The organism is Carboxylicivirga litoralis (assembly GCF_025499605.1).
Lineage (GTDB): Bacteria > Bacteroidota > Bacteroidia > Bacteroidales > Marinilabiliaceae > Carboxylicivirga > Carboxylicivirga litoralis.
This window is the reverse complement of sequence record NZ_JAFMVC010000010.1, coordinates 57,672-115,342: the sequence shown is the minus strand read 5'-3', so window position 1 is coordinate 115,342 and position 57,671 is coordinate 57,672. Positions and strand designations below refer to the sequence as shown.

At 39.9% G+C, this 57,671-nt stretch carries 40 protein-coding genes and 5 tRNA genes (2 of these 45 cut by a window edge); 30 read left to right on the top strand and 15 right to left on the bottom strand.

Annotated elements, in window-relative coordinates; genetic code table 11:
* Positions 1 to 724, bottom strand: the start of a protein-coding gene (locus J1N10_RS11190; protein ID WP_262326790.1) for an alpha-L-fucosidase. 758 nt of this gene lie to the left of the window's left edge; only the first 724 of its 1,482 coding nucleotides appear in the window; its start codon is at positions 722 to 724; its stop codon lies off the left edge, out of view.
* A 236-nt stretch (positions 725 to 960) separates the two neighbouring features.
* On the opposite strand from J1N10_RS11190, the gene J1N10_RS11185 reads away from it, so the two are divergent.
* The 8 genes from J1N10_RS11185 to J1N10_RS11150 all read left to right on the top strand — a co-directional run bounded on the left by J1N10_RS11185 (position 961) and on the right by J1N10_RS11150 (position 12,388).
* Complete coding sequence (locus tag J1N10_RS11185; protein WP_262326789.1) at positions 961 to 1,182, top strand: hypothetical protein; 222 nt, start codon at positions 961 to 963, stop codon at positions 1,180 to 1,182.
* Positions 1,183 to 1,251: 69 nt separating this feature from the next.
* A complete protein-coding gene (locus J1N10_RS11180; protein ID WP_262326788.1) occupies positions 1,252 to 2,559 on the top strand; it encodes a DUF6377 domain-containing protein in 1,308 nt (435 codons plus the stop codon).
* Positions 2,560 to 2,827: 268 nt separating this feature from the next.
* A complete protein-coding gene (locus J1N10_RS11175; protein ID WP_262326787.1) occupies positions 2,828 to 3,349 on the top strand; it encodes a DUF5004 domain-containing protein in 522 nt (173 codons plus the stop codon).
* Positions 3,350 to 3,449: 100 nt separating this feature from the next.
* Entirely contained in the window at positions 3,450 to 4,532 is a 1,083-nt protein-coding gene (locus tag J1N10_RS11170) for a hypothetical protein (protein ID WP_262326786.1), read from the top strand.
* A gap of 49 nt (positions 4,533 to 4,581) precedes the next feature.
* Positions 4,582 to 7,515 carry a SusC/RagA family TonB-linked outer membrane protein gene (locus tag J1N10_RS11165; RefSeq protein ID WP_262326785.1) on the top strand — a complete coding sequence of 978 codons (2,934 nt, stop codon included), beginning with the start codon at positions 4,582 to 4,584 and terminating at the stop codon, positions 7,513 to 7,515.
* Positions 7,516 to 7,540: 25 nt separating this feature from the next.
* Positions 7,541 to 9,043 carry a RagB/SusD family nutrient uptake outer membrane protein gene (locus tag J1N10_RS11160; protein WP_262326784.1) on the top strand — a complete coding sequence of 501 codons (1,503 nt, stop codon included), beginning with the start codon at positions 7,541 to 7,543 and terminating at the stop codon, positions 9,041 to 9,043.
* A gap of 65 nt (positions 9,044 to 9,108) precedes the next feature.
* Positions 9,109 to 10,350, top strand: a complete 1,242-nt coding sequence (locus tag J1N10_RS11155) for a glycoside hydrolase family 71/99-like protein (RefSeq protein WP_262326783.1) — start codon at positions 9,109 to 9,111, stop codon at positions 10,348 to 10,350.
* Positions 10,343 to 12,388 (top strand): glycoside hydrolase family 97 protein, encoded by a 2,046-nt coding sequence (locus J1N10_RS11150; protein ID WP_262326782.1) that lies wholly within the window; start codon positions 10,343 to 10,345, stop codon positions 12,386 to 12,388. Before J1N10_RS11155 ends, J1N10_RS11150 begins: the two co-directional genes overlap by 8 nt.
* A gap of 72 nt (positions 12,389 to 12,460) precedes the next feature.
* Here the strand turns inward: J1N10_RS11150 and J1N10_RS11145 are convergent.
* The 4 genes from J1N10_RS11145 to J1N10_RS11130 all read right to left on the bottom strand — a co-directional run bounded on the left by J1N10_RS11145 (position 12,461) and on the right by J1N10_RS11130 (position 15,538).
* A tRNA-Ser gene (locus tag J1N10_RS11145) sits at positions 12,461 to 12,548 on the bottom strand.
* A gap of 85 nt (positions 12,549 to 12,633) precedes the next feature.
* Positions 12,634 to 12,706, bottom strand: a tRNA-Trp gene (locus J1N10_RS11140).
* A gap of 146 nt (positions 12,707 to 12,852) precedes the next feature.
* The gene (locus J1N10_RS11135; protein ID WP_262326781.1) at positions 12,853 to 14,181 is read right to left on the bottom strand and encodes a sensor histidine kinase; all 1,329 of its coding nucleotides are present in this window, start codon (positions 14,179 to 14,181) and stop codon (positions 12,853 to 12,855) included.
* A complete protein-coding gene (locus J1N10_RS11130; protein WP_262326780.1) occupies positions 14,171 to 15,538 on the bottom strand; it encodes a sigma-54-dependent transcriptional regulator in 1,368 nt (455 codons plus the stop codon). Before J1N10_RS11130 ends, J1N10_RS11135 begins: the two co-directional genes overlap by 11 nt.
* A 205-nt stretch (positions 15,539 to 15,743) precedes the next feature.
* Between J1N10_RS11130 and J1N10_RS11125 the strand changes: the two genes are divergently transcribed.
* The 9 genes from J1N10_RS11125 (at position 15,744) to J1N10_RS11085 (ending at position 31,677) form a co-directional block, all read left to right on the top strand.
* Positions 15,744 to 16,994: an efflux RND transporter periplasmic adaptor subunit gene (locus J1N10_RS11125; RefSeq protein ID WP_262326779.1), complete on the top strand. Its 1,251-nt coding sequence runs from the start codon at positions 15,744 to 15,746 to the stop codon at positions 16,992 to 16,994.
* Positions 16,995 to 17,009: 15 nt separating this feature from the next.
* Positions 17,010 to 19,337 carry an ABC transporter permease gene (locus tag J1N10_RS11120; protein ID WP_262326778.1) on the top strand — a complete coding sequence of 776 codons (2,328 nt, stop codon included), beginning with the start codon at positions 17,010 to 17,012 and terminating at the stop codon, positions 19,335 to 19,337.
* Between the two features lie 152 nt (positions 19,338 to 19,489).
* On the top strand, positions 19,490 to 21,784 hold the full coding sequence (locus tag J1N10_RS11115) for an ABC transporter permease (RefSeq protein ID WP_262326777.1): 2,295 nt from the start codon (positions 19,490 to 19,492) through the stop codon (positions 21,782 to 21,784).
* A gap of 19 nt (positions 21,785 to 21,803) precedes the next feature.
* Positions 21,804 to 24,122: an ABC transporter permease gene (locus J1N10_RS11110; protein ID WP_262326776.1), complete on the top strand. Its 2,319-nt coding sequence runs from the start codon at positions 21,804 to 21,806 to the stop codon at positions 24,120 to 24,122.
* A 95-nt stretch (positions 24,123 to 24,217) separates the two neighbouring features.
* The gene (locus tag J1N10_RS11105; RefSeq protein WP_262326775.1) at positions 24,218 to 24,919 is read left to right on the top strand and encodes an ABC transporter ATP-binding protein; all 702 of its coding nucleotides are present in this window, start codon (positions 24,218 to 24,220) and stop codon (positions 24,917 to 24,919) included.
* A 65-nt stretch (positions 24,920 to 24,984) separates the two neighbouring features.
* A complete protein-coding gene (locus J1N10_RS11100; protein WP_262326774.1) occupies positions 24,985 to 27,321 on the top strand; it encodes an ABC transporter permease in 2,337 nt (778 codons plus the stop codon).
* A gap of 23 nt (positions 27,322 to 27,344) precedes the next feature.
* Positions 27,345 to 29,666 carry an ABC transporter permease gene (locus J1N10_RS11095; RefSeq protein ID WP_262326773.1) on the top strand — a complete coding sequence of 774 codons (2,322 nt, stop codon included), beginning with the start codon at positions 27,345 to 27,347 and terminating at the stop codon, positions 29,664 to 29,666.
* Between the two features lie 43 nt (positions 29,667 to 29,709).
* Positions 29,710 to 30,393: an ABC transporter ATP-binding protein gene (locus J1N10_RS11090; RefSeq protein ID WP_262326772.1), complete on the top strand. Its 684-nt coding sequence runs from the start codon at positions 29,710 to 29,712 to the stop codon at positions 30,391 to 30,393.
* 33 nt (positions 30,394 to 30,426) lie between these two features.
* A complete protein-coding gene (locus tag J1N10_RS11085) occupies positions 30,427 to 31,677 on the top strand; it encodes a serine hydrolase domain-containing protein (RefSeq protein WP_262326771.1) in 1,251 nt (416 codons plus the stop codon).
* Positions 31,678 to 31,731: 54 nt separating this feature from the next.
* On the opposite strand, the gene J1N10_RS11080 is transcribed toward J1N10_RS11085, so the two are convergent.
* Positions 31,732 to 32,088: a DUF2116 family Zn-ribbon domain-containing protein gene (locus J1N10_RS11080; protein ID WP_262326770.1), complete on the bottom strand. Its 357-nt coding sequence runs from the start codon at positions 32,086 to 32,088 to the stop codon at positions 31,732 to 31,734.
* A 170-nt stretch (positions 32,089 to 32,258) separates the two neighbouring features.
* On the opposite strand from J1N10_RS11080, the gene J1N10_RS11075 reads away from it, so the two are divergent.
* Both J1N10_RS11075 and J1N10_RS11070 read left to right on the top strand, forming a co-directional pair.
* Entirely contained in the window at positions 32,259 to 32,600 is a 342-nt protein-coding gene (locus J1N10_RS11075) for a single-stranded DNA-binding protein (RefSeq protein ID WP_262326769.1), read from the top strand.
* A gap of 87 nt (positions 32,601 to 32,687) precedes the next feature.
* A complete protein-coding gene (locus tag J1N10_RS11070) occupies positions 32,688 to 33,719 on the top strand; it encodes a DUF4421 domain-containing protein (RefSeq protein ID WP_262326768.1) in 1,032 nt (343 codons plus the stop codon).
* Between the two features lie 157 nt (positions 33,720 to 33,876).
* Here the strand turns inward: J1N10_RS11070 and J1N10_RS21315 are convergent, their stop codons facing one another.
* Positions 33,877 to 34,482 carry a DUF3667 domain-containing protein gene (locus J1N10_RS21315; protein ID WP_410053445.1) on the bottom strand — a complete coding sequence of 202 codons (606 nt, stop codon included), beginning with the start codon at positions 34,480 to 34,482 and terminating at the stop codon, positions 33,877 to 33,879.
* A gap of 60 nt (positions 34,483 to 34,542) precedes the next feature.
* A complete protein-coding gene (locus J1N10_RS11065; protein ID WP_262326767.1) occupies positions 34,543 to 36,753 on the bottom strand; it encodes a DUF748 domain-containing protein in 2,211 nt (736 codons plus the stop codon).
* Positions 36,754 to 36,914: 161 nt separating this feature from the next.
* Between J1N10_RS11065 and J1N10_RS11060 the strand changes: the two genes are divergently transcribed.
* The gene (locus J1N10_RS11060; RefSeq protein ID WP_262326766.1) at positions 36,915 to 39,245 is read left to right on the top strand and encodes a TonB-dependent receptor; all 2,331 of its coding nucleotides are present in this window, start codon (positions 36,915 to 36,917) and stop codon (positions 39,243 to 39,245) included.
* Between the two features lie 78 nt (positions 39,246 to 39,323).
* Here the strand turns inward: J1N10_RS11060 and J1N10_RS11055 are convergent, their stop codons facing one another.
* Both J1N10_RS11055 and J1N10_RS11050 read right to left on the bottom strand, forming a co-directional pair.
* Positions 39,324 to 40,757: a glycoside hydrolase family 125 protein gene (locus tag J1N10_RS11055; protein WP_262326765.1), complete on the bottom strand. Its 1,434-nt coding sequence runs from the start codon at positions 40,755 to 40,757 to the stop codon at positions 39,324 to 39,326.
* Positions 40,758 to 40,778: 21 nt separating this feature from the next.
* Positions 40,779 to 43,019 carry a GH92 family glycosyl hydrolase gene (locus tag J1N10_RS11050; RefSeq protein ID WP_262326764.1) on the bottom strand — a complete coding sequence of 747 codons (2,241 nt, stop codon included), beginning with the start codon at positions 43,017 to 43,019 and terminating at the stop codon, positions 40,779 to 40,781.
* 315 nt (positions 43,020 to 43,334) lie between these two features.
* Between J1N10_RS11050 and J1N10_RS11045 the strand changes: the two genes are divergently transcribed.
* Both J1N10_RS11045 and J1N10_RS11040 read left to right on the top strand, forming a co-directional pair.
* Complete coding sequence (locus tag J1N10_RS11045; RefSeq protein ID WP_262326763.1) at positions 43,335 to 43,901, top strand: YceI family protein; 567 nt, start codon at positions 43,335 to 43,337, stop codon at positions 43,899 to 43,901.
* A 169-nt stretch (positions 43,902 to 44,070) separates the two neighbouring features.
* Positions 44,071 to 45,975 (top strand): methyl-accepting chemotaxis protein, encoded by a 1,905-nt coding sequence (locus J1N10_RS11040; protein WP_262326762.1) that lies wholly within the window; start codon positions 44,071 to 44,073, stop codon positions 45,973 to 45,975.
* A gap of 136 nt (positions 45,976 to 46,111) precedes the next feature.
* Here J1N10_RS11040 and metK read toward each other — a convergent pair whose 3' ends face one another.
* Entirely contained in the window at positions 46,112 to 47,365 is a 1,254-nt protein-coding gene (metK, locus tag J1N10_RS11035; RefSeq protein ID WP_262326761.1) for a methionine adenosyltransferase, read from the bottom strand.
* A gap of 368 nt (positions 47,366 to 47,733) precedes the next feature.
* Between metK and J1N10_RS11030 the strand changes: the two genes are divergently transcribed.
* The 6 genes from J1N10_RS11030 to J1N10_RS11005 all read left to right on the top strand — a co-directional run bounded on the left by J1N10_RS11030 (position 47,734) and on the right by J1N10_RS11005 (position 49,954).
* Positions 47,734 to 47,805 (top strand) — tRNA-Glu (locus J1N10_RS11030).
* Positions 47,806 to 47,843: 38 nt separating this feature from the next.
* A complete protein-coding gene (gene rpsT, locus J1N10_RS11025; RefSeq protein ID WP_262326760.1) occupies positions 47,844 to 48,095 on the top strand; it encodes a 30S ribosomal protein S20 in 252 nt (83 codons plus the stop codon).
* Between the two features lie 12 nt (positions 48,096 to 48,107).
* Positions 48,108 to 48,179 (top strand) — tRNA-Glu (locus J1N10_RS11020).
* 32 nt (positions 48,180 to 48,211) lie between these two features.
* Positions 48,212 to 48,283: transfer RNA gene (locus tag J1N10_RS11015), tRNA-Glu, on the top strand.
* 92 nt (positions 48,284 to 48,375) lie between these two features.
* On the top strand, positions 48,376 to 49,074 hold the full coding sequence (gene radC, locus J1N10_RS11010; RefSeq protein WP_262326759.1) for a RadC family protein: 699 nt from the start codon (positions 48,376 to 48,378) through the stop codon (positions 49,072 to 49,074).
* A gap of 4 nt (positions 49,075 to 49,078) precedes the next feature.
* Positions 49,079 to 49,954 carry a hypothetical protein gene (locus J1N10_RS11005; RefSeq protein WP_262326758.1) on the top strand — a complete coding sequence of 292 codons (876 nt, stop codon included), beginning with the start codon at positions 49,079 to 49,081 and terminating at the stop codon, positions 49,952 to 49,954.
* A gap of 12 nt (positions 49,955 to 49,966) precedes the next feature.
* Here J1N10_RS11005 and J1N10_RS11000 read toward each other — a convergent pair whose 3' ends face one another.
* The 4 genes from J1N10_RS11000 to J1N10_RS10985 all read right to left on the bottom strand — a co-directional run bounded on the left by J1N10_RS11000 (position 49,967) and on the right by J1N10_RS10985 (position 53,543).
* Positions 49,967 to 50,437 carry a DUF4268 domain-containing protein gene (locus tag J1N10_RS11000; protein ID WP_262326757.1) on the bottom strand — a complete coding sequence of 157 codons (471 nt, stop codon included), beginning with the start codon at positions 50,435 to 50,437 and terminating at the stop codon, positions 49,967 to 49,969.
* 12 nt (positions 50,438 to 50,449) lie between these two features.
* Positions 50,450 to 50,629, bottom strand: coding sequence for a hypothetical protein (locus J1N10_RS10995; protein ID WP_262326756.1), 180 nt, complete (start codon positions 50,627 to 50,629; stop codon positions 50,450 to 50,452).
* Between the two features lie 10 nt (positions 50,630 to 50,639).
* Positions 50,640 to 51,881, bottom strand: coding sequence for a hypothetical protein (locus tag J1N10_RS10990; RefSeq protein WP_262326755.1), 1,242 nt, complete (start codon positions 51,879 to 51,881; stop codon positions 50,640 to 50,642).
* Between the two features lie 108 nt (positions 51,882 to 51,989).
* Entirely contained in the window at positions 51,990 to 53,543 is a 1,554-nt protein-coding gene (locus J1N10_RS10985; RefSeq protein WP_262326754.1) for a methyl-accepting chemotaxis protein, read from the bottom strand.
* A gap of 428 nt (positions 53,544 to 53,971) precedes the next feature.
* Between J1N10_RS10985 and ccsA the strand changes: the two genes are divergently transcribed.
* A complete protein-coding gene (gene ccsA / locus J1N10_RS10980; protein WP_262326753.1) occupies positions 53,972 to 57,067 on the top strand; it encodes a cytochrome c biogenesis protein CcsA in 3,096 nt (1,031 codons plus the stop codon).
* 136 nt (positions 57,068 to 57,203) lie between these two features.
* On the top strand, positions 57,204 to 57,671 hold the 5' portion of the coding sequence (tpx, locus tag J1N10_RS10975) for a thiol peroxidase (protein WP_262326752.1). The gene runs 30 nt beyond the window's last position; the window shows 468 of its 498 coding nt (coding positions 1-468); the start codon lies at positions 57,204 to 57,206; its stop codon lies beyond the right edge, outside the window.

Here is a 57,671-nt window from a genome sequence, read left to right as displayed (position 1 = left end):
CGCCGTCAAGCCACAGGATATCAATTTTACCGTAATCAGTCATTAACTCATCAATCTGATTATGCGTAAACTGCACATATTTTTCCCACTCTTCAGGATATTCTTCCGGATCGTAGTTCACATTGCGGTCAAGAGGTGGAAAGTAAGGATCCCAATACGACGGACAGTGCCAGTCGGGCTTTGAGAAATACGCACCTGCCCAAAGACCTTCGGCTCTAAAGGCATCAAACACCTCTTTGGCAATATTGGCTTTGGGATTTGTATGGAACGGACATTGTTCCGACGTTACCTTATAGTCGGTAAATTTACTGTCGAACATACAGAAACCATCGTGATGCTTTGTCGTGAAAACAACATATCTCATCCCGGCATCCTTGGCTGCTTTAGCCCATTTTTGCGGATTAAAATCAACCGGATTAAAAGTCTTTTGCAGGTTCTCGTAATCCTTTTTGTATTCGAAATAATTATTGTAGTGATCTCCTTTCTTTCGTTCGCACCAGCCATAATCTTCCGGGCATAGCGACCAGGATTCGACAATGCCCCACTGGCTGTATGCACCCCAGTGCATTAGTAAACCAAACTTGATGTTTTGCCACTGATCCAGCTTTTGCAATACCAAAGGATCTGTTTCAGGCACATAACGTTCGTCCTCGTATATTGCCTGTGCATTAAGTCCAAATGTAAAACCTAACGCGACCATTGTAACTAATAGAATTTGTTTCATATTATAAAATATAAGCTAACGTGAAATTTCTTATGCTTTGAACAAATTGAGGTGCTTTCTCCGGTATTTAAGATAGGGTATATAAACTTAAAAAACATTAACTGTTTTCGCTAGCTAATGAACACGAGAGGAAGAAGAATGAACATATTTATATCATTCAAACGAAGTATCCTACTCGTGATTTATAGCCATTTAAAATTTATCCATTACTTTAATGGTCTAAATACAAATCACCGATGAAAAGCATTTTTACGGCTTTATTTGTTTTTATTTGCTTAAGTAGCTTTGGCCAACAGCTTGATAGCTTGTTGAATAATCTTGAAATGGCAATAGAGCAGAAAGAAATTTACGAAGAGGAAAAGATCAAGCGAATTGATAAGCTTAAAAACAAGCTTTATTTCTATCAGTCAGAAGATTTAAGTATAAAGGAATACCAGGTTTGTTTAGAGTTGTTGTAAGAGTATCAGTCATTTGTATATGATTCGGCGTTTTTTTACGTAGAACGAGCCAAACAGGAAGCCTTCGAGTTGCAAAATCAACCCAAGCTGGCCTATGCAAAAATTAAAGAGGGTTTTGTACTTCTTTCATCAGGGTTGTTTACCGAAGCTATTGATACATTACAAAGTATTTCGCTTGCGCAGTTGCCCGATTCAGTAAAGCGGGAATATTATTCAGTGATTGCCCGCACTTATTATGATTTGGCCGATTATAATCGAGATCCGCAGTTTACCTCTCAGCACACAACAAAAGGCAATGCCTATCTTGATTCAGCCCTATTGTATGTTAATGAAAATACCAACGAATATTGGGCTATTGAGAGTTTGCGGCGCATGAAGAAAAAAGATTGGAAGGGCGCTAAATACGCATTTACTTACTGGATGAATAATTTCGACCTGCCCCGCCATTTTGATGCCATTGCCACTTCAAGTCTGGGGTATATCTATTCCCTGACAGGTTATGAAGACAAAGCTATCGAATATTTAATTTTGGCCGCCATCGCCGACATTAAAAATGCTACCAAAGAAACAGTGGCTCTTCGGAATTTGGCCAACGCTTTGTTTCAGCGAGGCGATAAAAAAAGGGCGTATCGTTATATAATAATGGCGTTGGAAGATGCTACCTATTACAATGCTCGTCATCGGAAGATTGAGATTGCAACCATTTTGCCCATCATCGAAGGGGAACGGTTAGCGGTTGTTGAAGCGCAGAAAACAAAACTGATTTACTACATCGTTGCTTCAACTTTTTTGTCGGTATTGGTATTAGCTTTCCTCATTATTATTTATCGACAACTTAAAAAGATTACCAAAATCCGTAAAATCTTACAGAATACCGTTAATGAGCAAAAGGAGTTGAATAGTAATCTGTCGGAAGCCAATCAAATTAAAGAAGAGTACATTGGTTATTTCTTTAATGTCAATTCTGAATACATCGAAAAGATGGACGATTTCCAGAAACATGTCTTCAGAAAAATATCGGCCCGACAGTTTGATGATTTGCACACTCTTCTGAAAAATACGAATCTTAAAAAAGAAAGGCAGTTGCTTTTTCATCGATTCGATGAAATTTTCCTGAAGCTGTTCCCCAATTTTATTGCTGAGTTTAATAAGCTTTTTCCAGATGAGCACCAAGTTGTGCTTAAAAAAGGCGAATTATTAAATTCCGAACTTCGAATATTTGCGTTAATTCGATTGGGTATTACAGATAATGAAAAGATTGCCAAGTTCCTGAATTTTTCCGTAACGACTATTTACACTTATAAAACTAAAACAAAAAGTAAGTCGTATTTCAGAGAAGCATTCGACGAAAAAATAATGGACATTAAAGCGTTTTAGACTTTATTGACAGGTCAAAATAAATGTCCTAAGTGTTAATAAGTGTAAAAATCACTTAATGAGTGTTCTATTGTAATCTAAAATTCATTTAGATTAATTACGCACTTTCGAAAATGTATCACTCATGTAATCAGGTTGATAGTGAATAAATAAGTCTTGATTTGTCTAGATTGAAGTTTAAAAAATTCTATTTGCTTTTAGACTCCTCTAGTTTTGTTGGTGTCGAATAATTCGGCGAGAAACTAATAAAAACAAATCCAGGTTTATTATGAAAAAGACATGCATTTATGTATTGCTGTTTTTGTTGGTGCTTCCTTTTGAGGGATGTTACCAAACAGATGATGGTAGTTATGTGGCACCCATAACTATATATGAAAAAATAAATGGTTCTTGGAGTTTAGACGAGTTGACATTGGTGGATGAGTATGCCAAATCAAACGCCATTACTCCTGATAATGAGGTTTTAACTTCCTTTTTTAACTTCCAGAATTTTAATATTCAGTTTAATGTTGATGCATCCAATCAGCCAACCACCTTTGAGGTAACAGGCGATGTGCCGGCGTTATTCTTAATGAGTGGTTATTGGTCATTAAGTTCATCTTATCCGAACACAAATTTATCTGCTGTGCGGATTAACCTTTATGCCGATGCCGCCAAAACACAAATTGTTGATCAGTTGAGATTGACTTCTATTCCTGGAGCTCAGGATGTGATGGAAATACAATTGGTTAGAGCATCCAGCGGTACTGCTTTCGCTTCTTATGTATTTAACCTTTCACCGGCTAATTAAATTCAAATGTTCTATGAAACAAGCCGGATGAATGCATTCTCGCATCAGAGAATGTCAGGGTTGGCTCGTTCCATATGACATTGAAAATAAACGTAATCATATGAAAAAATATTTTTATTGTCTGATAATTGCATTGTTTATCCCTGTCTGGGTGAGTGCCCAGGAAGAGGCAGGTGATATTGCTGATATATGGTCTTATCCGGTCGTTTATCAATATACCGAACAAGTTTCGTGGTATTTTGATTTAGCCGGTACAACTTTTGCCGAAGACGAAGATGTTTATATCTGGATCTGGTCGCCTTCTGAACCAGATGCTGGTAACTGGGAAAACTCTTCTGAATTTGCTAAACTAAGCTATGAAGGTGATTTTATCTGGCGCTTCGATTTAGTGCCTACCGAATATTTTAATGTAACAGCAGAAGATATTGCAAATAGTGCTGGCTTTTGGTTGAGGCTTAAAAACAAGGATGGCTCCAAACAGTCGGGCGTAGGCAATGTGCCGGTTACTTCTTTTAATGATTTCTTTACGGCTGACGAAATGATCAGATCTTATCCCACAAAACCTGCCATTGATGAAGGTTTAAGTATTTTATTTAATTCCAATCTGGTGGATGGATTCGATGGCGCAACAAGCGTGCACATGCACAGTGGATTAAATGACTGGGAGGTTGAGCAACAATACCAGGTTTGGATTCCAGAAGTAGTGGAAAAGACCAAACTGAAAGATATGGGTAATGGCTTTTATAAAATGGATCTTATTCCCGAAGAATACTTTCCGGTTCCTGAAGATTATGTGATGGAAAACATGACATTCCTTTTTGTAAAGAATGAATGGGAAGCCACTACTCCGGATCAAAAATTAATAGCGGCCGACGTAGTGCCTCCGCCACCTCCGGTTTTCAGTTTTTTTCCATTGAAAATTAGTCAGAAAGACATTTTGGGAATGCGCAGAATCTATAACGAGAGAGGCGTTACCACTTTACACTACATTATTACAGCCGGTTCGAAAGAAATTAGCGGTGAGTTTTCGGGTGATAAAAATGAGATTAAAGGCTTTGTTGATTTAGTTACTGAGTTAGAGGGATTAACAGGTCTTAACTCTATCCATGTTGTCGTTACTGATAATAATGATCGCTTGATTACCGAAACAGACATCCCGCTTGTTGAGCTTGATCAATACTAGATGATCGATTCATTAAACGAAATGCTAACAATAAGAAACAATGAATTCAATGAATAAAATATATAAAAACAAAGCACAATTCCTTTTAAAGGTCTTCTGCCTGATGGTGGTTGGTTTATACCTTTTAGCACATGAAGGAATGGCTCAGCAATCGACAATATCTGTTTCAGGTATTATTAATGACGAAACAGGACAACCTTTGCCGGGTGCTACGGTATTGGTTGAAGGTTCAGCAATTGGTACCACCACAGGTATGGATGGTACTTTTATACTGGATGTTCCAAGTCCGGCTACATTAATTGTTTCATTTATCAGCTATAAATCTCAAAACATCCTGATTAACGAATCAACGCCTTTGCCATTAACTATTCAGATGGTATCGGATATGGTTTCTTTAGATGAAGCAGTGGTTGTAGCTGTTGGTTATGGTACCATGCGAAAGTCGGACTTGACCGGAGCCATCTCTTCCGTCGCATCTGACGATTTGCGCCAGGGAGTGATTGCTTCAACCGAACAAGTGTTGCAAGGTAAAGTGGCGGGATTAGCTGTTGTTCAAGGTTCTGGTGATCCGGCTTCAGGAGCTGTCATGCGTTTACGTGGAGGAACATCTATCGCGGCAGGCAATAATCCACTGGTTGTGGTGGATGGTATTCCAGGTGTGGATATTAACACCATTCAACCTTCTGAGATTGAATCAATCGATGTTTTGAAAGATGCCTCTTCGGCTGCCATTTATGGTTCACGAGGTGCGAACGGTGTAATTATCATCACTACCAACAGAGAAAACAAAGGTAAGAGTATCGAATATTCGGGGTATGTGGCTATGAGTCAGGTGGCTCGTCATCTTGATTTGTTATCAGCCAATCAATGGCGTCAGTATGTGCGTGATAACAATGTTACCAATGCCATCGATTACGGTGGCAACACCGATTGGCAAGAGGAACTGGAACAAACAGGCATCTCTCAATCGCATACCATCAGTTTTAACAATGGTGGCAAAGATAGCGGCGTAAGAGCGTCTTTAACGTATTTCGAGAATGAAGGTGTTGTTAAAACAACTCGTTTAGATCGCCTGAGTTCAAGTATTTCGGCCTACCAATATGGTTTGGATGGTAAATTAAAGCTGGAGTTAGGTTTAAACGCTAACCAGGATGAATGGAAACCATTGGACTACCGCATTTTTGAGCGTTCGTATAACCTAAGTCCGGTTATTCCTGTTACTGATGAAAATGGTAATTACACCAGTGTAGGCGGTAATATTTATGAGAACCCTGTTGAAATAATGAATAATCGTAGCGTTCGCAATGTGCGTAATCGCTTATTAAGCTACTTTAAGGTAGAGCTGGAATTATTACCGGGATTAAAATCATCAACCAACCTCTCGTACGAGTTTAACTCAACAAAAGGGAATACTTATAAGCCAACTTATGCTGTGATGGAAGGGCAGACCGAAAATGGCTATGCTCAGAAAACACTTGGTGAGTATGTTAATAAGCAGTTGGAGACCTACCTAACTTACGACAAATCTATTGAAAATCATCGATTTAATGCTATGGCAGGTTATTCGTATTTGAATAATGTGTATGAGGGTTTTGGTGCTCAGCGTCGTGGTTTCGATACGGACTTGTTTTTGTACAATAACCTGGCTGCCGGTCAGGATTTCAGAGCCGATGATAACTACTCTTACAAAGGTGAAGCAACGCTTATTTCCTTCTTTGGCCGTTTGAATTATAGCTATGCTGGTAGGTATATGCTAACCGGAACTGTTCGCCGCGATGGCTCAAGCCGCTTTGGCGCCAACAATAAATGGGGTACGTTCCCATCGGCCTCATTCGCATGGCGTATTTCTGAAGAAAGCTTTATGGATGGAACCCGTGGATGGCTTGATAACCTTAAATTGCGAGTTGGTTATGGTATTACCGGTAACCAGGAAGGCATCGGCGAGTATAAGTCATTGGAAATTACAGGCGCTGTGTCAACCGACCGCTATTACGATGGCGTAAGCGATACCTGGAAGTCAGGTTTCGGAACCGTGCAAAATGCCAATCCTGACTTAAAGTGGGAAGAAACAGCACAGATAAACATCGGTTTAGACTTCTCATTATTGAATCGCATTAATGGTACTGTTGAAGTATATCAGAAAAAAACCAGCGACTTATTATATACTTACCCGGTTCCAACCACACAATATGCACACCCATACATGTTGGCTAATGTTGGAGATATGACCAATAAAGGTATTGAATTTAGCTTGACTGGTAATGTGATGACGAGAGGTGATTTTTCGTGGGATGCTAACTTAAACTTATCAAGTAATCAACAAGAGATTGATAAGCTGTCGAATGATCAATTCCAGACAGATGGCGTGATTTACAGCGGTTCTCTTCATGGTTTACCAGGCATGTCGGGCATGTACTCACAGGTCATTAAAGAAGGCTATGCTTTAGGTACATTTTGGGGGCCTCAAAACCATGGATTGGATGAAGATGGTAAGTTCATCAACGATGAAGAAGACAGCGATTTAGGTAATATGCAACCCAAGTTGAATTTGGGTTTTGGCATGAATTTCACCTATAAAAACCTGGATGCGTCATTTGCAACCTACGGTATGTTTGGACAAAAGGTGTTGAATGCAACCGCAATGGTTATGAATGATCCGAGTCGTTTGCCGGCTTATAATGTGCCCGATGATTTCTTGACGTCTGGTATCAACGACGACCCGACTTACTCGAGCTATTGGGTCGAAGATGCGTCATTCTTCCGCCTGCAATCAGTAACAGTTGGCTATACATTGCCTGTTAAGAAATTGGGTTTGTCAAACGCACGTGTTTATGTGACTGGGGAGAACCTTTTTGTGATAACTGGTTATTCGGGTGTTGATCCGGAGGTGAGCATTGATGGCTTAGATGCCCCTGGAATCGATAAGTTTAATTACTATCCAAAACCAATGACTGTCTCACTTGGATTAAACCTGTCATTCTAAATCGAAACTTTTAAAAACAGAAATTATGAAGCTAAATATTATAGCCGCCTTTTTAGCCCTTGTACTTATTAGCGTGTCGTGCACCAATCTGGATGAGACGCTGTATAGTCAGGTTGAATCAAAAGATTATGGCCAAACATCAAGCGAGATAAGTACCTTGGTAGGTGGAGCCTATGCAACCTTGCGTGGCACCAATGATGACATTTCTATTTCGTACCCAACGTGCGAATATGTGTTCTTTTTAAACGAATGTAGTTCCGATGAGGCGTGTATACCGGCAAGGGGAACCAACTGGAGAGATGGAGGTCGATACATTCAGGCACAACAGCATGCCTGGGAGTCTGATAACGTCATGTTACTTAGTGCATGGAGATACTGTTACTTAGGCATTAATAAAATCAACGAAAAGATTTTTACCATCGAATCAGCCGAAATGGGTGAAGAAGCTAAAAACTCGGTTCTGGCAGAATTACGTTCACTAAGAGCCTATTACTATTATCAGTTGCTCGATATGTTTGGCAACGTACCTTTAAGCATTGAGTTTGGTGCTGATGCCAATTTGCCCAATTCCACTCGTAAAGAAGTATATGAATTTGTTGAGAAGGAATTTAAGGAGTCATTGCCGTATCTGTCTGAAGAGGTGATTTATGGTCGTATGACTCAGAACGTGGTTAACGCCATGCTGGCACGCTTGTACATCAATTCTGAAGTTTACATTGGCGAAGCACGTTGGCAGGACTGTATTGAGGCTTGTGAAAAAGTAACGGGTTACATTATAGAGCCTGATTATTTCACGAACTTCTTAACGGAGAATCAGGTATCTCAGGAAAATATCTTTGTTATCCCTTACGATCATAAAGAGGGTACTGTAGGTAATTACCTTCATTCCATGACTTTCCATTATGAGCATAAATACACCGTATCATCCACTGGTGATTATCCCTGGTGTGGTAATGGTATCTGTGCCCAGCCTGGTGTCTACTCCATGTTTGAAGATATCGATCGCCGTAAAGAAAGCATGTTGGCTGGCGATCAGATTCATAAAGGCACCGGTTCAGTGATTATTATGGATAATGGCGAGCCACTAATTTATACGGAGGAAATCGGGGATTTTGAAAATGCCAAAGACAATGAAGGCGTTCGACTGCATAAATATGAGGTAAAAGCAGGTGAACAATGGGAGCGCGACCATGACTGGGTGTTAATTCGTTATGCCGAGATTTTGATGATGCAGGCTGAATGTTATGTGCGTCTGGGGTCAGCTGATTTGGCACGTCCGTTTATAGAACAGATTTGTACACGCGCCGGGATTGAAACACCTTCAACCATTGATATGGATTTTCTGGATGATGAGTGGTTGCGCGAGTTTGTTTTTGAAGGCACCCGACGCACGGTGAATATTCGTTTCGGAACCTATTTTGAACCCTGGTGGAGCAAAGAGGCCAATGAAGCTTATACTGCCATTTATCCGATTCCTCAAACCGAATTAGATAAGAATCCTTCTTTACAACAAAACCCTGGTTATTAATTCGCATATCGACCGGTCCGGCAAAGCGCCGGATTGGTCGATTATTAATTTAAAATATGAGCTTGATGAGAATTGTTTATTTGGCCTTAATGGTTGTTGCAGCGCTGGTGTTGGGATGCTCAAGTGATGATGGCAATTCGCCATCAAAAACGGATGAGTTAGAGAAGTTCGACCCGGTTCCGATACAAAAGACCAATTCAACGGAGGTGTTCATGCATTATATGACCTGGTTCGAAACGAAAGAAAGCAGTGATAACAATGCCTGGGGTATTCATTGGACCATGGCCAATCAAAATCCAGACAACATAGTCGAAGGAAAAAGAGACATAGCGTCTCATTATTATCCGTTAATTGGCCCCTATCATTCGGGCGATAAAGATGTGATTGAGTATCATTTGCTATTAATGAAATATTCTGGTATTGATGGCTTGCTGTTCGACTGGTACGGTACCTATGATGTAAATGATTATGCCATTGTTGATGAAAATACGCAGGCTGTTATTGATTTAATGGATGAGGTTGGTTTAAAATATGCCTTTGTTTATGAGGACAGAACATTGCCTGAAGTGGTAAATGCCGGAATGGCAGTTACCAATGAAAGTGCAGCCAAAACCGATATGCGGTATTTAGAGGCAAATCACTTTAATCAGGATGCTTACATTCAGATTAATAATCAACCGCTTTTAATGGTTTTTGGCCCGATTACTTTGCAGAGTCCTGATAACTGGACCAATGTTTTTAGTGTGTTTTCCAAGCAGCCAACTTTCTTGACTTTATGGAATGAATCGGCCGATGCAGGTGATAATGCCGATGGCGAGTATGCCTGGGTTTACCAAGATAATGACCATTTAAGCGATTTTTATACCAACAGATATTCGCAGTTAAATGTAGCCATGGGTTCTGCCTATCCAGGCTTTCATGATTTTTACGAAGAAGGTGGATGGGGATCCGAAATTGGCTGGACAATCGATCATCAAAATGGTGCAACGCTGGATGAAACATTAGATTTGGCGCTTGATGCCGATGTTGATTATCTGCAATTAATTACCTGGAATGACTTTGGCGAAGGAACCATGTTTGAACCCACTGATGAATTCGGTTATAGCTTTATTGAGAAAATAAAGGCTTATACGGGTGTCACTGATCAGCAATCCATTTTTGAAGATATCCACACTTTGTATCAATATCGAAAAAAGTATAGCGGCGATGCTACTGTGCAGAAAAAGCTGGATCAGGTTTTTTACTATCTGGTTTCGGTGCAAACAGATAAAGCTTTATCACTATTAAACGAGTTGGGGGATGACTAAATTATTATTAACCGATAAAATAACATGCGTGAAATATTTGAAGACAATAGCCTGCCTGTGGTTATTAGTGGTGGTCCTGATGTCATGCAGTAAACCGAATGAAGTGGTGACGTCACCCGATGGCAACCTGCAAGTGGAGTTTAAATTAAAGCAGGGAATACCTTATTACAATATCCAAAAAGCGCAACAGCCTTTATTGCTGGATTCAAAGATGGGGTTCCAACTGATTGATCAGGATGACTTAACAGGGAATTTTAAGATTGTTGCAGTTGAAAGAGATTCAAAAAATCAGACATGGGAACAACCTTGGGGTGAGTTTAAAGAAGTGGTGGATAACCATAGCGAGTTAACGATTAAGCTTCAGGAAGAATCAGGCGCCAATCGCTTAATGAATATTGTTTTCAGAGTGTTTAACGATGGTGTTGGTTTTCGTTATGAATTTCCGAAACAAGAACAACTGGACAGTGTCATGATAGCCGATGAAACCACCGAGTTTACGTTTGCAAAGGAACACGATGTGTGGTGGATGCCGGTACATTCGGAGAATAGTTACTACGAAAGCTATTATCGAAAAAATAAAATTGGAGAAACAGATACAATCAATACGCCGGCCACGTTTGAAACCAACGATGGTACTTTTTTTGCCATTCATGAGGCTAACCTGACCGACTTCGCATCAATGACTTTGCGCCAAACAACTGAAAAACAATATATCAGTGAGTTGGTGCCATGGAGTAACGGTGTTAAGGTGTATGCACAAACGCCATTTACATCGCCCTGGCGCACCGTTATCATCGGCGATAATCCGGGTGATGTTGCCACCGCCACCATCACGCTTAATTTAAACGAGCCATGTGTCTTGGAGGATGTATCGTGGATTGAGCCATCGAAATACATTGGAATTTGGTGGGGAATGCATCTGGAAAAATATACCTGGGGACAGGGGCCTAAACACGGTGCAACAACCGAAAATACCAAAAGATATATTGATTTTGCCAACGAAAATGGTTTTGATGGCGTATTAGTTGAGGGCTGGAATTATGGATGGGATGGCGATTGGGCTTCCAATGGTGAAAATTTCAGTTTTACAAAAGCTTATCCCGATTTTGACCTGGAGGAGGTGTGTCGATATGCCGCCTCAAAAAATGTGCGCTTAATCGGGCATCACGAAACAGCGGGTGCGGTAAGCAACTACGAAGCACAAATGGAGGATGCCTTTAAATTGTATCATAAAAATGGCGTCAATGCGGTTAAAACGGGATATGTCAACAAATATTTAGATGGCAAAGAATGGCACGATAGTCAGTTTGGTGTTCGTCATTACCGTAAAGTTATTGAAACAGCTGCCAGATATCAGATCATGATTGATAACCACGAGCCGGTTAAAGGCACAGGTCTTCAACGCACGTATCCGAATTTAATGACACAGGAAGGTGCAAGAGGGCAGGAATATGATGCCTGGTCGGCCGATGGTGGTAATACACCCGAGCATACTACCATTATGCCTTTCACCAGGATGTTAGCCGGACCTTTTGATTTCACACCGGGAACCTTCGATTTTGACTATCAAACGCCAAATAATGCCAAGGTACAAACCACTCTGGCAAAGCAATTGGCCATGTATGTCATTATTTTTAGTCCTCAGCAGATGGCGTCTGATTTGCCCGAAAACTATATTGGGAAACCGGCCTTTGAGTTTGTTAAACAAGTGCCAGCCATCTGGAGCAATACAAAAGTGTTGGATGCGGTTATCGGTGATTATGTTATAACCGCCCGTAAAGATTGGGATTCAGAAGACTGGTATGTAGGAGCGATAAGCGATGAAAATGAACGACAATTATCTGTTGATTTATCATTCCTGGATGAAGCAAAACAATATACGGCCGAAATATACCGCGATGGGAAAGGGGCGGATTATAAAACAAATCCTTATCCGATAATCATTGAAAATAAGCAGGTAGATAATACCGGAAAGCTAAAAATAAACCTTGCTAAAGGAGGAGGAGTAGCAATAAGACTAAGTCCGCTACAGCAATAGATTCTCAATTATAATTATCAGATTTTCATGTGCCATGTAACAATTTTGTTGCATGGCTTTTTTTTGGAAGAGCGGAGAGAGGGGGATTCGAACCCCCGGTACACTTGCGGTGTACACACGCTTTCCAGGCGTGCACAATCGGCCACTCTGTCACCTCTCCAGTTGCATAAAGATAGAAACTTTATTGATATCATAAAGCTCAGGACTTTAAACAAAAAATCCCGACCAAAGTCAGGATAAAGTTGCACGGGAGGAGCGACTCGAACGCCCGACACCTGGTTTTGGAGACCAGTGCTCTACCAACTGAGCTACACCCGTATTTTATATTAAAAGCATTGCCTTTGTCAATGCGGATGCAAAAATAGGAGAATTATCATTAATTCAAATGTTTTTACATGGAAAAATATGCTGAAATTATTGTTGTGCCTGGCCTCTAGTTAGTTTGGTATGTAAAAAAACTTATTTTAAAAATTAAGAAGGACTGTGGTTCCTTTTTCTATTTCAGAGTGAATTTTAAGATTGCCACCATGAAGGCGCATCACTTGTTGCGATAGAGCTAAACCGATTCCACTTCCGCCATGGCGGGTGGTGTAAAAAGGTACACATACCTTATCGAGTTCTTCCTCAGGAATACCTTTGCCATTATCGTGGATTGTTATCTGTAGCTTTTTTGTTTTTATTTGAGCACAGATAGCTATGTGTGCCGGATGTTTATCCAAAGCCTCAATACTGTTTTTTACCAGGTTAATGAGCGATTGCTCCAATAGTTTTTCATCTACTAAGTAGCTAAGTTGTTTTTCACAATTGACTGTTAATTCAAATGCGTTTCCTTTTTTGGCATAAAGCGCTTGAATTCGCAACAGTATTTGATAAATGTTGCAGGGCTGTGTTTGAGCACTTTTCAATCCGGCCATGCTTCGATAGCTTTCTACAAAACTGGTTAACCCTTTGCTGCGTGTATGGATAGCATTCAGGCCTTCTATAATTTCTGACTGTTCTTCATCGTCAATACTGATTGGGGCTTCTGAATTTTGAAAACGCTCTTTTAATCCTGCTGATAGGATGTTGATAGGGCTTAAAGAATTCATGACTTCATGGGTGAGCACACGAATCAATTTCTGCCATGATTCGAGTTCTTTCTGTTCTATCTCACTTCGAATATCCTGAAAAGCCAACAAGCGAAGCATTTTATCTTCTTTTTTCATCAAAACAGAAGTTAGGGCAACCTGTAGCATTCGATTGTTAACCATCAGTTCAATCAGTTTTTGCTGGTTAGGCTGTAATTGCATCAGTTCATCTGATAGCCCGGGTTTAAAACTATTGAGCTTATCGAGTCGGTGGAGGTATTTAATATTTAACAAGCGTAGCAAAGCCTCATTAGTCATGGTTACGTTTCCATGCTCATTTACAACGATAATAGCAACGCCAATTTTTTTCAAGGCAGTCTCAAAAAAGAGGTATTCCTTTTCTTTATCGAGTTTCAATTGCCTGAATGCTTTAACTACCTGGTTAAACGATTGAAATAAATCCTGAAATGAAGTATCCTTATCGCTGGTATGAAAGTGAATAGTGGTATCTCCAAAACCAAACGATTCAATGAAGCGTGCCAGCTCGCGGTTGGTTTTTCGAACTAAACGAATAAGACTAATTACCTGGATAATATAGATAAACGCTAGCAAAAAACGAAAAACAAAAAGCTTCTCATAGGGCCATATGAGCACAACAATAAGTGGGGTAATCGCTAGAAGGCAGGCATGCACAATAACGCTAAGAGAAAAATGCTTATAACTCATACTTCTTTATTTTATCGTACAAAGTAGAACGATTGATTCCAAGTTTTTTCGACGCTTGACTCATGTTGCCTTTACAGTTGGCAATGGCTTTTTCGATTAGTAATCGTTCATGTTCAATGAGGTTAAAGCAATCGGCATCCAAAACGTTGGATGCTTGATTATTTAAGAATAGCCCATCAGGATCAATGATTGACTTATCTGATAGAATCACGGCCTTTTCAATGGCATGTTGAAGCTCTCTGACGTTCCCCGGCCAGCTTTGTGCTTTTAATTCTTTTATCGCATCTGTTGAGAAAGACATCTGACCCTTATTGTATTTATCGGCTTGTTTATTCAGGAAAAAATCAGCCAAACCTGCAATGTCTTCTTTTCTGTCGCGAAGTGCAGGTAGTTCCATCGAAATGGTGTTGATGCGATACAATAAATCTTCACGAAAACGGCCTTCGGCAACCATTTGCTGAAGTGGCATATTGGTGGCGCATATCAAGCGTATATCCACTTTAATGGGACGTGAACCGCCAACTGGCGTTATCTCACGATTTTGAAGAGCAGCCAACAGTTTAGCCTGAGCACTCAACGACAGGTTGCCAATCTCATCTAAAAACAAGGTGCCTCCCGAGGCTAGTTCAAAGCGTCCGGTTCGGTCGGTTTTGGCATCGGTAAAAGCACCTTTCTTGTGGCCAAATAGTTCGCTTTCAAATAAGTTTTCATGAATAGCACCCAAATCAACCGAGACAAACATCTCATCCTTACGTTCAGACAGCTGATGAATGGTGCGTGCCATCACTTCTTTACCGGTTCCATTTTCGCCCAAAATTAATGCGTTAACGTCGGTTGGTGCCACTTTATTGATGAGTTGAATAAGCTGCTGCATGGCTTCTGACTGGCCAATAAACACATCATTATTGGCATTGATGCATTCTTTCAGGTGCTCTTGCTTTTTCTTTAGGCCGCTGATGGCGCGTTTCGATTTTTGAATCTCAAACACCGAACGCAGTGTAGATAAGATTTTGTGTTCGTCCCACGATTTTTCAATAAAGTCAGCTGCTCCTTTTTTTATGGCTCTCACAGCCAGCTCCACATCGCTGTAGCCAGTTATAAACACCACCGCCAGCTCCGGATCTAGTTGATGAACTTCCTGCATCCAGTATAAGCCTTCGTTACCGTTATTGATGCCGGCTTTAAAATTCATATCGAGCATTACCACATCATAAGCATCTTTTTGCAGGTGTTCTTTGATTCGGTTGGGATTGTGCTCGGTTTTTATTTGTTTAAAGTGAGGTTTAAGATAGAGCTTAAGTGCTAGTAGTAATTCTCTATTATCATCAACGATAAGTATGTTTCCTTCTTTGGGCATAGTTTGGAATTTTAGAGCTGACAGGTCTTCAAAACCTGTCAGCTCTATTTAAAACTACAAAATACTTCTTTATTGTTGGAAATCCATACATGGGTGTCGGATAATCCAACACAATCAAAGAAAGGGTGAAGTGTAAGGTGCAGAATATCAGGCAAAAGTATTTTGGGCACAGCTTTGGCACAAAGAAAAATGTAAGACAACAATTATGGATAGACTAATACAAAAGAAGCCTTGGTGGAAGAAAAACTTAAAGTGGTTGATTGCCGCATTAATTTTTGTAGGATGGTGCATTTACTTTATTGCTTTTGCCGACCATCGTAGCCAGGTAAAAATGGATAGTGAACGATTAACGATATCAACGGTTTTGCAAGATAATTTTCAGGATTATATTAGTGTAACGGCAACTGTTGAGCCTATTAAAACTATCTATCTGGATGCCATCGAAGGTGGACGTGTAGAAAAGATCTTACTGGAAGAAGGAAGTATGGTGCAGGAAGGAGATGCCATTGCCGAGTTAAGTAATACCAACCTGATTTTGGAAATATCAAATAATGAAGCCAACGTAGCGCGGGCTATTAATGAATTAAGAACTGCTCGACTGCAAATGGAAATGAACGCTATGGAGCTGCAAAATCAGATCGTTCAGCTCGAAGGCGATTTATTTATTCAGAAGCGTAAATACGCTAATGCGTGTGAATTTTTCAAAGAAGGCCTGATTTCGGAGGATGAGTATTTAAAGGATAAAACCAGCTACGAAGCCTCCTACCGACAAATGAATTTGTTGAAAGAAAGTTTTAAGCGTGACTCGATTTATCGAGGTATTCAGATTGAGACACTTGAGAGTTCGGCAGTTCGAATGGAGGAAAACCAAGGTATTATCCGTCAGCGTTTAGATAACTTAACCATTAAAGCACCCGTTAATGGCCAACTGGCATCGTTGAATTTAGAAGAAGGGCAGGTAATTAACTACGGAACGCGCATAGGTAAGGTCAATATCCTGGAGCGGTTCAAGTTAAAGGCAGAAGTGGACGAGCATTACATTTCACGGGTTAAGAAGGGGCTTAGGGCAAGCTGTAAATTCCCAACCGGACAAATTGAAGCAATCGTTAGTAAAATATATGCCGAAGTAGTGGATGGTCGTTTTACAGTTGACCTAGAGTTTGATAATGCTAATAATCAGCAGTTACGTATTGGGCAAACCAGCCATGTAAAACTTGAATTGGGTAACTCCAATAAGGCTGTTCTGTTGTCGCGCGGCAGTTTTTTTCAAAGCACAGGAGGCCAGTGGGTATTTGTGCTCAACAACGATCGCACTGCAGCCTACAAACGTGAAGTAACCATTGGTCGCCAAAATCCAAAATACTTTGAGGTGTTGGACGGCTTGAATCCGGGCGAAGAAGTGATAACTTCGGGATATGAAATTTTTGGTGATAATGAAGTAGTAGTACTAAACTAAACCTAACCCTGACTTATGATTAAATTTAAACTGATATTAAGAAGACTAATGAAGTCGAAGGGCATTCTTGCCATCAACTTACTTGGTTTGTCCGTAGCGTTTTGTACAATAATGTACCTGGCATCGTATGTAGTGCAGGAGTTTAGTTACGATACACACATAAAAAATCACGAACGTATTTATCGCTTGCTAAGCATTATGCAAGAAGGTGAATCGACAGAAATAATGCCCATTAACCGAAGCGAAAAGTTCATGCGACTAAAGGAACAGGTGCCGGAGGTAGAGGAAGTTGTTAATGTTTTTCGTATGGGGCAAAATTTGTTTCAATTAGGCGAAGAGCAGTATTTTGTCAGAAACACATTTATGGCCAATGTCAATTTCTTTAAAGTGTTTGAATTTGAGACAATTTACGGAGATTTAAATCTGGCTCTTGAGAAACCTGAAAACCTCGTTATAACGCAAAGTCTTTCTGAAAAGATATTTGGAAAAGAGAATCCGGTTGGCAAACAAATTCACTTCGATAAGAACCTGCACGTTATAAGTGCCGTCATTGCCGATATCCCTGATAATACGCATTTTGCATGCGATGTTGTTCAACCAATGAGCAAAGGAAACGGCGATATGAGTAGTATTGAATACCTGACCTATGTGCGATTTAAGAAAGGAGTTGATTATCATCAGGCAGCTATTAAATGCGAAGAGGTAGCTACTCAGGTGTTAACAGACTTTTTATCTGGCATGGATGTCGTGTGCGGTTCAAAAATGGAGCCACTGGCCGATATTCATTTAAAGACCATTGCATCCTGGGATCAGAAAGAAAACGGAAGTCTGATTCTAATTTCTTTTCTGGCCATTTTATCCATTGCGATTTTAATAATTGCATTAAGCAACTACATTAATTTACTGATGGCTAAGAAAGAAACCTATATCAAAATGGTTTCTATTCAAAAAGTTTTTGGAACCACCCGAAAAGGATTAATCGTTCAGTTTGCCATCGAATCATTATTGGTTATTACAATGGCAATGATAATTGCAGTGGTTCTTTTTTATGTTGTTAAGGTTGATGTTTCTGAATTTCTGAACATTAAATACCTCGATACAGTTTGGTATTCGTGGCCTATTTATGCTATACTGATAGGTGTTTACCTAAGCTCAGTTTTGATTGCCTGTATTTTCCCGGCCTGGCAGATTAGTCAGATTAATGTCAGAGATTTGATTCATTCGCATAACATTAAAACGCAATCAAAGTCGGCCTTGCTGGTTTTTCAATTTGCCCTTGTTAGCTTCTTGGTTTTTGGCATATTAACGGTTCAAAAACAAATATCGTTTATTGAAAACAAACCCAAAGGTTTTGTGGCTGAAAATGTTATTAATTGCAAAGGTAATAGCGATGAATCGATTGCTCGCTGGGCAGATATTAAAAAAGAAATACTGAAATTGCCCAATGTGGTGGATGCTACGGCTTCTCATGCCTATCCGGGCGGAAATGAAGGAAGTGGACAGGGCTTAAGTTATAAGCAGGCTCCTGCGGTTGGGGTGAACGAAGTGCGTGTTAAACCTGGCTATTTAAATGTGTTTGGCATTCAGCTAAAAGAAGGTCGCTTTTTTACCGGTGAAGCGGCACAAAACGAGGAGATACTTGTTAATGAAACGGCTCTTCGCAAACTGGGTATTGAAGATGCCATTGGTACTTTAGTTGATTTTAGCGGACAAACTGTTGAAATAATAGGTGTTGTTAAAGACTACCACTACAGCTCGTTGAAAGACCGAATTCAACCAACTATGATGACCAATTGGAGCAATTATGTATGGAATTTCTCGGTTAAATTAGATGGCTTTAATAATGCCGAAACGATTAATAACATATACAACATTTTAAAGCGCTTCGATCCGGACTATACCGGAAATATTCAGTATCTGGATGATGAATTGAATCGATTATATTACCAGGAACATGCGCTTCGTCGTATTTTCTACCTTGGAACTACGCTTGGCTTATTGATTGCTTTAATTGGTTTGCTGGCGTATGCGGCTGTTTTATCATCACGACGAACCAAAGAAATTGGGATTCGCAAAGTGAATGGAGCCAATAACCTTTCAATAATTCAGTTGCTCTCGAAGAATTATCTGAAGCATATTTTGATAGCTTACCTTATTGCCAGTCCTATTGCTTACTATGCCATGAGAGAATGGTTAAATGGTTTTGCTTATAAAACAACTATTGGATTGGAGATATTTGGTTTGGCTGGCACATTCACCATAGTCATATCCATTGCTACTATTAGCTGGCAGAGTTGGCGAACCGCTACTCAAAATCCCGTTAAGGCTTTACGGTACGAGTAATTAAAAGTCAGTCATTAGCGATTCAAAACTGGAATACTAAATATTTATAACCAATAATCCTGAAATTATGATTGGAACAAGTAACCTGCAAAAGCTATTTCGAGCTAATAAACGAATTGTCTCAAACTATAATGCTCCTAAACTAAGATAAGATGATACGGTATTTATTAAAAACGGCTTTACGTCATGTTGTTCATCGAAAGTACTTTAGTTTACTGAATGTGATTGGATTTTCGATGGCTTTTGCTACCTCGTTGATAATTTTCTTTTATGTAATTTTCGAATATAGCTTCGACAGCCATCATGAAAAGGCAGCAACGGTGTATCGGGTTGAAGTTGGAGATCAGGTGATTTACAAAGGAACAACGGCCCAATTGTTAAAAGATAGAATTCCTGAAATCAAAAATGCAAGCACGCTATCGCCATATGCCGGCCAGGTACTTGTGCATCCTACGCAGCCCGATAATATCTATGCTGGTCGTGTTTTTCAGGCTGATTCAGCAATTAGTAAGATGTTGACTTTTGATGTGCTTATTGGGGATTTGGATGCTGCCTTTATTGATAAAAGTAAAATTGCCATTGATGATGAGGCGGCCCTTCAGCTTTTTGGTAGTACGAGTGTGATTGGTAAAATGGTGCAGGTTAATTATGGCAGGGAGATGGAAATCTGTGCTGTTTACGAAGCGTTTCCCTCAAATAGTACATTTAGTCCGGTAGGCTTTATGAGCATCAAACAAAACGCCTCACGGTTTGAAAGGAGTGAAAGTAGTTTTCTTACCTTTTTGGAAATTGAACCGCACTTGGTGACGGATGAGCTGAACCAACGAATGGAGGATATTATAAATGCAGAATTTAATGATGAAGTAAGTATTCATTTACGTGCTTTGAAGGACGTGCATTTTGCCGAAAAAGTAAACTATGAATACGCAAAAATAACCAAACGATCGACGGTTGATTTGTTCTTGTTCATCGCCTTTCTTGTGTTGATTATCAGTGTAATCAACTATTATAATTTTAAGTGTGGCATAATGCCAACGCGCGAAAAGAATTTCTTTGTTCAGGAGGTGAATGGCGCTAAACTGATGCATATCCGACTGACGCTTTTATTTGAAGGACTCATTGTGTGCGTTTTAGCAGCTATAATGGCTTATATACTAGTTGAGTTATTTAGTAGTTCGCAGCTATCCGAGTTGGTGCCATTTGACTTAAAGGAATTTAGCTTGAGTGATAGAGTCTTGATGTTGAGCGCCATTTGCATTTCAGCTGCTATTATCTCGGTGCTGTTACCAACAGGCTTCCGATTTGCTGATACGCTGCTGGATAAATACCGAACGTCAACCTCCAGATCATTTATTAGCATGCGTGGTGTGCTCATGACATTTCAGTTTGTGGCATCTCTGGTCTTGATAATTAGTTCGATTGTCATCTATCAACAAAAGCAGTTTCTACTCAATTACGATACGGGTATTGTCAGCAATAATGTTATCTCGTTTCCATTGAGCGGAAAGATTAAAAGTAATCTTGAGAGTTTCACTTCGGAGTTAGAAAACTCTGCACACATTACTGATGTTACCTATGCTGCGCATGGCCCCTCTAATACCATGATGGGTTGGGGAAGAACGATTGACGGCGAGCAGGCATCGTTTTATGTTTGGCCTGTGGCCGAAAATTTTCTAAGTTTTTTCGAAGTGAAAGTGCTTAATGGACGCGATTACTCCACAAACCTGTTGGATGACAATAAGTTTATTTTCAATCAGGCAGCCATTGATAAGTATAGCTGGGAACACAAACTCAACAAAAAGTTTCCAACATTTGAAGGAGAAGCCGATTTGATAGGCTTCTGCGAGAATTTTCATTATGCTTCTTTGCATCATACGGTTGATCCGATGTGTTTTTGGCTCAACCGGAAAAGGTGTAACATGGCTTTTGTAAAGTATTCAGGAAGTCTGCCGGTTGTGTTGGAGCATATTGAAAGTTGCTTTAAAGCCATCTCACCCAGCCACATGTTTGATTATGGTTTTGTGGACGATACTTACCAAGCTTATTACAAGAGCGAAATGCGACTTTTTAAACTCATTAGTTTTTTCAGCTTTATTGCGCTGTTAATCACCGCTATTGGCATCACGGGTTTGGTCACTATTATTACTCAACGTCATGTGAAAGAGATTGGAATTCGAAAGGCCAATGGCGCGCGCATTTATGACATTCTTAAATTATTGAACCGTAAAATCAGCTATACCATCGCGATTGCTTTTGTTATTTCCGTGCCGCTGGTGTGGTATCTGATGGAGCTTTGGATGAATAATTTCATTGTGCACACAACCATTCATTGGTATTACTTTTTGTTGGGCGGAATATGTGTGTGGCTATTGGCTATTTTGGTGACTTTGCGTCAAACCTGGAAAGCAGCCAGTCAAAACCCAATAAAAGCGCTGCGGTACGAGTAATTAATTGATCTAACAGACCATGAAAAGAGCGTATAGAAACATATTGAACAATCGATTTAGTACAATCATAATACTAATTAGCCTGTCAGTTGGAATCACTTGTATGTGTCTGGTTGGTGTTTTTGTGCAGCGCGAGTTAGCAACCGATGGTTTTCATAAATATTCAGACAGGATATATGCCTTAAGTTGTGATGATCCGTTTGCGCCTGGAAGCCGGATGTATTTTGCACGCGAGGGAGCAGCCCGCTACATGCAAGATAATTTTGAGCAAGTGGAAGATTATTGCCTGGTTAAATCAACCATTACCAATCGGGTGTTTGTTGATAATAATTCCTTCTTTGATAAGCCCAACACTCTGTCGGTAAGTCCTAATTTTTTCGATTTCTTTTCTTATCAACTGGTTGCAGGTCAGTCCGACAAGGTACTCGAAACAGAAAACAATGTGGTTTTGTCTGAACAGTTGGCCGAAAAGTATTTTGGATCAGCATCTCCATTAGGCCAGGTGATAGAGTTGGAAGAGTTGATGAGGCCAACAAAAGAGGCTGTTAAAAAACAGTATGTGGTAACTGGTGTTTTCAGAAAACCATTGGCCAATTCTCATTTGCAGTTCGACATTATAACAATGATGGAATCTGGCGATAGCCGTGCTTTTATTCGTTTAGCGCGGGATGTTGAGCGAACTGAGATGGAGGCATTGTTGGCTGCCAACAAAGAGCATATTCCGGTAATACATGCAGGAACGCAGGGTACGTATTATTTAGAATCCTTGTCATCCAACTATTTTACGCATCAAAGACATTCGGATGCTGAAATAACCCGAGATATTACAGATGTGTACATCGCATTGGCAATTGGGATTATTATCTTCTTAATTTCAATTATCAACTATTTATCATTGCTTGATAATTTACTGAAGATGCGAGAGCGGAGTTTCGTGATTAGAAGAATCAATGGCTCCTCAATTGGGGCAAATATATCCATGATGATGCAGGAAGTATTGCTGTTGGTTGGAGTATCGATGCTGTTGAGTGGTGTTATTATCACCTTATCATTGCCTTTTTTTAACCAACTGATGCACGCATCAATTAGTTTGGATTTTATGCTACATCTTAATCAGGTTGCACTTGTCAGTATTGTATTCATTGTCCTATTAGTCATTAGTTTCGTATATGTAATAATCAGCTTTAAAAGTTCTGGCATCATCAATCTGCAGGCTTTGGATAAAAAGAAGCGGAACTATGCTCAATTCCCGGTTTTCAGAGTTTTTCAGATAGCCTCATCAATAGTACTTATTATAGCATCTTTCACGATCCTAAAGCAGCTTGTTTACTTGAATAACAAATCTTTGGGGCTGGATAAAAATGTGATTGTGCTCACCATTCCCTCAAAGTATTATGAGCAAATAGATGTGTTTAAGCAAAAACTTAAGAGCCATGCTTGCATTAAGCATGTGGCCGGAGCTTCATCAACGCCATTAATGGGCCATTGGATGGTTAAGTTCCACTATAGCGAAGGTGGTAAAGACAAAAGCTACACGCCTTGTGGTTTTAGTGGCGATGCTGAATTTGTGGAAACACTTGATTTAAACCTTCTGGCTGGTAAAGGATTTAATGTTGATGGCATTTCTAATAAGGAGAAATGCCTCATCAATGAGTCTCTGCTTAAGTTATTTCCTAATCAAGATTTGCTTGGTGAAAAGTTGCCGGGCTCTGATAAAGAGGTAGTAGGTATTGTAAAAGATTTTCATTATTCGAACCTTATGAATTTTGTGGGACCAGCCATAATTGAATATAGAGACTCACACAACCATCTATTGGTGAAAGCTGATGTAAGGAAATGGAACGAAGCCAATCTGCTAATTTCTAAAATATGGCAGGAGGTGATACATGATTACCCACTAGACAAGTTAAGTCTCAATGAAAGGTATAATATAATTCATGCGGAGAACAAAAGCTTTATCAATCTTATAGCAGTGTGCTGTTTCATTAGTATTTTCTTGTCAATGATTGGGTTGTTCACAACTTCTCTGCAAATGAGCCTTGTTCGCACAAAAGAGATTGGGATTAGAAAAGTGAATGGGGCAACGGTTATGGAGGTTATTAGTCTATTGACCAAAGGCTATTCAAAATGGGTAGTTGCTGCATTTATAGTGGCAGCACCGTTGGGCTATTACTATATGACGAGCTGGCTTCAGAAGTTTGCTTACCAAACCGAACTCAGTTGGTGGATATTCATAGCAGCAGGTATGCTGGCTTATATAATAACAATGCTTACTGTTGCCTGGCAAAGCTTTAAAGTGGCGAGTCAAAACCCAATAAAAGCGCTGAGATATGAATAAAAGAGCTTTTAGCTGATAGCTGTCAGCCATTAGCTATTTACAATACAAACAATTTAACTAATCACTGTGCACTGCGCACACAAGCACTAAATAATATGCTAAAAACGAATAACTTACAAAAAGTATTTAGAACCGAAGAGGTGGAAACTACTGCTTTGAATAATGTCAACATCCATGTACAAAAGGGTGAGTTTGTAGCCATTATGGGACCATCGGGTTGTGGTAAATCAACTTTGTTGAATATCATTGGCTTGCTGGATAATCCTTCAAATGGCGAATTGTTTTTCGACGGTCAGGAGATTGCTTCCTTTAAAGAGCGTCAGCGCACTAACCTGCGAAAAGGCAATATAGGCTTTGTCTTTCAGAGTTTTAACCTGATTGATGAACTCAATGTTTTTGAGAATATTGAGATGCCATTGGTGTACCTGAAGCTATCGGCCAAAGAGCGCCGTGAGCGTGTTCAAAGGGTGATGGAACGCATGCAGATTGCGCATCGGGCCAAGCATTTTCCACAGCAGCTGTCGGGGGGTCAGCAGCAACGTGTGGCTTTTGCTCGTGCAGTAGTGGCTAATCCTAAGTTAATATTAGCCGATGAGCCAACAGGGAACCTTGACTCAAAAAATGGTGCTGAAGTCATGAACCTGCTTCGTCAACTCAACGAAGATGGAACCACCATTGTAATGGTCACGCACTCAGCTGAGCATGCAGAGTATGCGCACAGGACGATAAATTTATTCGATGGTCATGTGGTGACAGAGAAGATTCATAAAGAATCGCCGGTTGAAGAAATCATCTAAGACGCAATGATACACTACGATATATATTCAAGTAACTGAACGACAACTACCCTTAATCAACGCACATGCAGAGCCTGAAATTATTTATACGTCATTTTCAAAAACAAAAGACAACGGGATTTTTAAGTATCGCCAGTCTGGCATTGGGTATCACCGTTGCCCTGATAACAGGATTATGGTGTTTAAACGAGAGTAGTTTTGATAGTTTTCATCCCCAAGCTGAAAATACTTACCGCATTACGCGCAAAGGATTTATCAATGGAGAGTCGGTTTCGCTCGGAGCTGTTTGTAATCCCGCCGGCCCCGAAATAAAGGAAAAACTACCAGAAGTAACAGAAGTAACACGTATTTATCCTCTCGATGGCTTTTTAAAAGTAGGTAATCGAACAGATGGTGTTGAGAATGTGTATGCAGCTGATGCCAACTACCATCAATTGCTCAGTTTTCCTTTGGTGCAAGGACGTATTGAAGATTTTGAAAACAAACCCAATGCCATAATCATTAATGAAGACTGGGCTCAACGTTATTTTCCTCATCAAAATCCTATTGGTGAAATTGTCGATTTTAAGGGAGACAAAGAAGTTGTTGGTGTAATGAAAAATATGCCTATCAACACTTCTTTTAATATAGAAGCTTTTATTCGGATTGATGCAGTTACGTATCTGAAAAATGCCAAATGGGGTGGAAATGATAGTTTTATCACATTTGTTAAACTGGTTGAGGATGCAAATGTTACACGCTTAGAGTCGATTATTACAGCACACGCGCTTGAAAAGTTTGAGCCATATAAGGCGATAGAGATAAAATTTCAATTACAACCTTTAACCGATATTCACCTGGGGCATAAGTACCGCTTTGATTACACCAAACATCAAAGCAAATCGCTGGTTATATCATTTGGCATAATGGCTTTAATTATTTTGCTTATTGGATGTATCAATTTTACCAACTTGTTTATTTCCAATTCGTTTTTGAGAGCAAAATCAATTGGTGTGAAAAAGGCCAATGGCGCGACGAAAGCACAATTAGTGTTTGATTTTATTTCTGAGACATTTATTTACTCATTAACCGCTACCATTTTTGCCGTTTTGCTGGCCGAGTTGTTTACGCCGCTATTTGGGCAAATCATAGGCTATGAATTAAACATCGATTTTACTGCGCCAATCACTTATTTGGTGCTACTAGCATTGATAAGCTTTAGTACAGTGATGGCAGGTATTTTTCCGGCTGTTTATATGACGCATTTTAATCCGGTTCAAACCCTGAAAGACCAATTTAAAGGCAATAAAGTGTCGGTGGTTCAAAAGAGTTTAATCATATTTCAGTTTGCTGCCTCTATTGCATTGTTGATTGGTACTATTACCATTAAAAAGCAGGTAGACCATTTGCAAAGCATGAATTTGGGTTTCAGTAAGGAGAATGTGATTTACTTTGAGATGAACAAGAGTTTTAGGGATAACTACGATCGCTACGCCAAAGAGATAAAAGCTTTTCCTGATGTAACGAATGTTACTGCCAAAGGATGTTCGCCATTGGATTGGAACCAGGGCTCGTCGGTTAAAAGAATCGATAATCTTGATAACGAGTGTTTAATGGAAGTTTGTTACATTAAACCCAATTATTTTGACATGATGGAGATGCCTTTGGTACAAGGTGCTAATCCGTTTGGAGTTAACGATTCGTTGAACTATTGTGTGGTAAATGAGGCAGCAGCTAAAATATTAGGAGAGCAATCTATTATAGGACAACAAGTTTCAACAACTTTCAGAGGTGATTATATTGTGAAAGGTGTGGTGAAAAATGCGTATACTAAGTCCTTACATCAAAAAGTTGACCCGCAGGTTTATTTATCTATTCCTGATAAAAAATATGGATTAGTCATGGTTAAAGTCCGTCATAACCCTAAAGCTGTTATTACTCAGTTACAAACGATGTGGGATGAAACAACACCAAGTTATCCATTTACGTATCATTTTCTTGATAGCGCATACGAAGACTTGTATCGATCTGAAGAAGTGGCCAGCCAAATTGCTAATTGGTTAATGCTGATTGCTTTTGTTATTAGTATTGCCGGTTTATTCGGTATCGTTCGTTATTCAATTAATCGACGAACCAAAGAAATTGGTGTGCGCAAAGTAAATGGGGCAACGCTTTCTGAAATTATTGCTTTGCTCAACTCCACTTATGTGAAATGGGTTGGTTTATCTTTTGTGATTGCATGTCCCTTTGCCTGGTACCTGATGAATAAATGGTTAAGCGATTTTGCAGTAAAAACTGAAATGAGCTGGTGGATTTTTATTGTCACCGGATTGATAGCTATGACAATTACGGTTATAACCGTAAGTATTCAGGCTTACAAAGCAGCTTCTCAAAATCCTGTTAAAGCGCTTCGTTACGAATAAACAATAACCAAACATAACCTACTATGAAGAAATTGCATCAAACCATTCGGAATATTCTGGCATTAAAACACATTGCTCTATTCAATGTTATTGGTCTCACCATAGGAATGAGTAGTTTTATACTTATTGCTATCTGGACTTATACGCACTTTTCATACGATAAAAACTTTGAGCACCACAACGAGGTGTATTTAATTCGGGGAATGGAAAATGATTCGCAAGAATCGGATTTGGTCGTTCCCTTCCAGTTAGCCGGATATATTAAAGGAAAGTATCCCGAGGTTGATGCAGTCGTTTCCTATCAGTATTGGCCCGATAGAACCAAGATTCAGGCTGGTGAAACAATATTGTATGAAGAGATAAATGCGACTGAACAGGATATCTTAGAAATACTGGATTTTAATTTTATCACTGCTAAATCTAATTTGTTCGATGCTTCCAGCGAAATTCTTATCTGCGAATCATTAGCCAATAAATTATTTGGAAGTATCGATTGCATTGGTAATAATTTGATTGTATCTGATTCAATTAATGCTACCGTTGCCGGTGTTTATAAAGATTTTCCGTCCAACTCAACTTTTCAGCCAACTTCAGTTTGCTTGTTCGAACTGGATGAAGACCTATTTAAACCTTGTACCGAGTGGAATAATTTCTGCTATTATTCTTTGGCAAGGATAAAGAGCAATGCTTCCATTGCTGCTTTAGAAGAAAAGTTAAATGTGGTATTTCAAAATGACCATGAGTTTGATATGACCTTATCGTTTTATCCGCTCGATAAAGTGCATCTGAATCATCCTGGTGAAGAATCGCTTCTTGGACATGTACTTTTGGTTTTTTCAAGTGGAGTATTGGTGTTAATCGTTTCATGCCTCAATTTTGTTAATCTGTTGGTGGCCAGTTTTGGGCGACGAAAAAAGCAAATGGCTGTTAAAGGGTTTCTGGGAGCGACACGCTTTAATTATATATTGGATTGTTGGTTAGAGATAGGCGTTTATGTTGTATTGGCGTTATGTTTTTCCATTTTAATCAGCATTCAGGCTTTACCGGTTATCTCGCAGTCCTTTCAACTAAATCCACTCGAAGTGTTTGGCATCAATTGGTTTATTCTAATGCATATAGCCATCGCATTTCTTATTACGCTGATTGTGTCTCTGTATCCAAGTTTTTATTATGCCTTCAGAGCTAAGCAAAAATTAGTAAGCAATACCAATATTAATTCTACACGGCCCACAATCGGAAAGGCTTTTATCGTTTTTCAGTTTGGCATTTCAATCATAATATGCATTGCCGCCTTTGTGATGCAACGCCAGCTAAACTATACATCGAACAGAGATAAAGGCTATAATCCAGAAGGTGTAATAGTGGCCGAATGCTGGGATTATCCAATACAGGAAAAAAAGGTGGCCATCACTGAATACCTTTCTTCCAATCCGCATATTCAATCGTTTAGCTTCACCAATGGCAGTTTCGATGGTTTAGGAAGTCGCACGACAGGTTTTAACCGTGTTGATGCCGAAGCGAACCAGAAGGAGCTGTACAAAGTAATGTACAAAAGTGATGAGAAGCTTTTCGAAACCATGCAGGTAAAAATGCTGGCCGGACGCACTTTTATACCCGAAAAATTCAATGAGTCAAAAAGTGTTATTATCAATGAAACCTTTGCCAGCGAATTAGGTGGTGTTGACAGTGCTCTGGATGTACGTCTGAAAAATTTTGAAGTATATCAGGTAGTAGGCGTTTGCAGCGATTTTTTATTTGAAGATTTTTACACCGCAGTTGAACCTTTAGTCATTCACTACAACACCAATAGAACCTATCATCTTTTAATTAAAACAACCGTAGATAAACAAATGGAAGTGCAGGGAGATGTTAGTGCCTTTCTAAAGAGTCAATCCGATGGGCCATTTACCATCAAACCTATGAGTTTGCTGGTGTCGGAAATGTATTTGAAAGAAGCGAGTCAGCAACAATTGATATTTATTTTTGGCCTTCTTACCATTATCGTTAGTTGCCTCGGCTTGTTAGGTTTAACTTTTTTTATTATTGATACCAAGACCAAAGAAATCGGCATCCGCAAAGTGAACGGTGCTAAAGTATCAGAAGTATTGATGATGCTCAATAAAGACTTTATCAAGTGGGTGGCCATCGCTTTTATCATTGCCTGTCCCATTGCCTGGTATGCCATGAATAGTTGGCTTTCTAACTTCGCTTATAAAACCGAACTAAGTTGGTGGATATTTGCTTTGGCAGGTTTGGTAGCCATGGCTATCGCACTCATTACGGTTAGCTGGCAAAGTTGGAAAGCTGCCAGACGAAATCCGGTGGAATCACTCAGGTATGAGTAAAAGTCTATCAATCTAATTGTCTAACATCTATAAGTCTATACATATGATTACACTCAACAACATTTTTAAATTCTACAATCACAAGTCGCAGAAAGCATATATATTAAAAGATATAAATATTACCATTGGCGAAGGCGAGTTTATCAGTATTATGGGGCCATCGGGCGCTGGTAAATCCACTTTACTCAATATTATTGGTTTACTTGATGAAGCAAACGAAGGTGAATATCATTTTTTTGACGAGAAAATGACTTCCTTAAAAGAGAAAAAGCGAGTAGAATACCATCGCAACTTCATGGGTTTTATTTTTCAGGCCTATCATCTGATTGATGAGATGACTGTTGCCGAAAACATTGAAACGTCGCTGGTCTATAAAGGGGTTAAGTGCAAAGAGCGTCAAGCCATTGTTGCCGATATTTTAGACCGTTTTAGTATTGTTGGTAAGAAAGATTTATTTCCGGCACAATTATCTGGTGGGCAACAGCAATTGGTAGGTATTGCGCGCGCTATTGCGGCAAAGCCTAAACTATTACTAGCGGACGAACCAACCGGTAATCTTCATTCAGAGCAAGGGCGAATGATAATGAACCTTCTCAAAGAACTAAATGATGAAGGAACCACTATCATTCAGGTGACACACAATGAGGAATTTGCCAATTATGGTAAACGAATTATCCGTTTGAAAGATGGTCGAGTGGAAAAAGAGTCCGTTGAAGCAATTCTATAACAGTCAAATTTCCATACGTTAATGATGAAAGGTGTGAAAACGAAAGTGCTAAGCTTAGCCCTACTCATATTCTTATCTTCCTGTCAGCTGTTATATCGCGAAGTAGCATATTACCAGGCTGATATTACTGATTATAAAATTTTTCCTTATACCGAGGTAAATACGGGTGACAAACCTTATCACTTTCTTGAAGCGAATAATTTAATTTTCGACACGCTCAAAATTACTTATGGGAAAGATTCATGTAAACTACTTAATGAGATTCTGGAACCGTCAAGCACACATGCTTTTGTGGTGATTAGAAACGATAGTGTTTTGTTCGAGAAATATTACGAAGACTTTCAACGTGATGATATTTCTACCTTCTTCTCAGTATCTAAGTCGGTCACTTCCTTGCTCATAGGCATTGCCATTGATGATGGCTATATCCATGATGTTAATGACCCGATTACCAAATATATTCCTGAATTAAAGGGCAGAGCGCCGGAGTATGAAAGCCTGACAATACAGCATTTGTTGGATATGCGTTCGGGAATGAAGTATAATGAGTCTTACGGTAATCCATTCGCAGACATGGCTAAATTGTACTATGGCAGAAACCAGTTGGGTCAACTTAAGCGCATGGAGTTTGAGCACGAGCCGGGCACAGTGCACGATTATCAGAGTGCAAGTACTGCTTTACTAGGTATCGCCATTGAAAAAGCAACTCGTAAAGAGTTGGGCAAATACCTCGAAGAAAAAGTGTGGATACCAATGGGCATGGAAAACCGAGCTACCTGGAGTTTGGATGATAAACGACACCGTTCAGCCAAAGCTTATTGTGGACTCAGTGCCACTGCCATTGATTTGGCAAAAATTGGTCGTTTGTATTTAAACAATGGCAATTGGAATGGACGGCAAATTGTATCGAAAGAATGGGTGAAAGTGGCAGCCATTCCCAAAATTGAAAATGAAGGCTACCGTAATCAGTGGTGGAGTATCGATGGCAATGGCGTTGATAGTCTGGGGAATCGTTATTTTACGGATTCGATTGCGGCTGTCGCCAATATGAGCGAAGTATACAAAGACAAATACCAACACTTTAAAGTTTGGAAAGACACTAAAGCACCTGAGGCTTCTAAACCATGGCGAATAACTGTCTACACCGATTGTTATTTTGCTCTGGGTATAATGAAACAAGTACTCTATATTGATCCAAATAAAAACCTGGTGATGGTGCGCTTAGGTGCCACAGGCGACAGTGAATATTTTAATCTGATGTATACCATTGATAAGTCACTCTAAAATTGCGAATAAACAATACCTGAGGAGCAGAATGTAATTGAATGAGAGCTGGTATTATCCTTCCCACTGTATCAATAAATACAATTCATCGCTTAAGGGTAAATAAGCCTGATCATAGCAAAGGTGGTAGGCGGCGCCTTTTTGTGTGATGTAGGTGCCTGTAAAGTAGTTAAAGTCAAAACCTTCCTGTAATAGTTTTGAGCGTTTGACTTTTGTTTTACCTGATTGGTTTAGCTCCTGAAGAATAGAATAGTTCTTTTTTAGTGTGCGATTAATCTTTTGCACCAGAGCATTTTCACTACTGTATCTTCGGTTATTATAACTATTGCGGCACTGGTCGGAGCAGAACTTTTTATCGATACGGCCAATAATCGGATCATTGCAAACGGGACATAAACGTTTTTCAGACATAAGGGATGGTTTTGTAAGTATCAGATATGTAAATATATAACCGTTTTTAAGCAATTGCAAACGGGTTTAAACGAAACCTAAACAACTCTAAATAATTAAAAACCGACTTCTGCATTAATGTTGCCACACCTTTGTTTCATCAATTTAATATTCATTTAAAAATACTAGTCATGGCAAATTTAAGGAACAGAGTACAGTTAGTAGGGAACTTAGGAATGAACCCTGAAGTTAAAGCATTTGATAATGGTCGTAAATTGGCAAAATTCACATTAGCAACTAATGAGAATTTTAATAGTGCAAACGGGCAGGAACGAACGGAAACACAATGGCACAATATTATTGCCTGGGGCAAACAGGCTGAAATAGCACAAAAATACCTTCAGAAAGGCAACGAAGTGGCCATTGAAGGGCGATTAACCCACCGTCAGTATGAAGATAAAAATAAGGAAACACGTTATGTTACCGAAGTGGTTTTGAGTAGTTACGTGCTTTTTCCGGGTATGAGAAAATAAGTTGTGGTAGGACTACCAAAGTAGTAAACATACGGGTGTGGATAATTGTTAATGTGTTAATATTTAATAGAGTAAAGCTGTGTTGTTATGTTTTGCGAATCCACACCTGTTCAACGTTTTTTTAGGTTTGTTCTTGTTATTACTTATGCATTGGCTAATTGTATGAGTAGTGCAGGACAAAAATCGGATACAATTAGAGATGTATGGATTGAAAGCATGAGTGATCAATTGGCATTTGATATTTCATTAACGAATCTTTATGACGTTTTTGAAGTGCAAACAAACAATACCAAATTAACACTCTACCCTAATACACCAACAAAGCTTGGTCTTAAACTCAACTACAGATTTTTATCAGTGGGCTTTAAAGTATCACCTGATTTTCTCCCATCTAATGGTGATGAGCAGCTTAAAGGTAAAACAAAATCAATCGAGATGGCGACCTCTTTCATCTTCTCTCATCTGTTTTTTAATCTTAATTACTTTAAAGTGAAAGGCTATTATCTCGAAGATTCGGAGGGTTATGGCGAAAGAACGCCTGATGAGCCATATATACAGTTTCCCGATTTACACTATAAAGGGTTTTCAGTGTTATCGGGCTATTACAATAATACCCGATTCTCATTTAAACACCTAACCACACAAACCGAGCGTCAGTTGAGAAGCGCAGGTAGTTTTATGCCTGTTTTAAACTTTCGCTATTACAGCATTGATGATAAGTCTGCAGCCGTTAATACTCAGAAAACTAGCAATATTGAATTGGGCATAGGGCCCGGTTATGCACATACATTTGTTATTAATGAAAAATTTTATGGCTCGCTGGGGATGTTAACAGAGTTTGGGGTTTTAAAAACTAAGCTGACTACACGTCTGTCTTCCGGTGATACAGTGACAAAACAGAATAATATTATATTAGGCTTTCAGGCAAGAGTTGGATTAGGTTATAACAACAAACGATTCTATTCAGGTCTTTATGTAGATATGAAGGGGATGCGATATGAGCAAGAACATACAACAGCAGTCAATTCAGAAGCCAGAGCTTTTTACCGCTTCTTTATTGGTTATCGCATTAGTGCCCCATCTTTTATTAAAAAGCCCTTAGAAAAAATTGAAATATAAAGTAGTTGTTGCTCTACTGTTAAATATTTTCCAACAGCCTGAATAATTCTTCATGTTTACTGAAATACAAAACAATTGCGGTAACAGTTATTAAAGCAGATAAAAACGTTGCTATGTAATAAAGGAGCGTTAATAAAATAACTTTAATCGGCTTTATTTACCTGAAAAACTGGGCGTAACACCATGTCAGATAGGAAAAATAAATGATCTGAAATATCCATCGAAGACTACTCAGTTCAATATGTTCTTTAATAAGAAAGAGGCATAAAAAAAATACGATGCGAATAAGAATTGTATGTCCGGTGATATAAATATTCAGGATAGCATGTTCGATAATTCGATATCCCTGTTTTTTGAAAATGACATACGATAAAACGGTTGTAAGTGGAATTAATAATAATGAAGAGATGGTATAATGGCTATATATTGAACCGATGATTTGTTCTCCTAAATTCCTAAACTGAGTTGAGCTGGTTTGATAGAGCTCCGCAAAATTGGGCTCAAAAAAATGATATAAAAGGCCAAATATCGAAGCTGTTATAATAAGATAAGCTATTGGACTTGTATAGTTAACTCTTTTGCCTTCAATAAAACTTCGGATTGAATACCCTGGCCGCAACGATAACTGCATAGCGGTAAAAAACACACCGGAATCAAAATTAAAAACTCCTTCAATCAGGTCTTTCCAGATAAAAGGGGCATTAAGTCTGTGTTCAATGTGTTTTTGACCGCAATTATTGCAGAAATTACCTTCGAACAACATTCCGCAATTACGACACTTAGTAGGTTGTATTGGTAGCGGTTCTGGCATTGTGTTATTCGATTATTTCACCGATACTTCCACTTTATAATGGCATTTGCGTAATTCCTCAGGTAGGTTACGTAAATCTGCAGTATTAACCTCTATACTGGTTGAGTCAACACCTTTTTCCTGCAACAGATAGTATGCAATTAGTTCGTTACGGTTCATTAACAGCTTTCTGAATTCATCATCCAGTTGGTTTTCACCAATTAGTTGACGACATTTTTGTTCGATTGCCATATCAGGTGCTTCCGCAACTTTTGAATTAACATAGCTCACAAATTCCTCATCATTAATATCAAGACTGTTAAGCGCATCATTAAAAAGAGCAATCTCTTCGGGCGAGCCAGTTGGCATTTTTTCTGCCAGGTATTGTTTCTTAGCCGCATTAACACCTATCGCAGATTTTTCTTCATCGGGGTCGGTTTGCTGCTCAAATGAAAATATTAATTGAGGCTTCTTTTCAGTGATATGAGCAATTTTGTCTAATATTTCGCGCTGTGCCGTTTCCAACGAATCTTGTGCATAGGGCATTGGGATGCTTTCCAATTCTTCGGGACGTGTGCCAACCAGATTGCCCAATGCGTTAAAAGGCGATGCAGCGACTTTAACCAGTAGGTTAGAGAAGGCTTTCCACACCAGCTTTCGCACACTAAAATTCGGGTCAGATGGATTACCTTCAACCGGCATATGTATTGTGATGACATCTTTGGGGTCTTTCATCAGGTATAAACCTAATTTTACTGGTGCTTTCACCTGGGGCTCGTGCTTTGTCTTACTACCAATTTCCAATTCATTAATGACAATGTCGTTGTTATTCATCATATGAGTAGGTGTCATTTTAATACTCAGGTCGTAATTAAAATCGCCTTGAGTAATTGGGCGCGCTATATGATATTCGGTATAAGGAGAAAAGCTCATGAGGCGAAGATGTTTCACCTGTGCTTCCATGTCGAATATTTCCGGATTAAGCATGTTGATGGTTGACTTTCCACTGACCGTACCCTGATCATTCATATTAATAGAAAAATGAACCGGAACAGTTTCAGCATCTTGTGTAACATCACTTACATCGACCGTTATTTCTTTAAAATCGTAGTGGAAAGGGCGATACAAGGTATGATCTGTGAAGATGATTTCCCCCTTGCTAATTGCCAGTTTATCTACCCGAAATTGCATTTTACTGACCGTTGAGTCAGTTACTGCCTCTTTGGGTTCAATTTGAGTACTGTCAGTTGTCTCCAAAGGCAATAGCATGCGTTCGATATTACTCATGTCTTTATAGAGGCTGGCAGTAATAACTGGTTTGTCAATTAAGACTTCCGATATGCGATAGTTTTCATTGGCCACATCAATAGATTTTAAGCCAACCTTTAGCTCATTAACACTAAAAACATCATTGCCATCCAAATCCCATAATCTGAACGACTCGATGCTTGATTCACCATTTACAAAAATCTCATTGGTTCGTTCAATACTACCTTTAATGTTAAGGTTGGTATTGAGAAAGCCTTCAATGCCACCTGCATCAATTGCGTCTTCCACATAACTTGATATATCTTTTAACTCTAGTTTTTCAACTCTGAAATCCACATTGTAATCCTTTTTTAACTGATCAACGTGTGCCCCGACAAATACTTTTCCCTGCTCACCAAACTCAAACTCAATACCCACATCGGATGATTCACTGTTCCATGCTATCAAAGGAAGGTTAAGCGATACATCATCTAATCGTAATTTATTATCAACGGTTTTGTCATAAAAGCTAACATGACCATGTAATAGTTGTATGTTATGAATAGCGAAACGGAATGGCGAACTGGAGGTTGTGTCAGTTTCTTCAACAGAGCTTGAATCAGCTGGAGGAATTAAATCATCGAAGTTAAAGCCATTTTCATCCTGAATGACATTAACAAACAAACTATCAAGCGAAATGGTAGAAAATGAATATTCATTACCCAGTAATTTGGTAGGGTCGAAGTTGATGTAAAACTCTCGAAAGCCGGCAAAAGTATCGGTTTCATTCGTTTCATAAACCATCAGGTCAGAGGCTCGCACAGCCACCCGAAAATAATTGATACTTAGGTTACTCAATTCAATTTTTCGTCCAACCAGCTCTTTACTGTTATTGTTGACGTAATTTCGAATAAATGTAGAAAGGAAAAAAAGTAAGAGAAAAATAATAAGGGCCAGTGCCATTAGCACATAGTACCTTTTCTTAATGTGTTTCATAATAATGGTTAGGGGTTAAAAAATTCATAAACGTCTTAGTGTAAAAGTACAACAAAACAAATTAAGAATTGATTGAAATTTTTGAGTTTTTTTTCAGTTGATGCAACCCTTCTTCAAGCCGTATGTCTTTAAAAGCAAATTAACTAATCAATCATCAAGTCATGTTTTTATCAAAAAAATGGGCACTTTGTGTCGTGGGAATGCTATGCCTTTTAGCGAGAGCCAATAATCCATCGGCTGATAACATTATCAGGGGAAAGGTGGTAGATGAAGATACACAAATGCCATTGGTTGGAGTAGCTGTTTTTATTAAAGATTCAGATCCGGTCATTGGAACGATAACGGATGTTGATGGTAATTTTGCCTTCGAACCAATGCTGGTCAAGCGCTACAATTTACGCTTTCAGTTTTTGGGTTATGAGCCGCTCGAATTACCCAATGTGTTGCTTTCAGCCGGTAAGGAAGTAGTACTGAAGATTGAAATGCGCGAAGCTATTACTGGCTTGCAGGAGATTAAAGTGACCGGTACACAACAAAAAGGTCAGGCTGCTAATTCGATGGCGATGATTAGTGCCCGTTCTTTTAGTGTCGAAGAAACCCAGCGCTATGCCGGTGGCTTTAATGATCCGGCGCGTATGGTGGCATCGTATGCAGGTGTAATAGCCGATCCAACAGGAAATAATGAAATCATTGTAAGAGGTAATTCACCGCGAGGTTTGTTGTGGCGTATTGAAGGGGTGCCGGTGGCTAATCCCAATCATTTCGCCAATGAAGGGGCTACTGGTGGTGCCATCGGCATATTGAACAGTTCGATATTAAGTAACTCCGATTTTTATACCAGCGCATTCCCGGCCGAGTTTGGCAATGCTGTCTCTGGCGTGTTCGACATAGATTTGCGAAAAGGCAATGACCAAAAGCGCGAGTATGTTGTTCAGGGTGGCATCTTAGGTGTGGATGCGGCTGCAGAAGGTCCCATGGCAAAAGGCGGTTCTTACCTGGTGAATGCTCGTTATTCATCTTTGGCTTTGTTGAAAAATATGGGCGTGAAAGTGGCAGGTGAAGCAGTGCCTCAATATGGTGATGCTTCGTTTAATATTAATCTGCCCGGCTGTAAAAAAGGAAAGTTGCAACTATTTGGGGTGGCAGGTTATAGCTATATCACAGCCGATGAAGAGGACTATAAGCAGGATTTTGAAGCCGATATGTGGGTGACAGGTTTGAATTACTTGTGTCCGCTAAACGAACAAACCTATTTAAAGTCAAGCCTATCGTACACCGGAACGTTTAATAAGTGGTATTACGAGGAGTTTATTAAGGACAACGATGCCTATGAGTTTAGAGGGCGCGATCGTTTTGTATACCATACGCTACGTGTTGGCAGTGAACTGACACATAAACTCAACTCAAAACTGACCTTTAAAGGAGGAGCTTTCTATAACCATCAGTTTTACGATATGAATATGGTTATTTTCGATGATGATCTGCAACAGCTGTATACATCGCTCGATGATAATGGTTCGGCAGGTTTTATTAATAGCTATGCCAGTGTGAAGTGGCGTCCTGCATCCACATTAACCGTTAGTGGAGGCGTTCATGCCCAGTACATGAATATCAACAGCCATTACTCCATTGATCCACGTATTGGATTACGTTGGCAATTTAGGAATAACCAGGCCTTTACAGCTGGTGCCGGTTTGCACTCAAAAGCTGAAAATACATCCATTTATCTGGCGCGCACTTTATTGGAAGATGGTAGTATACATCAATATAATAAGCAGTTGGAGTTGATGAAATCGTTGCAATATGTAGTGGGTTATGAAAATCGAATTCATCGCAACCTGCTCTTTAAACTCGAAGCCTATTACCAGTATTTGTACGATGTGCCGGTTGAGATGGAAGAAGGGTCTTCATATTCGATTCTTAACGATATGTCGGGTTATATTACGGAGCGCCTGAGTAACGATGGAACTGGTAAAAATTACGGATTGGAAGCGACCTTAGAGAAGTACCTGAGTAATAATACCTATTTCTTGCTAACCAGCTCGGTGTTTGATTCAAAGTATAAAGCCTTTGATAAGAGGGAACGTAACACTCGCTTCAACAATGGGTATGTTATTAATTTTACCGGTGGGAAAGATTTTCCGATAGGTCGGGAAAAGGATAAGACTTTAGGTGTTAATCTGCGAACGGTTGTTGCCGGTGGTAATTATTACTCCCCAATCGACGCGCAGGAATCGTTTGATAAGGGTTACACAGTACGTCCCGATGAAACGGCCTTTAGTAAACAGCGTGATGCTTTTTACAAGGTAGATTTGAAATTGAGTTACCGCATTAATCGAAAAAGAAGTACTCAGACGCTTGAGTTGGATATTCAGAATATCAGCAATGCCCAATCGGTTGTATACGATTACTGGAACAACAATAAAGAAAACGTGGAAGAAGGATACCAATGGGCCTTGTTTCCGGTTATCAACTATCGCATTGAATTTTAATTGATAATTGTCGGTTAGGTGAGCTCTTCAACATACCAGATGGGTTATAGGATGTTGAAGAGCTTTTTGTATCTGAGTTTACAAAGTTCGTTTTAACAGATGAGGTCGTTCGTTGTGCAGTTTTACAATCAATTCACCAAACAGGGTGTTGGCCCAGGCAAACCAATCGCGTGTATACTTCGAGGCATCATCCTTATGGAAACTCTCGTGCATAAAACCTGTACCAGCATGAGTTTTTTTGAGCATGGTCAGGCATTTGGTAATTTCATCGTCATCGGTGCTGGTCATTGCACGCAGGATAATGCCCATGGGCCAGATGTTGTCTTGTCCGGTATGCGGACTAGCCTGGCCTTCAGTTGCTTTACCCTGAAGAAAGTAAGGATTGTTTTTGCTCAGTAAGAAGGCTCGCGTGCGTTTGTACAAAGCATCGCTGGGTTGATGAGCGCCCAGGTACGCCAACGACATCAGCGATGGTACATTGGCGTCATCCATAAAAACTTTGTTGCCAAAACCGTCCACCTCATAGGCATAGATTTCGCCGTAATTCATGTGTTCAACAATGGCATATTTTTTAATGGCTTTGTCCACTTCATCTGCTAAAGTCTGGCATTCATCAGCAAAAGCATGATTATGAATGATGTTGGTGTGGATGTCAGCCATTTGGCGTAAACTTAGGACCGCAAATACATTGGATGGTATCAGGTACGGATACAATGTGGCATCATCCGAAGGACGAAACATAGAACAGATGAGTCCAACAGGCTTCACCGGACGACCCAAGCCCCAATGAACCGGACTGTCGAGCATCTGACCAGTAGTGCGATTGAAGGTATATGGTGTTGTGCCATCTTTGCGCTGCTCAGCTTTAAAAGTTTGCACTATTAGGCGCGATGCTTCTTGCCAGTCCTCATCAAAAATGCTTGTATCGCCGGTAATTTGGTAATATTCATTGGCTAAGCGAACAGCGTAGCAAAGTGAGTCAATCTCCCACTTTCGCTCATGGATGCCTGGCAGCATCTTGGTTTTGTCACTCTTCCATTTCGAAATTTTGGTGACATCCTTATAAAAAGCATTGGCATAAGGGTCGAGTAAAATGCATTTGGTCTGACGAAAAACCAAGCCTTTAATTAACTCGCGCAGTTCCTTATCCTTTTTTATGAGTGGCATGTAGGGCCAAACCTGAGCCGTACTGTCGCGCAGCCACATAGCATCGATATCGCCTGTGATAACAAATGTATCCGGTTTGCCATCGATGTATTCAAAGTCGATGGTGGTATCGAGTGTGTTAGGAAAACAGTTTTCGAATAACCAGGCCAGCTCTGTGTCGGCCATATCGGATTTAACTGTTTTAATGAGTTTATCTACCGATTGACTGGTAAAGCAGCGCTTTTCTCTAACTGGACGCATCGATTTAAAATCGATTGTTTTATCCGTAGCAGCCATAACTGATGGAGCAATAAGTGCTCCACCCATCAACAGGCTCGATTGTTTAATAAAATTCCTTCTTTTCATGTAGTTAGGTTTGGTTGAGTTTTATTTTTGATTCGTCATGTAAAACTCCAGTTTACCACCTTGCATTAGCTGCTGATGCGTAAAAAATGGTTGTTCCAATTGTTTGCCATTAAGCAGGATTTTATCTACATACATGTTCTCTGCTGAGTTATTGTGCGCAATAATCTCCAGCTGGCCAGCTGGCACTTGAATAATGGCTTTGTCAACCATTGGGCGCCCGGTGGTATATGTGGCATCGCCGGGACAAACCTGGTAAAATCCTAAAGCGCTCATGACGTACCAGGCTGACATTTGACCGCAGTCTTCGTTGCCAATAATTCCGGCTGGTTCTGGTAGATAGAAGTTGCGCATAATCTGGTCTAAGCGCTCATTGGTCTTGTAAGGTGCATTGGTCCAGTTGTAGAGGTAGGCCATGTGGTGACTGGGCTCGTTACCATGGGCATACTGCCCAATCAACCCGGTTATATCACCCGAGGCGTGCTCGCCTTCAATGGTTGAGTCGGTGGTGAACAAAGTGTCGAGCATGGCTTCGAATCGCTCCTTCGAGCCGTATAATTCAATCAACTGCTCATTGGCATGAGGCGTGAAGAAACTCCACTGCCAGGCATTGCCTTCCACGTAGTCGCTTTTTTCGTGGCTTGAATAACGCGGGCGGAAGGGTGTTACCCACGAGCCATCATGGTTTTTGCCGCGCATCAAACCCGATGCTTCGTCGAAGTAATGTTTAAAGTAGTTGCTTTTGTCCATAAACTCTTTTTCTACATCTGAGTTACCGGCTGCTTTTGCAATCATCGCCACACACCAATCGTAATAAGCCATTTCCAAACCATAGGATACCGCTTCAGCAACAGAATCGCTAGGTACCCAGCCCAGGTTTTCTTTAAAATAGATATGGCGCGACATTACTTTCTCGGCGAATGTGCCTTTGTGTTTTTTTACAAAATCAGGGCGCCAGGTTGCAGATTGGACAGATGCTTCCAACCACTCAGCTAAATCATCAGGTGCTAAACCTTTAGCAACAGCATCGGCCAATACCGAAACAGCAGGGTAACCTACCATGGTGCCGGTGTAATTGCTGGCCAAAGGCCACTTAGGCAGAATGCTGCCTTCGTGGTATTTCTGCACCAAAGCCTGACTCCAGATACCCGCTTTCTCGGGGTTGATAATGGTCATCAGCGGATGAAAAGCCCGGAAGGTGTCCCATAATGAAAAGACCGTGTAGTTGATGTGTCCTTCTGGTGCCTGATGAATCTGCTTATCCATGCCTCGATAACGACCATCGACATCTTGCCATACAAAAGGTGCCATCATGCTGTGGTAAAGCGCTGTGTAGAAATTGGTTTTAATGGTGTTGTCCTCCGACTCAATACGAATACCTTCGAGTTGATTTAGCCATTCACTTTGAGCTGTTTTATATGTTTCTTCAAAGCTCCAACCTGGTAATTCGGCTTGCATGTTTTGGGCTGCACCTTTCTCATCCACCGCTGAAATGGCTACTTTAATAAGAAGCGGTTGATTGTTGTTGGCAAACTTAAGGTGAACCTGTGCATTTACCGCTTGGATATTATTTGTGTCAATGCTCTTGTCGTCAATAATGACACGCTTTTCTTCAAAAGGTTCAGAGAATTCGATGCGGTAAGCCACCAGGTGGTCTTTGGCCCAACCCGTTGATTGCTGAACACCTTCGATGGTTTGATTGTCAACAATCGTGCAGGTGTTGCCGGTGATGGCATTGCCCCAATTGGCTTGGAGCACATGTGCCAGATTGAACATCACGTTGCGATCATCGGCTTGTCCAAATGAATACTTATGCAAGCCAACACGTAAGGTGCTGGTTAATTCCACATCAATATCGAAGTTCTGCAAGTAAACCGAATAATAACCGGGTGAAGCATGTTCGTCCTTTTTATTAAAAGATGCCACAGGTATGGACTCATCTGTATTGGAATAGGGTAAAAGCGCCACGTCACCTAAGTCACCAATGCCGGTGCCGCTTAAGTGTGTGTGACTAAAAGCATAAATCACGGAGTCTTCGTAATGATAGCCACTGCTGGCATCCCAACCGTCTAGATGTGTGTCGGGGCTTAGTTGCACCATGCCAAATGGTAAAGTAGCGCCCGGAAGAGTATGTCCATGAAAACCGGTGCCAATAAAAGGATCGATGTAACTAAGTATATCATCCTGTTGATTGACATTCGATTGGCAGCCTGCCAAAAGACCAGAAAGTAGTACGAGAGATAATAACGATAATCGAATTTTCATATGTGTTGTCCTTGATTTCAAGTGGTTATTTTAAAGCTCTGTTCATAAATTGTGAAAAGTAAAAATAGGCATGAATTGCGAGTTAAGCCAGCCGTCAGCCGTCAGGTAATTTCAATGTATCGAACTTAAAGGAGTTTTAAAATGGCAGTAAATCAGAGTGATGAGCTTGTGAGGTCGCTTGTTGGATGCTTTTTATCCTGAACATATGTCTCACTTATTTGATTGTCTGTTAACAATCTTTTAACAGGGTGATATTGAACCATTATTACAAACGTGCTGTTTTCTTCATAATTACTTACCAATAAAGTTATTAATATGAAAAAAGGAACACTATTACTAGCTATACTAACTTTTGTGGCAGTAACTCTAAGCTCACAAACAAAGAAAGTTGATATTGCCTTAAGTGAAATTATTTGGACAGGGGAAAAGGTAACAGGAGAACATACTGGTAAAATTGCCTTCAAAAAGGGCAAATTGGAGATGACTGATAAAAAAATTGTTGGCGGTGAATTTGTGATTGATATGAATTCTATAACCTGCTCTGATATTGAAAATAAAGATTATAACACCAAGCTGGTTGGCCACCTTAAGTCAGACGATTTTTTTGGAGTAGAAACCTATCCCGAGAGTTCGTTGAAATTGACAAAGGTAACGTCAAATGGCGATAAGTATGATGTGAAAGGTGATTTAACCATTAAAGGTAAAACACATCCTGTAAGCTTTAAAGTAAGCAATAGTGGTAATACATTCGAAGGAAAATTTAAGGTGGATCGAACTAAATATGATGTTCGTTATGGCTCTGGTCAATTCTTTGATAATCTAGGAGATAAGATGATATATGATGAGTTTGAATTAGCTTTTAAAGTTGTTGTTCTTAAATAATAACCTGCATTTGGGTTAGGTTAAAGTTGAGGGAGTCCGGCCATGGGTCGGGCTTTTTTTTGTTTAAAAATGTTAAAAATCATTTGACCAAAACAAAACTTTTACTTCATTTACACGTAAATAATGCCATATTGCTAGCTACATCCTTCAAACGCCAAAATCGATCAGTGTGAATAAATTATTGAATCTACGCTTAAAAAGTAAGCTATTGCTGTACATTCTTGCATCATTTACAATTATTTATGGTGTCACATTAGGGTATATTAGTATAAGCTTAAAGAAAAATGCTTTGGCTGACTCAAAAGCCATTATAGATGCTAACCTTGAAGCCTCATGTAATCTGATCCAGAACGATATTAACCAGGTGATAACGGCAGTTAATACAACACGCGATAATTACAACAATTATTTAGCGATGGATGAATCGTATAGAGATGAGGTATTTGATAGAATGCTCTTTGGATGGCTCGAAAATAACCCGGATTTATTGTCGACCTGGCAGATTTGGGAGATGAAGGCTTTGGATGAAACCTATAATATGAGAAACGGTCGTCGTCGTAATGTTGTTTTTCGCTTAGGAGGGCAATTAACCCAAACATCAGAGGATGTTGATATGAATAACGATAACCTGACCAGCCTGTATTATCAAGCCAGAAAGGCTAACAGTCCCAATATTTGGGATCCCTATTACGATGTAGTCACTAAAGAATTAGCAGGTATTTTAATGACATCAATTATTGCGCCTTTGCAAGATGCCAGTGGGGGGTTTCTTGGAATGGTTGGTGTGGATATTAACCTGAACGACATGTCGAAAATTATCTCCAGCATGGAACCATATGAGGGAGCTGTTTCGTATTTGGTTTCGCGCGATACAAGTATTGTGGCTCATACTAATGCTGAATTAACTTCAAAGAAACTTTTTGAAGCTATTCAGTATGAATCAGATGATTTTAAGAATGGACTACAGAAGACCTTAGAAAATTCCGATTATAGTTTTGAATACCTCAATCCATCAACCGATGTCGATTATTACGTGTCATTTACTCCGGTTCAATTTAAAGGGATAGAAACCACCTGGACTTTAGGAATTGAAGTCCCAAAGGATGTTATTCTGGCCAAAGCGAATGGTATCTTTTATCGAAGTATTTTAATTGGTTTCATAGGACTAGTCTTATTGTATATTATTGTGTACCTAACTGCTGGTAGTATTGTTCGTCCTATCATTAAAAGTGCATTAATATCGCGACAGATAGCCGATGGAGACCTAAATGTTGACATTGATGTTGACGACAACCAACAAGATGAAGCAGGTGATTTAGGGCGCGCGTTAAAAGATATGGTGGATAACCTTAAGAATATCATTAGTGAAATTGTAGAGAGCTCTGATGCCATTAATTCGGCTAGTGTTGAATTGGCTAGTTCATCTAATGAGTTATCAGCTGGTGCATCCAATCAGGCGGCTTCATCTGAAGAGATATCTTCATCGATGGAAGAAATGGTGGCGACCATTCAACAGAACAGTGCTAACTCGAAGCAAACAGAAACCATAGCACTCACTTCGGCCAATGGCATTAAAGAGAGCTTCGAAAGTTCGAAAGCAACGACCCTGTCAATGCAGAAAATTTCTGAGAAAATTACCATCATCGAAGAAATTGCCAAGCAGACTAATATTTTGGCTTTAAATGCAGCTGTTGAGGCAGCGCGAGCAGGTGAGCAGGGAAGAGGGTTTGCTGTTGTGGCAGCCGAAGTGAAAAAGCTGGCCGAGCGTTCACAAAAAGCAGCGATTGAAATTATTGACTTAACGCAGCATGGTGTTGAAGCAGCTGAAAAATCAGGACATCAATTAGAGGAAATTATTCCGGAGATAGAGAAAACCACCCAATTGGTGCAGGAGATTACGGCATCGAGCTATGAGCAGCAGAGTGGAGCAGAGCAGGTTAATAAAGCCATTCAGGAGCTAAACGAAGTGACGCAGCAAAACTCTGGTTCAGCGTCTATCTTTACAAATAACTCTGAACATCTGACGCAGTTAGCAGAGAAGTTGAAGGAAACCATTGCTTATTTTAAGCGATAAGAAGACTTAAATTTCAAATGAAAATACAAAAAGACCTTAAGGTGTTTGAAGCCTTAAGGTCTTTATTATATAGTGTCGTTAAGAAATTATACCGATTAAATATTAAAATACGGCTCATTTTATTGAGCAATCGGTATTATAAGCCGAATGCAGCTTTTACAGCATCGACGTAATCTAATTTCTCCCAGGTAAACAACTCAACTTCATATTCCTTCTCACCAAAATATGGCGATTCAAACGTTTTCTTAACCGTACGAGGTGTACGTCCCATATGGCCATAGGCTGCCGTTTCTTCGTACATTGGATTACGTAACTTTAAGCGCTCTTCAATAGCAGCCGGGCGAAGATCGAATACTTCTGCAATCTTAACAGCAATTTCGCCATCGCTTAAGTTAACTTTTGAAGTTCCATAAGTATCAACAAAAACGCCAACAGGTTTAGCAACGCCAATGGCATATGATAATTGTACCAGTACCTCGTCGGCCAAACCGGCGGCTACCATGTTTTTAGCCATATGACGAGAAGCATATGCAGCCGAACGGTCAACTTTACTAGGATCTTTGCCTGAGAAAGCACCGCCGCCATGAGCTCCTTTACCACCGTAGGTGTCTACAATAATTTTACGGCCAGTCAAACCAGTATCGCCATGAGGTCCGCCAATCACAAACTTACCAGTTGGGTTGACATGAAGGATGAACTCATCGTCAAATAAGGCCTGAACGCGTTCTGGTAATTGCGAAACAGTGCGAGGTATTAATATATGGCGTACATCGTCTTTAATTTTAGCCAACATTGGTTCGTCTTCGTCGAACTCATCGTGTTGAGTCGATACTACTATCGTATGAACACGCTTTGGTTGGTTATCATCACCATATTCAATTGTCACCTGGCTTTTTGAATCAGGACGTAGATAGGTCATTTCTTTGCCTTCGCGACGAATATCAGCCATATCCATTAATAAACGATGCGATAGTTCAAGCGAAATAGGCATGTAATCATCTGTTTCTTTCGATGCATAACCAAACATCATACCCTGGTCGCCGGCACCTTGCTCCATCTTCTCTTCACGCTCAACACCCTGGTTAATATCTGATGATTGCTCATGGATGGCCGATAGAACTCCACAAGAGTCACCATCGAAGCGATATTCGCTTTTGGTGTAACCAATGCGGTTAATAACACGGCGAGCTACTTCTTGCACATCAACATAGTGCTTTGAGTGAACTTCGCCTGCTAAAACAACCTGTCCGGTCGTTACTAATGTTTCGCAGGCTACCTTTGAATTAGGGTCAAAAGCCAGGAAATTATCCAATAAGGCATCTGAAATCTGGTCAGATACTTTGTCTGGATGTCCTTCAGAAACCGATTCTGATGTAAATAAATATCCCATATCATTTAAAATAAGTTCTGTAATACATATACTACAGATTAATCATTAAAAAAAGTTGATATGTGAAAAGGAGGGAAGTACAAACGAATTATGCGTTTTAGCACTTTTTTTAAGTGGTTGCAATCAGCCAAATCCTTCCACTTTTCACTTGGTGCAAAATAAAGGAATTAATAAAAAGTGTGCAAATTAATTAAGAGTAAATTGTCTGCATTAGATTTTTTGAGCGTATAAGGGTAAGATAATGAGAAATGTAGTTTGCTTTTTAAAAAATGAGTGGCATTTTTTTTAATAAAAAATTTGGAGGGATTTTAATTTGATATATCTTTGCATCCGCATTTGAGACGAACAAACACGTTCAAAGGCTCTAAGGTCCCTTCGTCTAGTGGTTAGGACGCAAGGTTTTCATCCTTGAAACAGGAGTTCGATTCTCCTAGGGACTGCTAAGATATAAAGAATAACAATTTTTAATTGTAGAAAGATGGCAAATCATCAATCAGCTAAAAAGCGCATTCGTCAGATAGAAAAGAGAAGAGTTCACAACCGTTACTATGCAAAAACTGCCCGTAATGCTGTGAAAGTATTGAAAGGTACATCTGAGAAAGAGGCAGCTCAGGAATTGCTTCCAAAAGTAGCTTCTATGCTTGATAAATTGGCTAAGAGAAACATTATTCATAAGAATAAGGCAGCTAACTTAAAGTCAAAGTTAACAAAGCACGTTAACACGCTTTAAGAATAAGTATACGGTCCCTTCGTCTAGTGGTTAGGACGCAAGGTTTTCATCCTTGAAACAGGAGTTCGATTCTCCTAGGGACTGCGAATAAAACTTTATGCCTAAATAATGCTTAAGGTCCCTTCGTCTAGTGGTTAGGACGCAAGGTTTTCATCCTTGAAACAGGAGTTCGATTCTCCTAGGGACTGCTCATAAGGCTCTTCAGTAATGAAGAGCTTTTTTCGTGTCCAATATTTACTTTCTCGCAAAGCCTCTTTATCTTTTCTGCAAAAAGAAAACGATGGAAACCTACCAACACCTCAGCATTAAAGAATGGGCATTGGAAGATCGACCGCGGGAAAAACTGCTCTATAAAGGATTGGCTTCTTTATCCGATGCCGAATTGTTGGCCATACTCATTGGGTCGGGCAGTGCTAAAGAAAGTGCTGTTGAACTTTCGAAGAAGATACTCCGCGATTGTCAGAATAATTTGAATACTTTGGGTAAGAAAACGGTGAATGACCTTAAATTATCATATCATGGAGTGGGAGATGCGAAGGCCATTAGCATTGTGGCATCGCTTGAATTAGGGCGACGGCGTAAGCTACAAGAAACAGAAGAACGTAGTAAAATCGCATCCAGTCAGGAAGTGTGTGATATTTTTCAGCCTATATTAGGTGATTTGCCGCATGAAGAATTTTGGGTGTTGATGCTCAATCGCTCCAATAAAGTGATTGCTAAAAACAAAGTGAGTCAGGGTGGTATCTCAGGCACCGTAATTGATGTGCGTTTAATCCTAAAATCGGCCATCGACCATTTGGCTTCGTCTATTGTTCTGTGCCATAATCATCCAAGCGGTAATCGGCAACCCAGCGAAGCAGATACCAAAATCACCAAAAAGATGAGTGAAGCAGGCCGAATTATGGATATTCCGGTGTTGGATCATATTATAGTGACCGATGATTCGTATTTTTCGTATGCAGATGAAGGGATGATATAAAGGCATGGAGTTTAAGTGGCTAAAGCGAAGTGAGATTGATGAGAAGAAATGGGATGATTGCATAAAGCATTCGGCCAATGGCCATGTATTTGCTCAATCGTGGTATCTGGATATTGTGTGCGACGATTGGCAGGGTGTTGTAGCCGATGATTATGAAGCAGTGTTGCCATTGCCCCTTAAACGAATAGGATTCCAAACCGTATATTGTCCCCATTGGACGCCCTATTTAGGTATTATAAACCAAAAGCCAATCAATAAAAAAGCGGCCTGGTTAATGCTTCAAACAGTTCCTTATTTTAATATTAATTTGGTGATGGGAACGCACAATAAACTGCCAGGAATGAAAGCGCTTAGGTGCGAGGCCAGAAAGTTTGCGGTGCTGGATTTGATTTCTGAAATCTCACGTCTGGAAAAGCGCTTTAAGCCCGAATTGAAGCCCATCATTGAATTATATAAGAAAAAGAAAATTAATGTTGTGCGGGCAATGGATGCTTCCGAATATTTGAATTTTGTCAATCGCCCTGGTGTTTATGCCAATGGCGATGAGTTGCCGGCTTTGCTTAAGATGATAAGTTTTGCTTTGCGCTACAAGAGTGCAGGCTTATATGCCGCCTACGATGAGCGAAACCAAATGGTTGCAGGGGCTTTTTTGTTGAAGTCTGATAAGAAACTTTCATTAATCCATTGTGGCGATTGTTCGAGCAATTTGGAGGCAGTAAAGGCTATTATCTTTCATATTTTGGACCACAATGCCGGTTCAAACTTAACGCTTGAATTTCCTTTTTATTCAGATGAAGTCGGGCGATTTTTCACAGCCAATGAGCATGTATGTTTGGTATACAAAAAAGGCTTACCCAAATGGATAAGCCTCTTTCACTAATAATCTATATTTTTAGGCACCCAACTCATCGTGCAATAAGAAATCTTTCACTTCCAGAAAGGCTTTTTCCAATCGAATCATTCGGTCAATCATAAACTTCATCACCTCGGGCCACTGCTCTTGCTGGTACATATCGGCAGGTGATAATTCTTCATACACGCGGCAAACATCTCGTCCTTCGTCTTTCGAGTAGAGATAATCCCATGTGAGTTCTCCACCATATTCCGATTCAAAAATAGACTTACAAGCTTCCAGTTTTTCGTAGAGTTGCAAACGACGATTTTCGCTGCGGTGGTTGATTTCCAATGCCACAATGGCGCGCTGACGATTGATGTCAAATCGAAGGTCTAAACCTTTGATATTGGTTTCGTCAAAAATCCATTTTATTTTTTTGCCTTTCTGACCCGGAATGCGTCGCGTACGATTTTCCAGTTTATGCCAAAATAGCTGTCGTATTTCTTTTGCCTCCTCTTTCGAAAACATGCTTATGCGTATTTAATCGTCGTTGGTTTTCTTAACCCCCGACTTATTACTAAGCAACAAAAATAGCAGATAAGCACAACCTATGCCAATTAAAAGCATACTGATTATTTCCATCGTGCCTTGTGTACTGTGTATCATTCCAAATCCGGCGATAATCATTAAAATGGCTACAACTGCTAGTTTTTGCTTCATAGTTAAGAGTTTAAAAAGTATAACGCATGCTTGCTGTTAGACGGTTGTTTTTATAATTGGTGGTGTCAATTGGTTTTGCATACTCATCGTATGAATCTCCATAAGCTGCCACTACATACATCCATTCAACACCAAACCAGATTTTAGGTGTAGCCATAAATCTTACGCGTGGAATAATTGAGTACATGCTGGCAATATCGCCACCAATGGTATAACCGGCTAATGGTTTAGCTTTGTCAAAGGCTCCCATGTTTTGTGAATAACCAAATAATACGCCTGGTTTTACTTTTTCGGCATTAGATTCAAAATCGGCCCAGTAAGCAAAATTGCGAAGAGCCGTGTATTCTCTCTCTGCCGTATCATTGTCTTTTTCTGCAAAACCACCAAGTACTACGATGTTAGTCATGCCTGCTGTAAACAGGGCAGAAGTTTTAAATGTTAATGGACCAAAGTCCTTTTTTACCGAAGCCGTAAAATAGCCACCTTTAGCTGTTTCGTCGGTTGCAACTTTAGCACCATTGCCATCATTGTAAATATTTGGGTCATATAAAGATGGCTTTAAAACTTTATAACCGCCCGTAAGCGCTGCAAAAAAGCCTTCTGATTTGTATTTCAATTGCAAAGCAGTTTCGGGTATCATTGAGTATTCAGAAGCTTCGTGCATTCCTTTGTCTAAAAAGTCGTTTTGCTTCATCATAAAACCAATGGCCTCAATTTTATCACTTAATTGATAGCCCAAGCGAACCATGGGTTGACGATTTAGTGGGTTGTAAGGTGTTCCACAGCTTAGATTGACAGTGTTAGCATAGTTTTCGGTAATAAATAATGGATGCCAGTACTGACCAACCAATAAGCTTGTTTTCTCCCAGTTAAGGCGTATAAAGGCATGGCGCAGGCGGAAGCCTACATCTTGGTGGCTGGTATTTTTATCACCTAAGAAATCGCCTTCGATAAAGGCAAAACTTTTGGCGCCAAAAATTTCAGGTCCGGAAACTCCGACATTGAAGCGGCTAAACGCAGCATCAATATCCGAATACGCTTTATCGTTTAAATCATTGCCTTCTGCATCCAGACTAGCTGGTTTTGGAAATAAATAGATGTTTCCGTTACGAGCGGTTGCACTTTGGCGTGTGTCCAGAAAGGCATTAACACCAACAAAACCATGTATTTCAACCTTAAAAGGTTTTTCTTCTTGAGCAATCACTAATGTAGTAATGATGGCTAACATTAGTGTAGAAAGAATTTTTTTCATTTTTATAATTATCCTAAGTTATGTTCCAATAAAAAAAACGATGCAAAGCAACAAAAAAGCACCAAGCTGTGCAAGTTGCTACAATGTATGATACTATGAGTTTTAGTACTATTTTATTTTAAAAAATGAGATGGTTTCGTTTAGCATTTCAGATTGACGCGACAGTTCCTCGGAGCTGGAAGCCATTTCTTCGGATGATGCTGAATATTCTGATGTAATACTAACCAATGATTGAATGGCTCCATTGATATGATTAGCACCGGCTTCCTGTTCTTTGCTTGAGGCTAAAATCTCCCGAATCATCTGGATGATGTTAGCAATCTCTGGCAGTAGTTCTTCCATGGCTTGCCACGATTTCTCAGCAATTTCCAGGCTGTTAACCGATAGTTCATCAATATCGCCCGCGGCAGCTTGTGTTACCTCCGATAGTTTACGCACCTCGCCAGCTACGACCGAGAATCCTCGACCCGCCTCGCCTGCACGAGCAGCCTCAACCGAAGCATTTAAGGCCAATAGATTGGTTTGTACTGCAATTTCCTTGATTACTGCTACTTTTGATGTAATACTTTGCATGGCCTCCAGGTTTTTCTTAACGGTATCCTGAAGCTCGTTAATGCCTTTTTCAGCTTTGCCTGCTGTTACTTCAGTGCGCGAAGCATTGTTGGCATTCGATTGTATATTCGACACCATCTCTTCAATCGAAGAAGATATTTCTTCGGTGGATGCCGCTTGCGAAGTAGCTCCGTTAGAAATATGCTCGGCCGATTGAGCCATCTGTTCACTGGCTGCCAATACGTTGCCTGAACCTTCAATAATCTCGCCCATTATCTCTTTGAGCTTATTGGTGGTTTTGGCCAGCGATTCCTGCAAAGTGCCAATCTCATCGTTATGTGTTTTCTGAATATCAACCATCAAATTACCAATGGCCATTTCTTCGGTAGTTTTTGAAAGTGCGATGATAGTGGATGCAAAACGTCTTCCTACAAAAATGATTAGACCCGAAAAAACAATCAAAATAAGTAAAGTGATGATAACACTGGTAACAATGCTTTGGCGCATTTGGGCCATTTTTATGTCGTGCTCTGCGTCAATGGCTTTGTCAATATCATCGATATAATTACCAGTACCAACAACCCAGTTAAAAGGTTCGAAGTAGGCGGCGTAACTTCTTTTAGGAGCAGCTTCAGTTTCACCCGGACGAGGAAACCAGTATTCGGTATAACCATCGCCTGTGGTAGCTGATTTAACGATGTCCTGGATTAAATAGTTGCCTTTAGCATCCTGGAGATCCCAGCGACTTTTGCCTTCAACATCTTTTTTACCTAATAGCACCACATTAATACCTTCTTTGGTATCTACCCAGAAGTAGCCATCGTCGCCATATTTTAACTCACGCACAATGTTAGCTGCCAATGTTATACCTTCTTCGTAACTGAGGGTGTCAGTTTCAATTTCGGCATAAATTTCATCTAATAAGCTAATGACGGTTTCTACCTCATGCTTCACTAATTCATCAAAATCATTGCGATGCAGGTTTTCTAGAGTCAGCAAATCATTCTGTTGGGTTTTATAGTTGATGTAATTTGATGGAATAGTAATAGCCAATGCTAAAATCAACAACATCCCTAACGAAAAAACAATAATTTTCGTTGTAATTTTCATAACACACTCAATATAGATTAGTAATAGGCTTTCAATACGAGAATGCCATTAAAAGGTTGTCATTTCTGAATAATTTAAAACTGAAATATATAAGCCGGTTAGAGGATTATACGATGAGAAATCATGAATGATTGATTTAGGTTTTGATTCAATAGTATTAATTGCTTTTCTCTTTTAGTATTAAGTTATCACAAAAGGTGTGATTTACAGCTAATAAGTAGCAAAACAGTTCTTGGTAAGAATAGCGACAGGAAAAAGTGAAAGTTAAACGTGTGCTAGATGATTATTTAATGAAAGGGTGAAAAATATGTCTGTAAATTTCAGATTTCTTGGTCTTATTTACTATTTTGAGCGTCGGTTTGTTTGTTGTTTAATCACAAGAGACCATATAATGAACACGTTAGTTATAAAATCCAATTGATATAAATATGAAGAAATTATTCGAGTTTTTAACTGCTTATTGGCTGATGGGTAGTTTATTACTTTTTTTAGCTGCGGTGCTTGGAGTAGCTACATTTATAGAAAATGATTTTGGCACTAATGCCTCTAAAGCATTGGTTTATAATGCCTGGTGGTTTGAGTTGGTGTTTGTGTTATTGACCATTAACATGGTTGGAAATTTATTAAAGTTTAAAAGTTTTAGCACAAAAAAGTTACCTGGTTTGGTGTTTCATTTGGCTTTTTTAATCATCATTATTGGAGCAGCAGTTACACGCTATGTGGGCTACGAAGGTATGATGCATATTAGAGAAGGAGCCACTTCGAATGAAATATTATCGAGCGAGCAATTTGTGAATGCTTCAATTAAAGCTAACGATTATAGTGCATCAGATGAAGAAAGTGTATTGTTTTCAATCGTTAGTCCTAATGAATATTCTGCCAGCTTTTCAACGCCCAAAGGAACATTAAAACTAAGGAGTGATATCTACATTCCTCAGGCTATGTCGCGTACGGTAGAAAAGCCGGGTGGACAACCTGCTATTAACCTGGTTTTATCCGCTGCTTCAGGGCGCCAAGAGTTTACACTATTCGAAGGGGACGAAGTGCAAGTTGGAGATTACCGTGTGGCTTTTAACCCTGAGAAAGAAGACGGACAGGCACTTATTTTAAGCATAAAAGACGGCATGCCGCATTATAAACCTTCCATTGAGGCCAGAATGATGCAAATGCAAACCGGGACAAGTCAAACTTTTGCTGCCGATTCGATTCATCCCTTGTATAATGGTGTTCTGTATAGTGTTGGAGACTTGCGTATGGTACTGACCAGTTATATGGAAAGTGCAGGCCTTGAGCCAGTTTCAGTAGAAGGTGATCAGGGAAGAGGATTACCCGATGCGATTAAATTTGTGGCCGAGTTGGGCGATAAGCGTAAAGACTTTTTTGTATTTGGGCAGAAGGATGTATTAGGTAAGGCGTTTGTCGAAGAGATTGATGGTGTTCAGTTTAGCGTGAGCTATGGTTCTAAAATTATTCAAATACCCTTCTCACTAAAGTTAAATAAATTTGAATTAGAGCGTTATCCGGGTAGTGAAAGCCCTAGCTCGTTTGCCAGTGAGGTAACGCTTGTTGATGAGCGTACCGGCCTAAAAGAAGATCGACGTATTTTTATGAATAACATATTGAACTACCACGGTTATCGATTCTTCCAATCGTCGTATGATAGGGATGAGAAAGGAACGATATTGTCGGTTAACCGCGACTGGTGGGGAACTTTATTAACTTATTTGGGTTACTTTTTGCTGAGCCTTGGCATGTTTGCTGCGCTGGTTGCGCCTAACACGCGTTTCCGCCAGTTGATAAAGCGTACATCGGAGATCTATAAAAAGAAACAAACATTGACTCTGCTTTTAGTTACTTTGTTAAGCACATCAGCATGGGCCAATGAGTTAAATCCGCCACATAACATTAGCCAGGAAAGTGCCGAAGCTTTCGGTCAATTGTGGGTACAGGATAACGGTGGACGCATGAAGCCGCTTAACACCATGAATAGTGAAGTACTCCGCAAGCTGGCCAAGCACCACACATTTAAGGGCTGGTCGGCAGATAAAGTAGTGCTGAGCATGATGATTGATGCTGCCTATTGGCAAACGATGCCAATGATTACAGTTAAGCACGATGACCTGAAAGGCATGCTACAAATTAGTGGTAAGAAAGCGTCTTTCAAAGATTTCTTTACTGCCAATGGTCAGTATAAAATCCGCAAGCTGGTGGAGGATTCCTATCGTAAGCGTCCGGCTTATCGTAATAAATTGGAGCAGGAAGCGGTTAAGGTTGATGAGCAGATAAATGTGTTTTATATGTCTCAGATGGGAAGCTTCTTAAAGCTTTTTCCTCAGCCAGGTAATCCGCAGGACAGTTGGTTAGCTCCCGGAGCTAAACCAGAAGGTTTCTCTAGTGAAGACAGCTTATTGGTGCGTAATTTATTTGGTATGTACCTCGAAGCTTTGTCATCGGGAAACACAGTTGAGGAGGCCACCTATTTAAAGGCTATAGGCGATTACCAAAAGAAATATGGTAACGAAATCCTGCCATCAGAAAGCAAGAAAAAGATTGAGATATTCTATAACAATAGTTCATTGTTTATGAGTCTGATGCCTTATTTCCTGGTATTGGGATTGATTCTTTTGTTTTTCCAGTTAACAACATTGGTAAATCCGAAATGGCAGTTTAAATGGATTGTGAAAGGTGCTTTCATTTTAATTGTAGTGGCTTTTGCTGCCTATACTTTAGGCTTAGCTCTTCGCTGGTATATATCTGGTCATGCTCCTTGGAGTAATGGTTACGAATCGATGTTATACATTGGATGGAGCACCTTGTTGGCCGGTTTATTATTCAGCAAACAAAGCCCTATAGCATTGTCTGTTTCGTCCTTCTTTACAGGTATTATCTTAATGGTAGCGCATCTTAGCTGGATGAATCCGGAAATCACCAACCTGGTGCCGGTATTAAAATCATATTGGTTAACCATACACGTAGCCATCATTACCGCTAGTTATGGATTCCTGGCTTTAGGTGCTTTATTAGGATTCCTTAACTTGATATTGTTTGGCGTAAAATCGCCTAAAAACAATAAAGCTTTTTCTTTAACCATCGAAGAGTTGTCGTCAATTGCTGAGATGTCGATGACCATAGGTCTTTACTTCTTAACCATCGGGGCTTTTCTAGGTGGTGTTTGGGCCAACGAGTCGTGGGGACGCTACTGGGGTTGGGATCCGAAAGAAACCTGGTCGGCAGTCACTATTTTGGTGTATGCCTTTGTGTTGCACATGCGTTTTATACCGGGTATGAAGGGGTTAACGACTTTTAATTTCTGGTCTGTCATCAGCTTTAGTTCGGTTTTGATGACTTACCTGGGTGTTAACTATTACCTGGCAGGCATGCACTCGTATGCCAAAGGTGATCCGGTGCCAATACCTGCATTCGTGTATTATACTATTGTGGTTGTGGGCGTAATTTCTTTCTTTGCCTATTACAATGAAACCAAGGTGCAAAAAGCGCTGGCTGAAGAGCAAAAAGATGAATAAAAAATAACTATTTAAGTATAACAGTATCATAGAGATGGCTGAAGACTGATGTGTTTTCAGCCATTTTTATTATTTTTTTCTCAAACAAAAGGGGCAAAACCCTTGTTTAGCATACATAACAAAATTATAGAACAAAATGGCAAAAATAACATTTAAAGGAAATCCGGTTAGTACAGCCGGAGATCTTCCACGAGTAGGGGCAGAGGCTCCTGATTTTTCATTAGTAAAAACAGACTTAAGCGAAGTTTCGCTAGCCGATTATAAAGGCAAAAAAGTTGTTTTAAATATTTTCCCAAGTGTAGATACAGGTGTTTGTGCAGCTTCGGTGCGTCGTTTTAATGCGGAAGCTTCAAAGCAGGACAATACTGTTGTGCTTTGTGTTTCACGCGATCTTCCTTTTGCACATGCTCGTTTCTGTGGTGCTGAAGGATTAGATGATGTGGTGTCTTTATCGGAATACAAAGACGAGGTGTTCAGCCAGAACTATGGTGTTAAAATGGTGGATGGCCCATTGGCCGGTTTATTATCGCGCGCCGTTGTTGTTGTTGATGAAAACGGTAAAGTTTCGCATAGCGAGCAGGTAGACGATATTGTTAATGAGCCT

Excerpts from the sequence above, each read along its gene's own strand:
- J1N10_RS11185 (WP_262326789.1), top strand. The coding sequence starts at position 961 with ATGAAAAGCATTTTTACGGCTTTATTTGTTTTTATTTGCTTAAGTAGC.
- J1N10_RS11175 (WP_262326787.1), top strand. The coding sequence starts at position 2,828 with ATGAAAAAGACATGCATTTATGTATTGCTGTTTTTGTTGGTGCTTCCT.
- J1N10_RS11170 (WP_262326786.1), top strand. The coding sequence starts at position 3,450 with ATGAAAAAATATTTTTATTGTCTGATAATTGCATTGTTTATCCCTGTC.
- J1N10_RS11165 (WP_262326785.1), top strand. The coding sequence starts at position 4,582 with ATGAATAAAATATATAAAAACAAAGCACAATTCCTTTTAAAGGTCTTC.
- J1N10_RS11160 (WP_262326784.1), top strand. The coding sequence starts at position 7,541 with ATGAAGCTAAATATTATAGCCGCCTTTTTAGCCCTTGTACTTATTAGC.
- J1N10_RS11155 (WP_262326783.1), top strand. The coding sequence starts at position 9,109 with ATGAGAATTGTTTATTTGGCCTTAATGGTTGTTGCAGCGCTGGTGTTG.
- J1N10_RS11150 (WP_262326782.1), top strand. The coding sequence starts at position 10,343 with ATGACTAAATTATTATTAACCGATAAAATAACATGCGTGAAATATTTG.
- J1N10_RS11135 (WP_262326781.1), bottom strand. The coding sequence starts at position 14,181 with ATGAGTTATAAGCATTTTTCTCTTAGCGTTATTGTGCATGCCTGCCTT.
- J1N10_RS11130 (WP_262326780.1), bottom strand. The coding sequence starts at position 15,538 with ATGCCCAAAGAAGGAAACATACTTATCGTTGATGATAATAGAGAATTA.
- J1N10_RS11125 (WP_262326779.1), top strand. The coding sequence starts at position 15,744 with ATGGATAGACTAATACAAAAGAAGCCTTGGTGGAAGAAAAACTTAAAG.
- J1N10_RS11120 (WP_262326778.1), top strand. The coding sequence starts at position 17,010 with ATGATTAAATTTAAACTGATATTAAGAAGACTAATGAAGTCGAAGGGC.
- J1N10_RS11115 (WP_262326777.1), top strand. The coding sequence starts at position 19,490 with ATGATACGGTATTTATTAAAAACGGCTTTACGTCATGTTGTTCATCGA.
- J1N10_RS11110 (WP_262326776.1), top strand. The coding sequence starts at position 21,804 with ATGAAAAGAGCGTATAGAAACATATTGAACAATCGATTTAGTACAATC.
- J1N10_RS11105 (WP_262326775.1), top strand. The coding sequence starts at position 24,218 with ATGCTAAAAACGAATAACTTACAAAAAGTATTTAGAACCGAAGAGGTG.
- J1N10_RS11100 (WP_262326774.1), top strand. The coding sequence starts at position 24,985 with ATGCAGAGCCTGAAATTATTTATACGTCATTTTCAAAAACAAAAGACA.
- J1N10_RS11095 (WP_262326773.1), top strand. The coding sequence starts at position 27,345 with ATGAAGAAATTGCATCAAACCATTCGGAATATTCTGGCATTAAAACAC.
- J1N10_RS11090 (WP_262326772.1), top strand. The coding sequence starts at position 29,710 with ATGATTACACTCAACAACATTTTTAAATTCTACAATCACAAGTCGCAG.
- J1N10_RS11080 (WP_262326770.1), bottom strand. The coding sequence starts at position 32,088 with ATGTCTGAAAAACGTTTATGTCCCGTTTGCAATGATCCGATTATTGGC.
- J1N10_RS11075 (WP_262326769.1), top strand. The coding sequence starts at position 32,259 with ATGGCAAATTTAAGGAACAGAGTACAGTTAGTAGGGAACTTAGGAATG.
- J1N10_RS11070 (WP_262326768.1), top strand. The coding sequence starts at position 32,688 with ATGTTTTGCGAATCCACACCTGTTCAACGTTTTTTTAGGTTTGTTCTT.
- J1N10_RS21315 (WP_410053445.1), bottom strand. The coding sequence starts at position 34,482 with ATGTTGTTCGAAGGTAATTTCTGCAATAATTGCGGTCAAAAACACATT.
- J1N10_RS11065 (WP_262326767.1), bottom strand. The coding sequence starts at position 36,753 with ATGAAACACATTAAGAAAAGGTACTATGTGCTAATGGCACTGGCCCTT.
- J1N10_RS11060 (WP_262326766.1), top strand. The coding sequence starts at position 36,915 with ATGTTTTTATCAAAAAAATGGGCACTTTGTGTCGTGGGAATGCTATGC.
- J1N10_RS11055 (WP_262326765.1), bottom strand. The coding sequence starts at position 40,757 with ATGAAAAGAAGGAATTTTATTAAACAATCGAGCCTGTTGATGGGTGGA.
- J1N10_RS11050 (WP_262326764.1), bottom strand. The coding sequence starts at position 43,019 with ATGAAAATTCGATTATCGTTATTATCTCTCGTACTACTTTCTGGTCTT.
- J1N10_RS11045 (WP_262326763.1), top strand. The coding sequence starts at position 43,335 with ATGAAAAAAGGAACACTATTACTAGCTATACTAACTTTTGTGGCAGTA.
- metK (WP_262326761.1), bottom strand. The coding sequence starts at position 47,365 with ATGGGATATTTATTTACATCAGAATCGGTTTCTGAAGGACATCCAGAC.
- rpsT (WP_262326760.1), top strand. The coding sequence starts at position 47,844 with ATGGCAAATCATCAATCAGCTAAAAAGCGCATTCGTCAGATAGAAAAG.
- radC (WP_262326759.1), top strand. The coding sequence starts at position 48,376 with ATGGAAACCTACCAACACCTCAGCATTAAAGAATGGGCATTGGAAGAT.
- J1N10_RS11005 (WP_262326758.1), top strand. The coding sequence starts at position 49,079 with ATGGAGTTTAAGTGGCTAAAGCGAAGTGAGATTGATGAGAAGAAATGG.
- J1N10_RS11000 (WP_262326757.1), bottom strand. The coding sequence starts at position 50,437 with ATGTTTTCGAAAGAGGAGGCAAAAGAAATACGACAGCTATTTTGGCAT.
- J1N10_RS10995 (WP_262326756.1), bottom strand. The coding sequence starts at position 50,629 with ATGAAGCAAAAACTAGCAGTTGTAGCCATTTTAATGATTATCGCCGGA.
- J1N10_RS10990 (WP_262326755.1), bottom strand. The coding sequence starts at position 51,881 with ATGAAAAAAATTCTTTCTACACTAATGTTAGCCATCATTACTACATTA.
- J1N10_RS10985 (WP_262326754.1), bottom strand. The coding sequence starts at position 53,543 with ATGAAAATTACAACGAAAATTATTGTTTTTTCGTTAGGGATGTTGTTG.
- ccsA (WP_262326753.1), top strand. The coding sequence starts at position 53,972 with ATGAAGAAATTATTCGAGTTTTTAACTGCTTATTGGCTGATGGGTAGT.